Origin of the sequence: Hymenobacter crusticola, from assembly GCF_002154225.1 — a bacterium.
GTDB classification, from domain to species: domain Bacteria; phylum Bacteroidota; class Bacteroidia; order Cytophagales; family Hymenobacteraceae; genus Hymenobacter; species Hymenobacter crusticola.
Map to the genome: position 1 here is coordinate 230,686 of NZ_MTSE01000004.1, position 57,344 is coordinate 288,029.

Annotated in this window: 51 protein-coding genes and 1 pseudogene (1 of these 52 running past the window's edge); 16 read left to right on the top strand and 36 right to left on the bottom strand. The window is 55.4% G+C overall.

Going from position 1 to position 57,344, the window contains the following annotated elements; all coding sequences use genetic code 11:
- The 5 genes from BXP70_RS10175 to BXP70_RS10195 all read right to left on the bottom strand — a co-directional run.
- Positions 1-743, bottom strand: the start of a protein-coding gene (locus tag BXP70_RS10175; RefSeq protein WP_179197653.1) for a DUF7619 domain-containing protein. The gene continues 2,905 nt to the left of window position 1, outside the view; 743 of the gene's 3,648 nt are visible here — the first part of the coding sequence; the start codon lies at positions 741-743; its stop codon lies beyond the left edge, outside the window.
- A 575-nt stretch (positions 744-1,318) separates the two neighbouring features.
- Entirely contained in the window at positions 1,319-3,694 is a 2,376-nt protein-coding gene (locus BXP70_RS10180; RefSeq protein ID WP_086593960.1) for a GH92 family glycosyl hydrolase, read from the bottom strand.
- A gap of 98 nt (positions 3,695-3,792) precedes the next feature.
- Positions 3,793-5,169, bottom strand: coding sequence for a sugar porter family MFS transporter (locus tag BXP70_RS10185; protein WP_086593961.1), 1,377 nt, complete (start codon positions 5,167-5,169; stop codon positions 3,793-3,795).
- Positions 5,170-5,259: 90 nt separating this feature from the next.
- Positions 5,260-6,060, bottom strand: a complete 801-nt coding sequence (locus BXP70_RS10190) for a DeoR/GlpR family DNA-binding transcription regulator (protein WP_086593962.1) — start codon at positions 6,058-6,060, stop codon at positions 5,260-5,262.
- A gap of 66 nt (positions 6,061-6,126) precedes the next feature.
- On the bottom strand, positions 6,127-7,896 hold the full coding sequence (locus tag BXP70_RS10195) for a class I mannose-6-phosphate isomerase (protein ID WP_086593963.1): 1,770 nt from the start codon (positions 7,894-7,896) through the stop codon (positions 6,127-6,129).
- A 470-nt stretch (positions 7,897-8,366) separates the two neighbouring features.
- Between BXP70_RS10195 and BXP70_RS10200 the strand changes: the two genes are divergently transcribed.
- Entirely contained in the window at positions 8,367-11,555 is a 3,189-nt protein-coding gene (locus tag BXP70_RS10200; RefSeq protein WP_086593964.1) for a GH92 family glycosyl hydrolase, read from the top strand.
- Positions 11,556-11,755: 200 nt separating this feature from the next.
- On the opposite strand, the gene BXP70_RS10205 is transcribed toward BXP70_RS10200, so the two are convergent.
- The 7 genes from BXP70_RS10205 to BXP70_RS10230 form a co-directional block, all read right to left on the bottom strand.
- A complete protein-coding gene (locus BXP70_RS10205; RefSeq protein WP_086593965.1) occupies positions 11,756-12,343 on the bottom strand; it encodes an HPP family protein in 588 nt (195 codons plus the stop codon).
- Between the two features lie 156 nt (positions 12,344-12,499).
- On the bottom strand, positions 12,500-12,736 hold the full coding sequence (locus BXP70_RS29455; protein WP_143436446.1) for a hypothetical protein: 237 nt from the start codon (positions 12,734-12,736) through the stop codon (positions 12,500-12,502).
- A gap of 121 nt (positions 12,737-12,857) precedes the next feature.
- Positions 12,858-14,405: a TolC family protein gene (locus tag BXP70_RS10210; RefSeq protein ID WP_245849593.1), complete on the bottom strand. Its 1,548-nt coding sequence runs from the start codon at positions 14,403-14,405 to the stop codon at positions 12,858-12,860.
- Complete coding sequence (locus tag BXP70_RS10215; protein ID WP_086593967.1) at positions 14,402-15,784, bottom strand: HlyD family secretion protein; 1,383 nt, start codon at positions 15,782-15,784, stop codon at positions 14,402-14,404. Before BXP70_RS10215 ends, BXP70_RS10210 begins: the two co-directional genes overlap by 4 nt.
- Positions 15,777-16,790: an ABC transporter transmembrane domain-containing protein gene (locus BXP70_RS10220; RefSeq protein ID WP_086593968.1), complete on the bottom strand. Its 1,014-nt coding sequence runs from the start codon at positions 16,788-16,790 to the stop codon at positions 15,777-15,779. The genes BXP70_RS10215 and BXP70_RS10220 overlap by 8 nt, the downstream gene beginning before the upstream one ends.
- A gap of 449 nt (positions 16,791-17,239) precedes the next feature.
- On the bottom strand, positions 17,240-17,914 hold the full coding sequence (locus tag BXP70_RS10225; protein ID WP_086593969.1) for a hypothetical protein: 675 nt from the start codon (positions 17,912-17,914) through the stop codon (positions 17,240-17,242).
- Positions 17,915-18,042: 128 nt separating this feature from the next.
- A complete protein-coding gene (locus BXP70_RS10230) occupies positions 18,043-19,329 on the bottom strand; it encodes a M48 family metallopeptidase (protein WP_086593970.1) in 1,287 nt (428 codons plus the stop codon).
- A gap of 360 nt (positions 19,330-19,689) precedes the next feature.
- Between BXP70_RS10230 and BXP70_RS10235 the strand changes: the two genes are divergently transcribed.
- The gene (locus BXP70_RS10235) at positions 19,690-21,579 is read left to right on the top strand and encodes an ABC-F family ATP-binding cassette domain-containing protein (RefSeq protein WP_086593971.1); all 1,890 of its coding nucleotides are present in this window, start codon (positions 19,690-19,692) and stop codon (positions 21,577-21,579) included.
- A 128-nt stretch (positions 21,580-21,707) separates the two neighbouring features.
- Here the strand turns inward: BXP70_RS10235 and BXP70_RS10240 are convergent, their stop codons facing one another.
- A complete protein-coding gene (locus tag BXP70_RS10240; protein ID WP_086593972.1) occupies positions 21,708-22,340 on the bottom strand; it encodes a hypothetical protein in 633 nt (210 codons plus the stop codon).
- A gap of 246 nt (positions 22,341-22,586) precedes the next feature.
- Here BXP70_RS10240 and BXP70_RS10245 point away from each other — a divergent pair, with 246 nt between their 5' ends.
- Entirely contained in the window at positions 22,587-23,924 is a 1,338-nt protein-coding gene (locus BXP70_RS10245; protein WP_086593973.1) for a type IX secretion system plug protein, read from the top strand.
- A 308-nt stretch (positions 23,925-24,232) separates the two neighbouring features.
- Here the strand turns inward: BXP70_RS10245 and ychF are convergent, their stop codons facing one another.
- Complete coding sequence (ychF, locus tag BXP70_RS10250) at positions 24,233-25,333, bottom strand: redox-regulated ATPase YchF (protein WP_086593974.1); 1,101 nt, start codon at positions 25,331-25,333, stop codon at positions 24,233-24,235.
- Between the two features lie 248 nt (positions 25,334-25,581).
- Positions 25,582-25,914 (bottom strand): DUF3276 family protein, encoded by a 333-nt coding sequence (locus BXP70_RS10255; protein WP_086594186.1) that lies wholly within the window; start codon positions 25,912-25,914, stop codon positions 25,582-25,584.
- Between the two features lie 347 nt (positions 25,915-26,261).
- On the opposite strand from BXP70_RS10255, the gene BXP70_RS10260 reads away from it, so the two are divergent.
- Entirely contained in the window at positions 26,262-27,176 is a 915-nt protein-coding gene (locus BXP70_RS10260; protein ID WP_086594187.1) for a DUF58 domain-containing protein, read from the top strand.
- A gap of 34 nt (positions 27,177-27,210) precedes the next feature.
- On the opposite strand, the gene BXP70_RS10265 is transcribed toward BXP70_RS10260, so the two are convergent.
- The 3 genes from BXP70_RS10265 to BXP70_RS10275 all read right to left on the bottom strand — a co-directional run bounded on the left by BXP70_RS10265 (position 27,211) and on the right by BXP70_RS10275 (position 30,112).
- A complete protein-coding gene (locus tag BXP70_RS10265; protein ID WP_086593975.1) occupies positions 27,211-27,834 on the bottom strand; it encodes a DNA-3-methyladenine glycosylase family protein in 624 nt (207 codons plus the stop codon).
- A gap of 17 nt (positions 27,835-27,851) precedes the next feature.
- Positions 27,852-28,505 (bottom strand): metallophosphoesterase family protein, encoded by a 654-nt coding sequence (locus BXP70_RS10270; protein WP_086593976.1) that lies wholly within the window; start codon positions 28,503-28,505, stop codon positions 27,852-27,854.
- 566 nt (positions 28,506-29,071) lie between these two features.
- The gene (locus BXP70_RS10275) at positions 29,072-30,112 is read right to left on the bottom strand and encodes a threonine aldolase family protein (RefSeq protein WP_086593977.1); all 1,041 of its coding nucleotides are present in this window, start codon (positions 30,110-30,112) and stop codon (positions 29,072-29,074) included.
- Positions 30,113-30,221: 109 nt separating this feature from the next.
- Here BXP70_RS10275 and BXP70_RS10280 point away from each other — a divergent pair, with 109 nt between their 5' ends.
- Positions 30,222-30,698, top strand: a complete 477-nt coding sequence (locus BXP70_RS10280) for a hypothetical protein (RefSeq protein ID WP_086593978.1) — start codon at positions 30,222-30,224, stop codon at positions 30,696-30,698.
- 92 nt (positions 30,699-30,790) lie between these two features.
- Here the strand turns inward: BXP70_RS10280 and BXP70_RS10285 are convergent, their stop codons facing one another.
- Positions 30,791-31,291: a metallophosphoesterase family protein gene (locus BXP70_RS10285; protein ID WP_086593979.1), complete on the bottom strand. Its 501-nt coding sequence runs from the start codon at positions 31,289-31,291 to the stop codon at positions 30,791-30,793.
- Between the two features lie 262 nt (positions 31,292-31,553).
- On the opposite strand from BXP70_RS10285, the gene BXP70_RS10290 reads away from it, so the two are divergent.
- A complete protein-coding gene (locus tag BXP70_RS10290) occupies positions 31,554-32,252 on the top strand; it encodes an NUDIX hydrolase (RefSeq protein WP_086593980.1) in 699 nt (232 codons plus the stop codon).
- Positions 32,253-32,314: 62 nt separating this feature from the next.
- Positions 32,315-32,749 (top strand): hypothetical protein, encoded by a 435-nt coding sequence (locus BXP70_RS10295; protein WP_086593981.1) that lies wholly within the window; start codon positions 32,315-32,317, stop codon positions 32,747-32,749.
- On the opposite strand, the gene coaD is transcribed toward BXP70_RS10295, so the two are convergent.
- The 3 genes from coaD to BXP70_RS10310 all read right to left on the bottom strand — a co-directional run bounded on the left by coaD (position 32,746) and on the right by BXP70_RS10310 (position 34,862).
- Positions 32,746-33,213, bottom strand: a complete 468-nt coding sequence (gene coaD / locus BXP70_RS10300) for a pantetheine-phosphate adenylyltransferase (protein ID WP_086593982.1) — start codon at positions 33,211-33,213, stop codon at positions 32,746-32,748. The two genes, BXP70_RS10295 and coaD, sit on opposite strands and share 4 nt — an antisense overlap.
- 93 nt (positions 33,214-33,306) lie before the next feature.
- Positions 33,307-34,188 carry a DUF3822 family protein gene (locus BXP70_RS10305; RefSeq protein ID WP_179197654.1) on the bottom strand — a complete coding sequence of 294 codons (882 nt, stop codon included), beginning with the start codon at positions 34,186-34,188 and terminating at the stop codon, positions 33,307-33,309.
- Positions 34,189-34,364: 176 nt separating this feature from the next.
- Positions 34,365-34,862: an NUDIX domain-containing protein gene (locus tag BXP70_RS10310; protein ID WP_086593984.1), complete on the bottom strand. Its 498-nt coding sequence runs from the start codon at positions 34,860-34,862 to the stop codon at positions 34,365-34,367.
- A gap of 143 nt (positions 34,863-35,005) precedes the next feature.
- On the opposite strand from BXP70_RS10310, the gene BXP70_RS10315 reads away from it, so the two are divergent.
- The 4 genes and pseudogenes from BXP70_RS10315 to BXP70_RS10330 all read left to right on the top strand — a co-directional run bounded on the left by BXP70_RS10315 (position 35,006) and on the right by BXP70_RS10330 (position 37,883).
- On the top strand, positions 35,006-35,443 hold the full coding sequence (locus tag BXP70_RS10315) for a PaaI family thioesterase (RefSeq protein WP_086593985.1): 438 nt from the start codon (positions 35,006-35,008) through the stop codon (positions 35,441-35,443).
- A 104-nt stretch (positions 35,444-35,547) separates the two neighbouring features.
- Positions 35,548-35,709, top strand: a pseudogene (locus BXP70_RS31035) (DUF4265 domain-containing protein); the annotation flags it as partial.
- 38 nt (positions 35,710-35,747) lie between these two features.
- Complete coding sequence (locus BXP70_RS10325) at positions 35,748-37,163, top strand: ATP-dependent DNA helicase (RefSeq protein WP_086593987.1); 1,416 nt, start codon at positions 35,748-35,750, stop codon at positions 37,161-37,163.
- Positions 37,164-37,358: 195 nt separating this feature from the next.
- Positions 37,359-37,883 carry a DUF1573 domain-containing protein gene (locus BXP70_RS10330; protein ID WP_086593988.1) on the top strand — a complete coding sequence of 175 codons (525 nt, stop codon included), beginning with the start codon at positions 37,359-37,361 and terminating at the stop codon, positions 37,881-37,883.
- Positions 37,884-37,959: 76 nt separating this feature from the next.
- Here the strand turns inward: BXP70_RS10330 and BXP70_RS10335 are convergent, their stop codons facing one another.
- The 5 genes from BXP70_RS10335 to BXP70_RS10355 form a co-directional block, all read right to left on the bottom strand.
- Positions 37,960-38,337 carry a DUF423 domain-containing protein gene (locus BXP70_RS10335; protein ID WP_086593989.1) on the bottom strand — a complete coding sequence of 126 codons (378 nt, stop codon included), beginning with the start codon at positions 38,335-38,337 and terminating at the stop codon, positions 37,960-37,962.
- A 28-nt stretch (positions 38,338-38,365) separates the two neighbouring features.
- A complete protein-coding gene (locus tag BXP70_RS10340) occupies positions 38,366-39,052 on the bottom strand; it encodes a YggS family pyridoxal phosphate-dependent enzyme (RefSeq protein ID WP_086593990.1) in 687 nt (228 codons plus the stop codon).
- 114 nt (positions 39,053-39,166) lie between these two features.
- Positions 39,167-40,219, bottom strand: a complete 1,053-nt coding sequence (locus BXP70_RS10345) for a VWA domain-containing protein (RefSeq protein ID WP_179197656.1) — start codon at positions 40,217-40,219, stop codon at positions 39,167-39,169.
- A 31-nt stretch (positions 40,220-40,250) separates the two neighbouring features.
- Entirely contained in the window at positions 40,251-41,135 is an 885-nt protein-coding gene (locus tag BXP70_RS10350) for a hypothetical protein (RefSeq protein ID WP_086593991.1), read from the bottom strand.
- Positions 41,136-41,193: 58 nt separating this feature from the next.
- Positions 41,194-42,096, bottom strand: a complete 903-nt coding sequence (locus BXP70_RS10355; protein ID WP_086593992.1) for a DUF58 domain-containing protein — start codon at positions 42,094-42,096, stop codon at positions 41,194-41,196.
- Positions 42,097-42,133: 37 nt separating this feature from the next.
- Here BXP70_RS10355 and BXP70_RS10360 point away from each other — a divergent pair, with 37 nt between their 5' ends.
- Positions 42,134-42,505, top strand: a complete 372-nt coding sequence (locus tag BXP70_RS10360; protein WP_143436447.1) for a DUF4296 domain-containing protein — start codon at positions 42,134-42,136, stop codon at positions 42,503-42,505.
- Between the two features lie 15 nt (positions 42,506-42,520).
- Here BXP70_RS10360 and BXP70_RS10365 read toward each other — a convergent pair whose 3' ends face one another.
- From BXP70_RS10365 to egtB, 6 genes are all read right to left on the bottom strand, one after another.
- Entirely contained in the window at positions 42,521-42,871 is a 351-nt protein-coding gene (locus BXP70_RS10365; RefSeq protein WP_086593994.1) for a tRNA-binding protein, read from the bottom strand.
- A gap of 113 nt (positions 42,872-42,984) precedes the next feature.
- Positions 42,985-43,557 (bottom strand): DUF922 domain-containing protein, encoded by a 573-nt coding sequence (locus tag BXP70_RS10370; RefSeq protein WP_086593995.1) that lies wholly within the window; start codon positions 43,555-43,557, stop codon positions 42,985-42,987.
- A gap of 66 nt (positions 43,558-43,623) precedes the next feature.
- The gene (locus BXP70_RS10375; protein WP_086593996.1) at positions 43,624-45,003 is read right to left on the bottom strand and encodes an MATE family efflux transporter; all 1,380 of its coding nucleotides are present in this window, start codon (positions 45,001-45,003) and stop codon (positions 43,624-43,626) included.
- 149 nt (positions 45,004-45,152) lie between these two features.
- The gene (locus tag BXP70_RS10380; RefSeq protein WP_086593997.1) at positions 45,153-46,241 is read right to left on the bottom strand and encodes a pyridoxal phosphate-dependent aminotransferase; all 1,089 of its coding nucleotides are present in this window, start codon (positions 46,239-46,241) and stop codon (positions 45,153-45,155) included.
- Between the two features lie 53 nt (positions 46,242-46,294).
- The gene (gene egtD, locus BXP70_RS10385; RefSeq protein WP_086593998.1) at positions 46,295-47,290 is read right to left on the bottom strand and encodes an L-histidine N(alpha)-methyltransferase; all 996 of its coding nucleotides are present in this window, start codon (positions 47,288-47,290) and stop codon (positions 46,295-46,297) included.
- 119 nt (positions 47,291-47,409) lie between these two features.
- A complete protein-coding gene (gene egtB, locus BXP70_RS10390; protein WP_245849594.1) occupies positions 47,410-48,711 on the bottom strand; it encodes an ergothioneine biosynthesis protein EgtB in 1,302 nt (433 codons plus the stop codon).
- 315 nt (positions 48,712-49,026) lie between these two features.
- Here egtB and BXP70_RS10395 point away from each other — a divergent pair, with 315 nt between their 5' ends.
- The 3 genes from BXP70_RS10395 to BXP70_RS10405 all read left to right on the top strand — a co-directional run bounded on the left by BXP70_RS10395 (position 49,027) and on the right by BXP70_RS10405 (position 51,899).
- Positions 49,027-49,323, top strand: coding sequence for a KGG domain-containing protein (locus tag BXP70_RS10395; RefSeq protein WP_086594000.1), 297 nt, complete (start codon positions 49,027-49,029; stop codon positions 49,321-49,323).
- 150 nt (positions 49,324-49,473) lie between these two features.
- Complete coding sequence (locus BXP70_RS10400) at positions 49,474-50,544, top strand: o-succinylbenzoate synthase (protein WP_086594001.1); 1,071 nt, start codon at positions 49,474-49,476, stop codon at positions 50,542-50,544.
- A 71-nt stretch (positions 50,545-50,615) separates the two neighbouring features.
- Positions 50,616-51,899: an aspartyl protease family protein gene (locus BXP70_RS10405; RefSeq protein ID WP_086594002.1), complete on the top strand. Its 1,284-nt coding sequence runs from the start codon at positions 50,616-50,618 to the stop codon at positions 51,897-51,899.
- 11 nt (positions 51,900-51,910) lie between these two features.
- On the opposite strand, the gene BXP70_RS10410 is transcribed toward BXP70_RS10405, so the two are convergent.
- A complete protein-coding gene (locus tag BXP70_RS10410) occupies positions 51,911-53,080 on the bottom strand; it encodes a porin family protein (protein WP_143436448.1) in 1,170 nt (389 codons plus the stop codon).
- Between the two features lie 217 nt (positions 53,081-53,297).
- Positions 53,298-55,034 carry a phospho-sugar mutase gene (locus BXP70_RS10415; RefSeq protein ID WP_086594004.1) on the bottom strand — a complete coding sequence of 579 codons (1,737 nt, stop codon included), beginning with the start codon at positions 55,032-55,034 and terminating at the stop codon, positions 53,298-53,300.
- 458 nt (positions 55,035-55,492) lie between these two features.
- Between BXP70_RS10415 and BXP70_RS10420 the strand changes: the two genes are divergently transcribed.
- Positions 55,493-56,065 (top strand): Hint domain-containing protein, encoded by a 573-nt coding sequence (locus tag BXP70_RS10420; RefSeq protein ID WP_086594005.1) that lies wholly within the window; start codon positions 55,493-55,495, stop codon positions 56,063-56,065.
- A gap of 65 nt (positions 56,066-56,130) precedes the next feature.
- Here BXP70_RS10420 and hppD read toward each other — a convergent pair whose 3' ends face one another.
- Positions 56,131-57,267, bottom strand: a complete 1,137-nt coding sequence (gene hppD / locus BXP70_RS10425; protein WP_086594189.1) for a 4-hydroxyphenylpyruvate dioxygenase — start codon at positions 57,265-57,267, stop codon at positions 56,131-56,133.
- Positions 57,268-57,344: the final 77 nt, after the last annotated feature.

The following is a 57,344-nucleotide window of genomic DNA, read 5'->3' on the forward strand; positions in this document are numbered from 1 at the left end:
TAATTGTTGCGGCCGATACTGGCGTAGACGTTGCCGGCCCCGTCCACGGCTAAGCCGGCGTCTCCTGGCGACAAGTAGGGCGAGCCTTGAAAAGAAGGAGGAAAAATTGAGCGAAACTCGCGTAATACTTGACCGCCAGGGCTGAACTTCTGCACCCGGTGACCGGCGCCATCCGATACGTAGATGTTGCCTCGGTAATCCAGCACCACCCCGCGCGGCGCGTAGAACTGCCCAGGGCCGGGCACGCTGCCACCTCCAACGCCAGCACCGATCATCTGCAGCAGTTGTCCTTGCGCATTGTACTTGCGGACCCCGCTCCAATAGTCAAGCACGAATAAGTTGCCGCCAGTGTCCACAGCTAGGTCGGTGGGCCAGTAGCCGTTGCGATTGGTTAGAGGGTCGGGTAGCAGGATTTTGCTAATGAATCGCCCTTGCGAATCAAACTTCTGTATGCGTGGCGGAAAGCTTTGGCCTTCCAATCCGAATATGTTTCCCTGCAAGTCGACGGCAAGGCTGGTGAGTACACCGAACTGCCCATCTGCCAGCCCAGGCGCGCCGATAGAAGCCAGTTGCTGTCCAGCGGCGTTAATCTTGATGATGCGCGGCTGGTTTTGGTCGATATAATAGAGGTTGCCCGCCTCATCCTGCCGCATGTGAGGGCCATATATCCCTGGCGTGCCCAGCGTGCGTTCGAACCGGAAGTCGCGTAGTTGGGCGAAAGCAGGAGTAGCTATTATCAGCAAACAGGCTGAAAGAAAAAGTCTTGCCCTTTGTGCCTTCCAATAACCGACAAGAGGTATGCGGGATTGCGCGCACGTTACCTGTCCCAAGAAGCTCAACAACAAGCCGAATACATGTAAAGGAATCGCCATAAATTAAGATAGCGCTGCTGATAGTTTTTGAGATAAAACACGATAGCAAGCAAAGATTAGACGAGCTTTCATCAGCTTATCAGCGCAGCGCCACATTCTTTTTTAGCATTGCTTCCCAATGAACTGATAGAGATAATAGTTGAGAAGTACTTGTAGATAAAACCTGGGAAATGCCTCAGAACTGCCTACGTAGAAATTGTATTAATTATAGGGGCTACAGTCCTCAATTTGACCGTGTGCTAGTGGAAATATCTGCTACGCCTGTGAGTACCCACCCAACTTAGTAGAAAAATAGGGCATCAGAAGTAAGCTGTTGAGCACTTGCGCCTGCGTACTAGGCTGATAAACACATTATTCGCCGTCACGCCGTTACTAAATAAGCACAGCAGGACATCCTATACTGTGCTTATTTGGTAACGGCGTGACGGCGAATGATAACTAACTATCTATTGGATTGAAGGCGGCGGAGTCTTCGTGCCCCAGGTCTTGTTTGGCTGGCCGCCCATCGTGAACACCAGCTTGCCGCCTTGCATCAACTCGTCGCGGTAGAGCCAGCAGTTGGCGAGGGGCTTGCCGTTCAGCTCGGCACCCTGCACGTACACGTTCTCCTTGGAGGTGTTTTTCGCCTCGATTACCAGCTTTTTCTGATTACCGAGCTGAATAGTCGATTTGCTGAAAATGGGGCTGCCTAGCTCCACGATAGGCCGGCCATCCGTGAAACCCTTCACGTCGAACAAACCTAGGGCCGTGATGACGTACCAGGAGCCGAGCTGGCCTTGGTCCTCATCCTGGCCGTAGCCGTAGCCGTGGATGGGCTCGGTACCGTAAAACTCGTCGCAAATCTGGCGGGTCCATTTTTGTGTGAGCCAGGGCTGGCCCGAGAAGTTGAATAGCCAGCTGATATGCAAGCAAGGTTGGTTGCCGTGGTTGTAGATGGCCTTGATGCCGGCAAACGCGTCGATTTCCTTGCCGCCGCCAAAGCCCGTCTTGGCCGAAGCGGTGAAGAGGCTGTCGAGGCGGTTGTTGAACTTCTCGCGCCCTAGGGCCGCAACGAGCCCGGCAGGGTTTTGGGGCACGTAAAAGGTGTACTGCATGGCATTGCCCTCCTGGTAGCCGCGCCAGGGCTCAAACGGGTTGAAATTGCCGGCGAAAGTGCCGTCAGCTAGCTTGGGCTGCATGAGCTTGTTCTGCGGATTCAGAATCTTTTTCCAGCCGTCAGAAAGCTTGATGAGCTGATCGTAATCGGCTTTTTTGCCCAAGCCCTTCGCCATCTGCGCGGCTGCAAAAGCGCTGAAGCTGTACTCTAGGGTGTGCGAATTGGAGAAGTACGCGGCCGTGGAATCCGTTTTGAACCAGACGCCTTTTTCTTCTTTGTAGCTGTCTTTGAAGGGCACGTAGCCGTACTGCGTGAAGGCCTTTACGTCCATTTTGCCCGAGCCAAAGGGGCGGTTGCGCCAGTTCAGCTCGTTGGCGCGCACGGCTTGGTAGGCTAGGTTCACGTCGTAGTTGCGGATGCCGGCCTGGTAGGCGCCCGCAATGGCGAGTCCCACGAAGTTGGTACCCACCCCCGACACGTACTCGCTGTTGGCTAGGCCGTCGCCGAACCAGCCCCGGTCGCGGTACACTTGCAGTTGGGTGTTCACGAAGTTGCCGTACCACTCGGGATACGACAGCGCCCAGAGTTGCGTCAGATTCCAATAGCCGCCCCAGATGGCGTCGGTGTTGATGAACTCGGGCTTAGGGCCCGGGCCGCTGGCCACTAGTTTACCGGTTTGGCCGCCATGTTTGGGGTAGTCGCCGTTTACGTCGCTGGCAATGCCGCGCCCTAGCAAGGCGTGAAACAGGCCGGTGTAAAACTTGGTTTTGTTCTGCTCGTCGGGGCCTTCTACCGCGATTTTACTTAGCTCACGCTGCCAAGTAGCTTGCGCGGCAGTGCGGGCTTGGTCGAAGGTCAGGGTGCGGGCCTCGGCCAGCAAGTTGGCTTTTGCATTGGCAATGGACGTGTACGAGAGGCCCACTTTCAGATCAATCTTTTCCTGCGCAGCAGTTTGGTAATTAAGCACTAAGCCCGCACCCTTGCCCGTAGCCGAGTTCTTATTCTCCTGCGTACCGGCCGCCGTGAAGGCACCCACACTCGCTGGCTTCTTGCTGATTTCGCCGAAGAAGTACATGTTCACCTTGCCTTGGGGGTCGTAGGTTTGCACGTACTTCGGGTAGGTGCTCACGAAGCCTTCCACGTGCGTCGCGTCTACCATCCGGATGCTGGCATCGGTCACTTCCCCGCTCTCGCCCTGCTTGTTGCCGATGTCGAGAATGACATGCGCCTGGTCGTTTTTGGGGAAGGTATAGCGGTGAAAGCCTACCCGCTTGGTGGCTGTGAGTTCGGCCGTGATGCCGTAGTCATCGAGCAACACTTTATAATAGCCAGGCTCGGCGACTTGGTTTTTGCGGTCGAAGCGCGAGCGGTAGCCGGAGTTTGGCTTGTCGAGGTCGCCGGGCTTCACGCGCAGCTCGCCCGTGGTGGGCATGAAGCTTACGCCGCCCACTTGCCACTCGTGAAAGTGTACAAACCCTTCGATGGAGTTCTGGCGCGTATCGTAGCCCACAGCTTCCCAACCCGAAGCGTTGCCGTAGTGGCCGTTGGTGGAGGGCGCTAGCTTGGCCATGCCATAGGGCACCGCCGCCGGAGTGTAGAAAAACCACCGGCTGTGCGCCGTCCCGATGTTGGGGTTGACGTACTTCAGCACGCTCTGCGCACTGGCTTCGCCCACGGCCAAAAGCAGTACCAAGGGCAACACGCCGGCAGGGAATGACAGCTTCATAAAACGGTTTTAAATAATGTGGTAAAGTAGCAGGGTGTTAGAAAGTCAACATCTCTTTAGCTCGTCATGCTGACCTTATTCGATATGGCGCTTATTCGTTACCGCCAACTCCGCTCGATTTCTTCCAGGCTGCGGCCCTTGGTTTCGGGTACGGCCCGCCACACAAATAGGAAGGTGAAAGCCGAAAGCGCAGCGTAGAGGCCAAAGGCGCCGGCCAGACCGGCGGCTTTTACCAATGACAAGAAGGTGTAAGAAATAAGTGTGCAGGCTATCCACAGGGCTACCGTGGCCAGCGAGGCCGCCCGACCCCGCACGGCGTTCGGGAAAATCTCGGTAATCACGACCCACACGCCGGGCCCTAGCCCTACCGCGAAACAGGCTACATAAAGCATGATGAGCCCGAGCAACAACGGCCCCGGTGCGTGCAATTGCAACGCCACTACTAGCGCGCCCAACGCCAGGGCCATGCCACCCGACGCAAACAGCAGCAGCGGCTTGCGCCCTACCCGGTCGATGATGAACAGCGCTACAATAGTGCCCGCGAAGTTGATGCCCCCGATAAGCGCATTAGCGCCAATGGCTGACGAGGCACTTTGTCCGTTGTACTCAGTGAAAATAATGGAGCCGTAGTACAGGATTGTGTTGATGCCCGTGATTTGCTGCAACACCGCCAATATTACCGCGATGCGCAAGGGACGGCGCAAGCGTGGCTGGCGTAAGCTAGCTTCTTCGCCGCGCTCAGCGGCCAAGGCCGCTTGGATTTCTTCGGCTTCGGCGGCCGCAGCAACTGGGCCGTTGAGGCGAGTGAGCGTACCGAGAGCTTCGGCTTCGCGGCCCCGACCCAGCAACCAACGCGGGCTTTCAGGCACGAGCAGCAGCGTGAGCATAAACAGCAGCGAAGGCAAAGCAGCTGACGCAAACATCCAGCGCCACGACGCCAGCCCTAGCCCGGCTAAGTAATAGCTAGCCACGTAAGCCAGCAGAATACCCGTCACGATAGCTAGCTGATTGAGCGTCACGAGCTTGCCACGGATACGGGCCGGCGCGATTTCGGCGATGTAAAGCGGTACTAGCAGCGAAGCCACCCCAATAGCAAGGCCGCCCGCCAGCCGCGCCACCACAAATTCGGTGAGTGTGCGGGGCACTGCCGCCGCCAGCGCCGAAAGCGTGAACAGCATTGCGGCCGCAAATAGCAAGCGGCGCCGTCCGTAGCGGTCGGTGAGCCAGCCGGCAATGGCCGCGCCGGCCACTGCGCCAAATAGGATGCTACTAGCCGCTAGCTCGGTTTGCGAATCGGTCAGGCCGAAGTCCTTTTTCAGAAAGACCAAAGCCCCGTTGATGATAGCCGTGTCGAACCCGAAAAGCAACCCGCCGAGCGCTGCCACGGCCGCAATCAGGTACACGTAGCTGGCACTACCCGTTGGGCCGGCAACAGCAGCGGGACGGGTGGAATTAGGAGCAGCTTGGGGAAGCATGGCAGGGTGGGATGAGAAAGCGTTAAGGATCAGAAGGAAAGCAGCGATTGGTAGTATTTCGGCAAGCGGGCGCACCTCAATGTGCGGGCTTCACACCAGCAGCACCTCAATACCTAGCTCACGGAAAGGTGCTACTTGGTCTTCGGTAGCGCCCGTGTCGGTGATGAGCTGGTGCACCTCGGCGGCGGGGCAGATAAGCGACGTAGCGACCGTGCCGAGCTTGGTGTGGTCGGCCACCACGATGCGGCGCTTCGCCTGCCGTACCATCACTTGAATCACGGCGGCTTCTTCGGGGTGCAGCGATGTTAGGCCCCTCTGGGCATCGATGCCATTGACGCCGATAAAAATCTTATCCACAAAGAATTGGCTGAGGGCCTGGGTCGTGGCCGGGCCTACCAGCGAGAACCACCCGCCCGTCAGGAAGCCGCCCGTTACGAACACGCGCACGTCGTTGCGGTGACTCAGTTCCATGGCCACGTTTACGGTGTTCGTGACGACCGTCACGTTGGCGCCGGGTCGTAGGCTGCGGGTCACCTGCGTGGTGGTGGTGCCGGCCGTGAGGGATATCATTTCGCCTGGCTGAATGAGGGCCGCTGCCGCGAGCCCGATGCGGCGCTTCTCGGATAGGTTGCGGTCGATCTGCTCATGAAAGCTAGAGTCGTAGCGAAAGGGCTCGTACAGCAGGGGCTCCCGCGGCACGGCGCCGCCGTGCGTGCGCCGCAGCCAGCCGCGCTGCTCCAGCTCCATGAGGTCGCGCCGCACGGTAGCCACCGACACGCCAAACAGCGTGGCTAGCTCGTCGACGGCGACGGTGCCGGTATGCAGCAGCTTTTCAACAATGGTTTGAGCGCGGACTGTCGCGGCATTGTCGGAAGTTAGTAAGTCAGACACGGTAGGAAGCTAGTTTTCAGGATAATCTATAAGGGTGGCCACAGGACGAAGTCGGGCTGCCTAGGCCTAGGTGCGCACGTAGGCTTTCATCGTAGCGCATTCCGTACCGGCACCTAGGCCGTGGGGCCGGATGGTATAGGCCCCGACCGCCGCGGGCACGATAAACGTTTCGGCGTAGTGCACCACGAAGGGCTCGAATGCGCCACTCGGGCTTTCGACAACAGCTTCCGCGCCTTGCACCAGGTTCAGTACTTGCACGCCGCCGTGGGTGTGGTGCGGCACCACATCCGTAAACCAGTGGCGGCGCGTCTCGATGAACTCGCGCTCGTGCAGGCCAGTGCGCTCCTCTCGCCAGCCGGGGCCGGAGGCTACAAGTTCCACTTGGTTCACGAGGTTCTGCTCTACCCAAGCTGTGGTGCGGTCGGGCTGAATGTTGGCCGCGCCGTGGGCTAGGTGGATCGGCCGGGGCCGCCCGTCGAGGCCTAGGCGGTTCCAATCCCAGAGCTTGAAGGTGAAAATGTAAGGAGTAGCCGAAATTTCCAGCACCATGCCGTTGGCGCCCGAACAGTGGATGGTGCCCGCCGGAATCAGGAAATGGTCGTGTGGGCGCGCCGGAAACTCGTTGATGTACTTAGTGGCGGGAAAAGGAGCGTTGGGGTCGTCTTGGGCGAGTTGCAAATCGGCCAGCATGGCAGGAAAATCGGCGTCTTCCTTCATCCCTAGGTACACCACGGCTCCCGGCTCGGCGTCCAGCATGTAGTAGCTTTCGTCCTGGGTATAGGCTAGGCCAAATTTATCGTAGGCGTATTCCGTGAGCGGGTGCACTTGCAAGGAGAGGTTGCCGCCGCCCATGGTGTCAAGAAAGTCGAAGCGGATGGGAAACTCGGTGCCGAAGCGCCCATGCACGGCCTCTCCGAGCAGCTCGTGGGGGTGAAAAAAGACCAGGTCGATGCTCGGGATTTCTACGCGCGCTTCACCGAAGCCCAGCAGCAGGGAATTTTCTTCGGGTACGCAGTCGAAGCCCCAGGCGTAGTTGGGCGGGCCGTCGGGCAGGTCGCAAACCTCGCGCAGCCACTGCCCGCCCCAAACACCAGGGTCGAAGAATGGCACAACTCGGAATGGCCGCCGCACGGTAGCCGCTAACCCGGCTCGCAAGTCGGCCCCGCGGATGAGCTTAGGCACGGCGGGGTCGTTCGTATCGAGCAAAAAGTCGGCGCGGGGCAGTACTTGCTTTTTCAAGCGGTCGGCCGCCCGCCAATCCACGAAAAAGGCACGCTTGTACTTAAGGCTAGCTTTTTCGGTGAAGTTGTCGCTGCCGAGGTTGGCAATTTCGCCGCGCCGCTGCCGCCGCTGAATCTCCCAGCGAGCTAGGTCGGCATACACGACCACGGCAGGGTTCGGGCACACCAAGGCGGCCCCGGTACCCACAACTACGACTAGCTGCCCCATGGCCTGCGCCAAGGTCGCTTGCGCCTTCTGGAGCTTCTGGGGGGCAAAAAAATCGGCTACCGTCAGCCCATTGAGCCGGCCGAAGACAGGGTCGTCGGTGAGCGGACCAGCCACCATTTCGTCAATTTCGGCAGGCGTGCGATAGAGGTCGTCGGCTACTAGGTACTGGCCGGGCTGCAGGGTTTGTGCTAGCTCTTGGCGTAGCTGCCCTAGGTCGGTGCCAGGGTAACATTCCACGGCTAGCACCTGGGGCTGGTCGGGGGCAGTTGGGTTCGCGCGGAGTGCTGCCTGCAACGCCCCGATGATGGCCGGCCATCCGGTTTGGCAAGCACCTGCCTCCGCTGCTACTGGCACGCAGGGAAACTTGTCGTAGTTCGAGGAGCGCATGGAACTAACAGATTGGTAAAGAGAAAGATATGGCTGCGTTGTCGGCAGGTACATTCGTCTTGTTGACAACGCAGGTGGCCAAATCAACGGCGGGCTTGGCTGTGGAGCAACACAAGCAGCAGGGTTGATGCCGATGAGTAGTGGTTGTAAATATTGCTAATAAAATGTTCTTTTAGGTATCAAACGATCAAAATAACTTTTACTTCGTCATTCTAGCCGTTGCTTCGCCAAAGCAGATAAGGTCAAAAAATCACCAGTATCATCTTTCTGCTACGAGGTTGTCTGTATTGTATAGATTAGCTGCTACGCTCAATAACATACAGTAGGAGAGAGGATAAGACTAAAGCAATTCAAAACAGCTGCCCATTATTTTGAAGATAATTCCTGTGTAAAAAGAACAAGTACCTAGCCTAGCACCTCTTGGCTCTTTGCTTACCACTATTTCTGCCCGGCTCTTGGATACGATACGCATGACAAAGATTCTTTTCTGGCTGGTGTTGCTTCTTGGCGGAGTAGGCGCTGCCCGCGCCCAAGCAACTCAAAACGTTATCTGGCAAGTAGGCAGGGCGGATCAGTCTGGGGCGGAGTTTGCCCTAGCTCCAAATGGCTTTCGAAAGTTTGTGGGCCAAGACTTTGGCTATGAAGACAAATGCTTCTTCATTGGCACTTCAAAAGAGCAGCGGGATTTCCCGTATGTGCTGCCTGGCCCGGTAGACACCTGGGGCGGGACCTGGAGTACGGCAGGATGGCGAACAAATCAAGTAAACCTGCTTTTTGCTCTCCCAAAACTACCTGCCGCCGGTACGTACAAGCTTGTCATTCGCTTAGCAGACTACGCCAAAACGTTTCTGCCGCTTCTCAGCGTGAGCATCAACGACCAAAATACCAAGGTGCAGTTGAGCGCGGCCGGGCACGATATCCGCCAGCAGCGCCGCCCCACGATGACCGAGAGCCCCGTTGATACAGCTGCTATCAGCGGCAACCTAGCTGCGGCCACTCCCCAAGTCATCGAAATTCCGCTTGATAACGGGGTGCTCAAGCAAGGTGGCAACAGCGTTGTCATCACCGTAACGGAGGGCTCTTGGATCCTGTTTGACCAAGTGAGCTTAGTTGGTCCGGCGGGCGTAGCTGTCCAAGCGCCCCAGCAGTTGTTTGTGCGCAACGCAGCCCCCGCCCCGTATGAACTTACGGCCCAGGGGCAGCGCCAGCAACCGTTGCTGGTTGCCGTGCAGCACGTAGCGGGCACACCTACCCTAAGTGTGCAGCTGGACCATAAAACCGTTTTCAGCGAAAAGGTAGAAACAGGAGCGTACGAGTTTGAAGCGCCAATGTCGGCCGTGACGACGCCTAAGCAAAGCCACTATGCCATCCTGGAAAACGGGAAAATTATTCAGGAGGGCGTCGTGAACCGGGCCCGGCAGAGAGTACAAACCCTTGCAGACTACGTGGATACCCGCATGGGAACGGCGCACTCTCGGTGGATGATTGCGCCGGGACCGTGGATGCCCTTTAGCATGGTGAAGATGAGCCCCGACAATCAAAACGGGGGCTGGCAAGCGGGGTACCAGCCCACTTATGAGAGCGTGGGCACCTTCAGCCACATCCACGAATGGACCATGGCTGGCCTCGGTGTGTTCGCTACGAACGGCAAGCTGCAAACCACCATGGGCGATGAGCTGCGGCCGGAATCGGGCTACCGCTCGCGCATTGATAAGAAAACCGAGGAGGCTCCTATTGGCTACTATAAGGTACAGCTAGCCGACTACGGAATTAAAGCGGAAGTCACGGCAACCACCCGGTGCGGATTTGAGCGGTTTACCTTCCCCCGCGACCGGGACAGTGCCCGCGTGCTGCTCGATTTCCACATCCCATCCGAGTACGACTACCAACTCAAAGAAGTGAAAGTCACTCAGGTAAATGCGTATCGCTTGGAAGGCGCCATTCACCAGTTTTCGCCCGGTGTGTGGAGCAACGACGCCTCGCAAGATTATACCCTGCACTTCGTCGTGGAGTTCGACCAACCCATCAAGCGCCTTGGCGGCTGGTTAAACAACCAAATTCAGTACGGCACCACCTTCGCCGCGAAAGACTTGAAAGAAGCGGGCTTGTTTGCTGAGTTTGACGCCGCACAACACCCAGTAGTACAGGTGCGGTCGGGCCTTTCGCTGGTCAGCATTGCCAACGCCAAGCAAAACCTGCAAACCGAAGTAACCGGACCGTTTGGCTGGCGCTTTGAGGCTGTCCGCCAACACCAGCTCACTACTTGGAACGAACTATTCAATCGGGTGCGCATTAGTACCACCAACCGGCTGGAAAAGACGCGTTTTTACAATGCCCTATACCGGTCCATTTGCAGCCGCAACACCTGGAGCGATACCAACGGAGAATGGCGCGGCACCGATGGCCAAGTACACCGCCTGCCGCAGCCCGACGACGTAGCGCTGGGATGTGATGCCTTTTGGAACACCTTCTGGAACCTAAATCAAGTGTGGAACCTCGTTACGCCGGAGTGGAGCAGCCGGTGGGTCCGGTCGCAGCTGGCGCTTTACGACGCGTACGGCTGGTTGGCCAAGGGGCCGGCCGGCATGAATTACATTCCGGTGATGGTAGCCGAGCACGAAATCCCACAGATGGTGGCCGCCTACCAAATGGGCATCCGAGATTTCGACGCGAACAAGGTGCTAGCTGCCGCCGTCAAGATGCAGACAACTCCGGCGCAGAAAGTATTTACGGGCTTTGCCGGCAACCGGGACCTAGTAGCCTACGAGCGTTACCACTACGTGCCTTCGGACCTAGGCCGGTTTTCTAACTCCCTGGAATATTCGTTTGATGACTGGACGGTGGGGCAGCTGGCCAAAGCGCTTCGTAAGCCTGCCATATACCAGCAATTTAACGCGCGCGGGTACTGGTGGCAGAACACCCTAGATAGTGCGGGCTATAGCCACACCCGCCTACGCACCGGGAAGTGGACCAAAAACTTTGATCCTTTTCGCAGTGGGGCCAACGAAGAGTACGTGGAGGGCAACGCCTGGCAGCTCACGTTTTTTGTGCCGCAAGACGTGCCCGCGTTGATCAACCGAGTCGGTAGGCAGGCCTTTCTTGACCGGTTAGAATGGGGCTTCCGGGAAAGTGAGCCGTGGCGCTACAACGGCCTGAACGACCAGTATTGGAACTATCCCGTGGTGCAGGGCAACCAGCAATCGATGCACTTTGCCTTCTTATTTAACTGGGCCGGCAAGCCCTGGTCTACCCAAAAATGGAGTCGCTCGATTCTGCAACGCTACTACGGTTATGGTGTGGGCAACGCCTACCTAGGTGATGAAGACCAAGGGCAGATGAGCGCGTGGCTGGTGATGGCAGCTCTCGGCTTGTTTCAAACCGACGGGGGCAGCAGTGCTACGCCAGTATATGAGATTGGCAGTCCGCTGTATCCCAAAGTGGAAATTGACCTAGGTCAGCGGTTCGGGCGGGGCAGGAAGTTTACGATTGAGGCGAAAGGAGCCTCCCGCCATAATCTGTACGTGCAGGCTGCCACACTCAATGGCAAGCCGCTGCGCTCCTTCCATTTCCCGGCGGTTGAGTTACTACAAGGCGGCTCACTTGTGCTTACCATGGGCCCCCAACCGAATGAGCAGTGGGGTGTAACACCCGGCAAGTAGGGGAAGCGTCAACATGCCTTTCGTAGTAAAGGCAAATTCAAGACGAAAGACGAGGAAGACCGCACGATGAACGCCAGCGATGTCGCAACAGGAACCCGCTGGCCTAGCTTGTGCTGAAGCTCAGCCACAGAGCCCCACCTAGGTCACTAGGTGGGGCTCTGTGGCTGGGCGCAGTGTTAATGAAATCGTTTGGCGGTGGCTCAATGGCTCCCGTATGTGCGCTGCCAGAAACGATACCAATTCTTGTTGGCCGGGTACTGGCGGGTGGGCGTTAGGTTATTGATAACCACGGCGACTAGTAGCAGCAAGAGTACTCCCGTCAGCACGGGCATCAATACGTACCAGTAGCCCAGGGCCTTTAGTTGAGGCGAACCAATGATGGCAATCAGCGCGGTGGCCCCGCCGGGTGGGTGCAGCGTTTTGGTGATTTGCATGCCCACAATAGCGAGCGACACAGCCAGTGCTGCTGCCAGCCACAGTTCTTGCGGAATGAGGTGGTGTATCGTCACGCCGATAAAGGCACTAAGTACGTGTCCGCCCACTAAGTTGCGAGGCTGCGCCAGCGGGCTGTTGATGACGCCATAAATCAGGACTGAAGAGGCCCCAAACGAACCGATGAGTAAGGGCGCATCCGCCGGGGCAAGCTGGTATTGACTAAGCAAGCCCACCAGCCCAATGCCAACGAAGGCACCAAGAAAGGTCCAGAGATGCTCTTTATAGTCAAATAAAGTTTCCTGGTAAACAACCACCTTAATTCGGCGTGCGTGGCGCCGCAGTCGGGTTCGCATAGGGTAAAAGGTAAAATGATTCTTCCCTCATTTGGTAAGTGAGTGCGGGCCGATGAGCACGGGGGAACATGCGCATCGGCTCGGAAAATTCCTGTAGGGTGCTGGCGGGAAAAGTTCATCGGCCAATACCCAGCAAGTGATTTCGCTACGGGACGGCTAAAATAGTGGGTTGTCTTTTTCTTTTGCCCAAGGGAGAAGACAGGAGGCGCACACCTCGAAGCGGTTGAAAAAGCGCCTCGCATCGACTGGAAACAGCGGCAGGTAGTCGCATATGGCTCTGCTATTTGTCTTGATTTCCCCTGCTGCGTGTGCGCCATCCGTCGTAACCTTGTGCACACCGTAATCGACGAGCACACAAGATGAGAAAACTAGAGGTTGTTGAGGCTTGCTCATGCGCAATGAAACCTAGGTATAGAAGTGGCTCGGCAGACTACTTCCTGAATAACCTCCTGCAAAGAAAAGAGCTACCACAAGTGCTTGTAGTAGCTCCCAAAACCTGGCGTGCTATGCGGACTTATTCAGCGTTCGGCTCGGCACCTAGGGTGCGAGTGCCGGCGTAGTAATACAGTTCGGCCAGCGTCTTTTCGTAGCTAGCGCGCATGCTTTCCTGTTTAAGCCGCAAGTCGATCAGTTTGGTTTCCCGACTGTTAACCAGGAAGATAGTGCTTTCACCTAGCTCAAACTTCTGTAGCTCGGCTTGCAGCAGCGTGCGTTGGCTGGCAATCGTTTGGGCCTGTAGCGTAAGCTGACGCTCGTATGCTTTAAGCGTGTTATACACCGCGTTGACTTGGTTCAGAATTGTGCGGCGGCTTTGCTGCTGTTCCAGGGTAGCGTCCTGGACCTTGAGGCGCGTTTGCTGGAGCTTGCCACGCTCTTTGCGTAGAAACAGCGGAAACGCAAAATCGACCCCTAGCTTGTAGTTGTTCCAGCCGATGTCGTAGTAAGCGGGCATCTCGGGACGGTAGAAGTCGCCGCGGCTGAGCAGGCTGCCGCTCACGTTGATGACCGGCTTGAGCATTTCCCGCTGGTAACGCTCCTCAATGCCGAGCTGCCGAATCTTGGCGTCGAGCTTAATGAGGGTCGGGTGGCGGTTGGCAGCTAGGTCGCGCAGCTGCGCAAACTGTGTGGTATCCACCGCGTTCAGGCGCGGTACCTGGGGCACGGCGTAGGTGGGTAACTCCGCGGGCTGGGCCTCTTTGTTCCATAAGTGGTTCGACAGCACGAGGCGGGCGTTTTGCAGCTCTACCTGTAGCTGTTCCGACTGCACTTGGCGGTCTTGCACCGTGATGCGCGCTTCTACCGAATCGATGGGGGCCTGGTCGCCGAGGATGGCACGCCGGCTAGTGGCCTGAAAGCGCGTGTCGGCTAGCTCCACACCTTCCTGAATGAGCACCGCCTGTTGGTAGGCGTAGTACCAATTCCAGTAGTCTTTCACGGCTTGCAGCCACACCTCGTTGATCTGTTTCACCTTATCGGCCTCGGCCGCCGTCACCAGGATGCGGGCCTGGCGCAAGGTGCTGCGGCGCGCATCAATCAGCAAGCCTTGGCCGAGCGGCACCGATATGCCCACCGCGGCTAAGCCGTTGAGTGGCGTGCGGTGCTCGGGGTTGACGTAGGTGCCCACCATGCGGTCGTAGCCGGCCTTCAGGTCGATGCCGCCGGGCAACAGTGGTACTTTCAATTCATTGGCCCACAGGTTATAGTAATCGGTACCGCCAAATAGCTTCCGGTCGAAGCCAGAAGCTAGCTTGGGGTCGAAGCCGCCGCGGGCCTGCTGCACTTGCGCTTGGGCGTCGGCGCTGAGCAGGGCAGCTTGCTTCACCACGGGGTGGTTGGCGAAGACCAAATCTGCGAGATCTTGCAGCGAAAATACCCGCGCGGTGTCGGTGGGCAACCGGTCGGCGGCGAGCTGGTGCGATTCCAGCGGCGCCGGCGCACCCGTGCCGGGCGGACTCACCGGCAGGGCCTTTTGCTGGGAGTGGGCGCTAAAAACCAGGGCGATGGGACTGAGTAAAAGCAACCACCGTCGAAAGAAGCCCCTAACTAGAAAGCGCTTCATCATGCCTGTTTTTTATCAGCTTTGTCTTTAACGGGAGCATCATCGGGGGCCGCTTGCAGGCTAGGAGGGAAGCCGTTGAGCTGACGCCAGATTTCGTACCATACCGGCACGGAGTCTAGAATCACCCAGCCGTACACGCCCGAGCCTAGGCGCAGCTGCGCTGGCCAAGCGCCGTCTTTATTTTTGCTATCGAGCTTGGGGCGCACCAGCAGGCGGTATTTGCCACTGGTGGTGCTCACCACATCAATCACCGTGACGGTGCCGCCGAATGTGCCCACGGCGACCGAAGGCCACCCCGAAAACTGCACTGCCGGCCAGCCGTCGAACTGCAAGCGCACCGTGCGCCCGCGCTGGATAAGCGGCACATCCATGGCGCGCACGTATAACTCGGCCGCCAACACGGGCGCATCGGGTTGCAGCGTAGCAATGGACTCACCTTCTTTAATTGTTTCGCCAATACCGGCTTTGAGCGTCCGGACTACAAAGCCCGCCTGCGGTGCCCGCACTACATACAGGCCTCGGCGCACATCTACGTTGCTGATCTTATTGCGCAACGACGCTACTTCTCCCTCCGAACCCGCTAGGCTCGATACGGCCGAACTGCGGTCGGATAGGGTTTTGGCGATGTCCTGCTCGTACTTGGCGCGTAGGTTGGCTAGCTCAATGGTGGCGTTGGCAAGCGACTGCCGCGAGTTCAGTAGCTTGTTGCGTTGGGCCGTCACCTTCGCTAGGTCTTCCTGCAACTTCAGGCGCCGCGTTTCGATGTCCGTTAGCGAGAACAAGCCGTTCTTGTAGCCGGCTTCGTAGCGGGCCAGTCGCGCCTGCGCAATCTGAAAGGAGTTGTTTACCGCTACCAAGTCGGCACTGTCGATCGAGACGGTGTTGCGAGCTTGGGTCACGCGGTTGCGCGCCGCCGATAGTTGCACATTCAGGGTAGTGCGCAAAGCCGTGAGCTGCTGATCTGTCGCCCTGATTTTGGCGGCGTATGCGGAGGTCGCACCGCGCTTTGCGGTTAGCTGCTCGCGCAGGCGCAGCGGCAAGTTGGGGTCGAAGTATTCATCCTTGATTTCGGAGATAATCAGTAGCGTATCCCCTTTCTGTACCAGCTGCCCTTCGCGCACATTCCATTGTTCGATACGACCCGCAATGGCGTTTTGTACGGTTTGGGGGCGGTCTTGGGGGCTAAGGGTGGTTAGGCTGCCAGTGCCTTCAATGGTTTGGCGCCAGGGCAAAAACAAAATGATGAGAAACACGATACCTACCACCGTCATTACGCGGCCAATGCGGCGGCCGCCCTTCGGGTCGAGGAGTTCTTTCTGGGAACGACCAAGCTCCTTGTCCCAGATAGCGTCGTCTACGTTCTGGTTCGATAAGTTAAGCATGCGCTTCCGTTGTCTTTTTTTCGTCGAGGGGTAAATCCGTTACCACGGCTAGCTTTTCTACGCCGGTCAGGATATCAAATACAGTACTAACGCCCGTAACCAGCTTCTCGATGGAGTTGCTAATCTGCACGATAAGTACCTCAGCGGCTACAAACTGACCTAGGGTCATTTGGCGCGACACCACGAACAAGGTACCCGCAATCAGTAGTCCACCCGTGAGCACGGTGCGCAGCGCCACCGACCAGCCGAAGTATTGCTTCAGCACCCGGAAGTGGTCGTTGCGCGCGTGCAAGTAATCGGCGGTCAGCTCGTCGGTGCGCTGCATGGCACGGTGTTGCTGTTCAGCACTGTTGCGGTACTCGGGCAACGCGTTGGCCACCTGTTCCAGCCAATCCACAGTTTTGTACTTGTACGACGATTCTTCCAAACTCGTGCGGAGCGCCCGGCGATAATTCAGCAGGTAGATCAGCATGATCATCGTTAGGGTGAACAAGCCAAAACCAATGAAAACAGGATGATAGAACGAGAGAACGATGACGCCAAAGAGAATCTGAATGGCCGCGAACATCAAGTCAATCAGGATCTTCGTTAGGCTTTTCTGCACCGTCAGGATGTCGAAGAAGCGGTTGACCAGTTCTGGTGGGTTCTCTCCGTCCAGTGCGGCGGGCTGAATGCGTGGAAAGCGGTAGGCAAACTCAACTGCTGCTTTGGCAAATAGCCGCTGCTCAATGGCTTCCACCAAAGTCATCTGCCCAATAAGCAAGAAGCCTCCTAGCAGCACACCGAGCACCACTACCCCAATTAGAATGTAGGTGGAGGCAAACACAGCACCCGTCGACACTAGGTTGAACACCGCCTGCGTGCCCAGGGGCAGCGTCAGGCTGATTAGGCCCATCAGGATGGCGTAGAAGATGATGTAACGAATGGAGCGACGTTCGGTATCGAGCATGCGCGTGAGGCGCTGCCAGGGAGAAGGCGGTGGTAAATGTAAGTTCTTAGAAGCCATGTAATTCGGGTAATAAAATACGCGTAGCGTGCGGCCTGCGCCACGCCCTATACGCTAAGAAAGCTGCCGGGATAAGCTGCTCCGTAGGAAAAAACGGGAGCAGTGAGAAAAAAGAAATCGAACAGCATTTCTGGCTGTAAACCCTTAGGGCCTGACGCTAGCTTTTTCGAACGCAAAGGTAATGCCGAAGGAGAATAATAGGATTAAAACTAAATTAATTGTAATTAATAAAACTTTTTGCCTATAAAATTGTATTGTCACGTTCAATTATAACAATGCTAATACGTGAGCAAAACCAGCAAGAGCTTACGACAAGTTGAGGCATACCTAGCCTAAGGCGCACGAGGCAACCTCATCTGCCTCGTGGAGCACCTTTGCAATACTACACGCCTATTGGTACTGGCCGGTGAGTGCTGGTAAGAGGCTAGGTTTTGCGGGCGGTGTGCTAGCTACGGACGACGGTTAAGCGAGTCGCGGCGACCTACGGCGTCAAGGACTTGGGTAGTCGTGAAGTCTTTATTTACGTTGATGTAGCCAACGGGTGCAATATGGCGCCCACCGGCCGTGACAAAGGTAGGCCGCAGGCGTAGCGTCAAGCGCATGGCTTGCTGGTCGCGGTCAGCTAAGCCCAGCACAAAGTTGGTTAGGCTCTCGCCCGATTGCTTCCCTAACGTTTCGCGCAGGTTGCTTTCCAGCGTGACGGGCACTGTAGCGAGGCCACCATTCGGCGCGACTTCGATGCGCTCGGTGGTGTGCCCCGTAGCTACCTGCTTGCCATCAATAAGGGCAATATAATCTAGCTCGTTGAGTGCAGCGGTTTCGGTATTTGGGTTTCGCACTTCCAGGTTCACGCGCATGCGCAGAGGCAGGTTGCCGGAGGCATACGAAGTGGCAAGGCGCGCTTGGTCGAGGATACTTAGGTCGCTCGGCTTACGGATGTGCAATACATCGACGCCCGAAACGGTGGCTTGCTCAATAGAGGCGAGGCGAAAGTCCGCATCTTTGAAGGCCTTCGCCTGTTGTACCTGTTCTCCTATGCCGCAGCAACTCAAGCCTAGCATTAGAAATAAACTGGCAGTAGCTAGCGCAAGGCGGTGCTGCTCGCGGTAAAAGGATCGGAGCATAAGGTGGTGGGTTAGGGGGAGAGGAGGCAGAGATTATCCTCCTACTCGCTTACCCAAAAATAGTTGTGTAGCCGTGCCACATGGTTCCGCCAGTTGCTAGCTATACTTATGTAGTTCGGTGAAAAATGTCATTGCTTGTTCCCTAGGTGCTCGGCTTTCCACTGCATGGCAGTGCGCACGCGGGTATGGCCACTAGGATGGTCGAAAAAAATGATTTCCTCCCAGGGCCCCGGCGAAATCTTGCGGTACTCGGAGAGTTTCATAGCCACAGAGGCGAAACCATCGGGTTGCCGGGCTGCATTCAGACCAAATTGATCGGCCTCTATCTCACTCACCCGAACGATGGTGTTCGTGGCCGGCGTAATCAGGAAGCTATACACCGAAAACAATACCAGCAGCAACGGCAACCCGCCAATGTCGGCTAGCCCAGCAATGCCCCAGCGCGCACCATAACGAGCGACTAACCGCTGAAAAGCCCAGTTGACTAGTACAAAACCGAGCAGCACCAGTAGACTGAAGAAGATCAAGCCTTTCACAATATGATTCAGCACATAATGACCTAGCTCGTGCCCCATCACGCCCTGGATTTCGGCGGGGGTACTGCGTTTCAGGAGGTTGTCGTTCAAAGAAATTCGAATGGTGCTGCCAAGGCCACTCACGTTGGCACTGATGCGCTTGCTTTGCCGCGAGGCATCTACCAGGTACACGTTGGTGGCCGGCACTAAGTTGGCCCGCGCCATCGACAGGATACTCTCTTGAATGGGGCTAGGTGGTAGGGGGGTGTACTTGTTGAATAGAGGACTAATAAAGATTGGGGCGAGAAATACACCGATAATTAAAAAGATAACCGTTAGGCCCGTACCCCATAGCCACCAATTCTTTCCCACTCTCCGGATGGCTAGGTAGAGCAACATAATAAGCAGGCTGCCAATGACTACTGATAAAGCTAGCCCAATAAGCGCCTCAGAAAACCAGGCACCGAAGGTCTGGTTTGACAAACCGTATTGGTGCTCCCGAAAGAAGCCCGTATACACCGTCCACGGAAAGCTCAGCACCGCGGCCAATAGCAAGTACACGGCCGCGTAGAGCAAATTGCGTAGGTTTTCGCTTCGGATTCCTCGCAGCCACCCGCGAATCCGCGCCGAGAGTCCTAGGCCTAGAAACACGCCAGCTACTGCTATATCGTAGAGCACGCCCCAGAGCAGCAGCCAGTAGCCCCCTTCAAAGTAAGCATCTGATTTTGCTTTCTGCGCCGGCGATAAGGTATCGAGGTAGCGCTGGGTGGCCGCCTCGACGTCGAAAGCGGGGGGCGCAGCTAGAACAGCCGCGGGCGCTGCCAGAGCGGGCGACGCCAAAGCCGTTGTGCCCCATAGGCCTAGCAAGAAGAAGAGGAGCAGGCGAAATGACAGAGCCATAAGTCAGCAGAGGGGAAAAGCGAGAAGATGGGTTTGGAGCTGGTGGTAAGCTACTAGTTTTCAGCCTAATATTAAGTAGCTAGTGCGCCTACCGCTACCCGCGATACAAGAAATGAAAAATGGTAGGAACGTTGCTTGTTGTGTAGCTAGGTCTTGTTCCTAGCGGGGTGGCACTTAGGCAGTAGTGCTTTTGTTATACCTAAGCTTGCACTAGCTAGGTAAGCGCTTAAGAAAGAAGATACCTAGCGCAACTGCTTGAGCCCAACAACAATTTGCTGGCGCCCTGCCTCATTGGAACTCGTAGTTCTTACCCTAGCACAACTGATAGATAGTATCTTTGTATCCTCATAGCAAAGCAGGATGATTTCTATTACCGATCTAGACTTCCATTTTGGCTCGCGTACGCTCTACGACAAAGCCAACCTTCACATAAAGCCCAAAGACAAAATTGGCCTGATTGGCCTGAATGGCCGGGGCAAATCAACGCTGCTGCGCATCTTGGTGGGCGAGTACAAGCCCGACGGGGGCAGCATCAGCATGGGTAAAGAGGTGTCCCTCGGCTTCCTGAACCAGGACTTGCTCAGCTACGACTCGCATGAGTCGATCTTGGTTGTGGCTATGCAGGCGTTTGAGGAAGCTTTGCGCCTGCAAAAGCAGATTGATGAGATCCTGCTGAAGTTTGAAACCGACTACACCGACGACCTCGTCGATAAGCTCGCCGACTTACAGGAACGCTTCGAGGCACTGGGCGGCTACACCATGCAGGCCCGCGCCGAAGAAATTCTGGAAGGCCTAGGTTTCACGACCGAGGAGCTACAGAAGCCGCTGAAGCAGTTTTCGGGTGGGTGGCGCATGCGCGTGATGCTGGCCAAAATCCTGTTGCAGCAACCCTCACTGCTGCTGCTCGACGAACCAACCAACCACTTGGACTTGCCCAGTATCAAGTGGATTGAGAACTACCTAGCTGGTTACGAAGGCGCCGTTATTATCGTGAGCCACGACCGGGAATTCCTGGACCGCACCACTAACACGACGGTGGAGGTGACGGGCGGCAAGCTGGTGCCCTATGCTGGTAACTACAGCTTTTATCTGGAAGAGAAAGAGGAGCGTAACCTGATTCAGAAAGGCGCTTTCGAAAACCAGCAGGCGCAGATCAAGCAGGCGGAGCGTTTTATTGAGCGCTTCAAAGCTAAAGCTAGCAAAGCCAAGCAGGCCCAGAGTCGCATGAAAATGCTGGACAAGCTGGAGCGCATCGACGACGTCGCCGGCGACGATGCTCGCGTGAATATCAAGTTCAACTTCACGGTGCAGCCGGGGCGCCACATCTTGCGCATGGAGCACGTGGGCAAGAAATACGGCGAAAAAATCATCTTCCGTGACACGCACGTGCACATTGAGCGCGGCGACAAAATCGCGCTGATCGGAGCCAACGGCAAAGGCAAATCGACGCTCATGCGCTTAGTAGCTGGGCAAGAATCGCCTTCCAACGGCAACCACCAGCTTGGCCACAACGTGATTATGGCCTTCTACGCCCAGCACCAGCTCGAGTCGCTGAACGTAGACAACGAGATTATTCAGGAGATGAACGAGGCTGGCTCGCGCCGTAACGAGATGGAACTGCGCTCAGTGCTAGGTTCCTTCCTGTTCACCGGCGAAGAGGTTTATAAGAAAATCAAGGTGCTATCGGGGGGCGAGAAAAGCCGCGTAGCGCTGGCAAAGACCCTGATTTCAGAAGCCAACTTCCTGCTGCTCGACGAACCGACCAACCACTTGGATATGCAGTCGGTGAACATCCTGATCCAGGCCCTAGAGCAGTACGAAGGCACGTACATCGTGATTAGTCACGACCGGTTCTTTGTGGAAAACGTGGCCAACAAGATCTGGTTTATCGAAGATTATCAGCTCAAGGAGTATCCCGGCACCTACGAGGAATATGAGCTGTGGCAGGAAGACCGGGAGAAGGCAGCCAAAAAAGCTGCTCTAACCGTGCCTGCCCCAGCCAAAGCCGCGCCGAAACCCGAGCCGGCCAAATCAGCTAGCACGAACAGCAGCTCCAAAAATAACCGGGAACTGGCGGAGGTAGAAGCTCGCATTACCAAGCTGGAAAAAGAACTGGCCCAGTACGAAGCCCAACTGGCCGACCCTAGCACCTATAACAACGCTGCGCAGCTCAAAGACGCGACGTTGAAGTTTGAGCAAGTTAAAAAAGAGCTAGCCGCGCAGACAAAGCGTTGGGAAGAGTTGGTGTAAAAGCTAGCTTGATTTAGTTAAAAACCCCTCGTCAGACGAAAGCGTTGCTGCTTTTGTTCGGTGAGGGGCTTTCTATGTTAATCCGGAGTTGATGAAGACATGTCATCATCTGCTCTTTGCTGTTGTAATTAAGTATTTTGTATGAAATAGCAGGCAACTTTTGAAGTTGGTTCAAAAAATACTTTTAAATCTCCGTCGCACCAGAAATTTAGATTTGTAAAAAGCTCTTCATAATAATCGTTGTGCCCTGTAACGTTTTTCTCTTTTGCTTTTAGAGGCCCATTACTCATTAGCTGGCAAACAAATTTCATTTTTTTTTGCGACTTTGGGCAAGTAGGGGCTTTGGAGGATTGCGTCCAAGAAGGTTTGCCCGCAATAGCTACGACCTCAAACTCATTATCACCGTTTATTCCTTTAAATGATTTTAGTGAGAAGTTTTTCTCATTATAAATGATATAGGAGTCTTTCGTTAGCTCATTATAAGCAGTACTGATTTCAGCGGTATTTAGTGGATGAATTAACCTAGGTGCCATTGGATTTTCATAATCTAGAAACAAATATTCGAAGTCTGTGAAAATAGGGCATATTAGGTGAAGAGGAAACAGTAGCCAATTGAAAGCGATATCCATATTATTAATAAACCCTAGGTATTGGAATCCGCCTAAAAACTCATTTTCTGGTATTTTGAAGTTGAATGGAATGTCACCACCGAGTTGGTGTAAACCTTGGTTATCCTGTACGAATTCAAACTGGTGTTTCATTTTAGAAAAATCTTAGTAAATATATCTTTGGTGGCTGTTATTAGTAAGTGATAGAAGCAAGTCGTTCAATATTGCGCGAAGCTAGAGCTTTGCGGCTCGTTGAACGACGTCGTATGGTGACAGCCACAATAATGCCGTTCTGATGCTGTCGTTCTATGAGGCGCGAAGCGGGAGCTTCGCGCTATGATGTTTTAGAGTTGTCGTTCTAACGATGCGTGAAGCAGGAGCTTCGCGCTACATTTGTCTATGCACCACCTCCGCTACCTAGCTCTGTTCTTTCTAGCCACGGCCTGCGTACCGCTCGGCACGCCCATTACTGACCCTAACGCAGCCCGCCAGCCTGGCCAGCAAAAGCCCCCGGAGTACTACGCCGACCGTGCCTTGCGCTACCAGGATTACACCTACGACCCCAACGTGCGCTCGGTGCAGTGCTACGTGTACACGGGCGTGAACACCGAAATTTTCCAACCGCCCGTCGTGCCGCTTTCCCAAGAGCAGCCAATTCAGCTAGAGTTTGATCTAGTAAATACTGGCTCGCAACGCCTTACCGCCAAGCTTATCCATTGCGACATCGATTGGAAACCTTCGGTATTGACGGATATGCAGTTTCTCAGCGAGATAAACGAATTTCTGCTGACGAATTATCGCACTTCCATCAACACTAAGGTGCCGTACTACCACTACAAGCTGCAAGTGCCGCGCGTAAAGCTGAGCGGCAACTATCTACTGGTAGTGCAAGGGCAAGGTGGCACGCCGCTGCTGAGCCGCCGCTTGCTCGTGTATCAAAATAACGTGGAAGTAAACCTAGCTCAAGGCATTCCGGTGGCAGGCTCCGAGCGCTACACCTTGCAGCAAGTTGATTTCGGCATTCGCTACAACGGCATGGAGCTGGTAAACCCCACCCAGGAAGTGAAGGTGATTCTGCGCCAGAACTTTCGGTGGGACAACGCCAAGATAGGTTTACAACCTACGTTCGTGCGCGACGCCGAGCGTCGATTAGATTACCAATATTTCAATTTCGAGAATGCCTTCCCCGCCAGCAGCGAGTTCCGGTTTTTTGATACCCGCTCGTTGCGGCAGCTAGGGGTCGGCATGGCCCATTTAGATCAGGCTGCCACGCCCCGCGAAGTTATCCTGACGCCCGAAGCCACACGCAACGGCCAGAACTACACCCAGTACCAAGACATCAACGGCCAACGCGTATTCGATAATCGCGAGTACGGCAATGGCGAAACCAACGGAGACTACGCTAATGTTACCTTCCAACTCCACGCTGAGCAGGCTGCGCCTGGCCCCGTCTATGTCTTCGGCGCCCTCACCGATTGGCAAATAAAGGACGAGTTTCGCCTGACCTACAATGCTGAAGCGCAGCAGTACACCTGCAAAGCGCTGCTGAAGCAAGGCTACTACAATTATTACTACGTGGTAGGCAAGCAAGGCGCCGCCCCCGACGACGTGTACTTCGAAGGTAGCCACCAAGAAACCGAAAACCAGTACGACCTACTCGTCTACTACCGCCCACCCGGCACCCGCGCCGACTTATTGATCGGCTACAAGGCTATTGACTTTAATGCTAGACCGTAATAAGGGAGTCCTAAAATTCAGCTTTAGGACTCCCTTTACTTGAATAGCTACACTACCCATATAATCTTAAGAAAGCTGAACAATAAGAAGCTGACCAGTATCGTAGTAGAGCAGATAGTGCATTACTACTCATCCCAAGAGAAAGAACTCTTCGGTACGTTTTCAGCCAGTCACTTTGGGCGTGCATCCTCAACTATAGTGCATATCGCTAAAACAAAAACGCCCCGACCAACTGGCCAGGGCGCATAAGCTATAAGATATCGTCTACAAAATCCGTGGAATCCGATTAATCCGGACGAATCCGTGGTTCAGACGTTAAAGCGGAAGTGCATAATGTCGCCATCCTGCACCACGTATTCTTTGCCTTCCACGGCCATTTTGCCGGCTTCCTTGATCTTCGCTTCTGTCTTGTACTCTTGGTAGTCAGCTAGCTTGATTACCTCGGCGCGGATAAAGCCTTTCTCAAAGTCGGAGTGGATGACGCCGGCCGCAGCGGGGGCTTTATCGCCGCGGTGCACGGTCCAGGCGCGGACTTCTTGCTCACCGGCGGTGAAGTAGGTGATGAGGTTGAGGAGGTCGTAAGAGGCCCGGATGAGGCGGTTCAGACCTGACTCTTTCAAGCCGTATTCGCCGAGGAACATTTCCTTCTCGTCGGGGTCTTCCATCTCGGCAATCTGCGACTCAATGGCGGCGGATACCACCACGATCTGCGCATTTTCGCTTTTCACGTGCTCCCGCAGCGCATCCACGAACTTGTTGCCGTTGCTCTGAATGCTGGCTTCGTCCACGTTGGCCACGTAGATAACGGGCTTAATGGTGAGCAGCTGCAAGTCTTCTACTGCCTCTAGGTCGTCTTCAGTGGCGGCAAGGGAACGGGCATTGTTGCCAGCTTCCAAGTGATCTTTGAAGCGCGTCAGCGACACCACTTCCTTCTTGGCTTTCGCGTCGCCGCTCTTGGCTGAGCGCTCCGACTTCGCTAGCTTTTTGTCGATGCTCTCGAGGTCTTTGAGTTGCAACTCATTGTCAATAACATCTTTGTCGAACGCAGGATCGACGCCGCCCGCCACGTGCACAATGTTAGGGTCATCGAAGCAGCGTACCACGTGAATGATGGCATCTACCTCGCGGATGTTAGCCAGAAATTTATTGCCTAGCCCTTCGCCTTTGCTGGCGCCTTTCACCAGACCGGCAATATCGACGAACTCCACGATAGTGGGCACCACGCGCTTCGGCTTCACGATTCCTTCCAGAATCTGGAGACGCTCGTCGGGCACGGTGATGACGCCCACGTTGGGCTCGATGGTACAGAAAGGATAGTTGGCCGATTCGGCCTTGGCATTCGAAAGGGCGTTGAACAAGGTGGATTTGCCCACGTTTGGCAAGCCCACAATTCCGCAGCGGAGACCCATAATAGAGTGACTGAGTAACTGAGTGACTGAGTGAATAAACCAAGGCGATGGGCCTGATTTGGGGGCAAAGGTACGGCTGTTTTTCGGGGAAAGCACGGTGGCCGACATCAATGCCCCTAGGTTCAGCCTTTTCGGTAAGCGATCCTGGCCGCTGCGAGAGGCTAGAATGCAAACAGCGCGCACCTACCTAGGTAAGTGCGCGCTGCGAAAGCGAAGGCGTAAGTGTTTGCTTCGATAGGCAGAGGAGGCTAGAAGTTGTCGTCGCGACCGTTGTACTGGTCGTCGTTGTACTGGCGCGGGCGGTCAAGCTCCGCTACTTCCTCGGGCGAGAGAAGTTCTTCGCGCACATAATCAACGGCGTCCTGCAACGCATCTACGAACTTAGCGAAGTCCTCTTTATACAGGAAGATCTTGTGCTTCTCGTACGAGAAAGTATCGTCGTCGCGGAGCTTACGCTTGCTTTCCGTGATGGTGAGATAGTAGTCCTGGCCGCGCGTTGCCTTCACGTCGAAGAAGTACGTGCGCTTGCCAGCTTTAATGCGTTGAGAGTAGATTTCTTCCTGATCTTGACGGTCTTCCACGGTTCCTACAGTCGGTTGGTTTTTGCTGAAAGGGTTGAATTTCAGGGCAAAATACAACGGTGGATCGGGATATAAAAATTCAGGAGTTTAGTTTTTTGTAACCAGATTTGCGTTGGCTTTGTTGAGCATCAACAAGAAAGGCGCAACTAGCCCGTTGTTGGTGTGTCTTTACCGGAATAGCTACGCCAGCTGAACCGTAACACGCCCGAGCGCGAGGCGAATTAGTAGGAGGGGGGAAGGAAGTAGCTTGCCGAAAAATATAGCGGTGTAGTGGCCGTTGCTAGGTCGCTATGTTGCTAGGTCGCTATCTTAAAGCACCCGAAACCGTTGCTTATTCTTCGTACACCATGGCCCAACCACTTGATTTAGCTGCCGTCCGTCCGTTTGAGAATCTGGAGTTTCTGGCGCGCCAGCTCGTTGAGGGCTTTATTACGGGTTTGCACCAGTCGCCTTACCACGGTTTCTCGGTGGAGTTTTCGGAACACCGGCTTTATAACCCTGGCGAAAGCACCCGCCACCTCGACTGGAAAGTGCTAGCTCGCACCGACAAGCTCTTTGTGAAGCGCTATGAGGAGGAAACGAACCTGCGCTGCCACTTGCTGCTGGATGTGTCGCCGAGCATGTACTACCCCGAGCCTAGCCACGATAAGTTGCGCTTTGCGGTGCTATGCGCGGCGGCCATCACTACCCTCCTGCAAAAGCAGCGCGACGCGGTAGGCTTGGTTACTTTCTCCGACCAGATTGAGTTGCAAACGCCAGTGCGCTCCACCAGCACCCACCGCCACACGCTGCTACTCACGCTCCAACAGCAGTTGGAGCGCCCCGTTACGCGGCGCCCCACGGACGTAGCCAAGGTGATTCACCAGATTGCCCAGCAAATTCCGAAACGCTCGTTGGTGGTGCTGTTCAGCGACATGCTAGGTCGTGGGCGCGAAGAGCAAACTGAAGCCTTGGCCGCGCTGCAACACCTGCGCCACCAGCAACATGAAGTACTGCTTTTCCATATTATGGACCGTGCTACCGAAGCCGATTTCGACTTTGCTGATCGTCCTTACCTGTTCGAAGACATGGAAACTGGTCAGCAGGTGAAGCTCCAACCCTCGCAAGTGCGTGACCAGTATCGGGCTGCCATGCGTCAGTACGAGCAGGAGCTAGCTTTGCGCTGCGGTCAATATAAGATCGATTTTGTGCCCGTCGATACCCGCGAGCCATTCGATAAAGTTCTGTACGCTTACTTGGTGAAACGTGGGAAAGTGAAGTAACAGTCATTCACGCCTCCGACGATTAGAATGAACGCTAGGCTGGCATGTTATCCAACGACCGCCACAAGTACTTTGATGCCAAGGTGCGGTAAGGCCGCCACGTTTCCGCAATTTGAGTCATGCGGGTGAGCAAGGCGCGGCCGGTTTCTTCTAGGCCGTAGAGGCGACGCATGGCATTTTGGATACCTAGGTCTCCTTCGGGGAAAACGTCGGGCTGGTCGAGGGCGAACATCTGAATCATCTGGGCCGTCCAGCGACCCACGCCCCGGATGCTGGTGAGGTGACGGGTAAGACCTTCCTCATCGAGGCTACTGATATGTTGAAAATCGAGTTGGTCGCGTTGCGCAAAATCGGCGATGGCGCGCAGGTAGCTCGCCTTCTGCCGTGATAAGCCCACAGCGCGCAGTTCCTCGTCCGACAACACCAGCACGGCCAGCGGCTCGGGGTAGCCATCGGGCGCAAACAAGCTCTCGAATTTGCGCCAAATAGCTGCTGCTGCCTTGGTAGAAATCTGCTGGCTTACAATAGAGCGCAGCAACGCTAGGTAGATGTCTTCGTGCGGGCTAGGCTGCACGGGCGGGCAACGGTCGAACACGGCGCCCAGAACAGGGTCGGCTTGGCGCAGATAAAGCAGAGCAGCTTCGGCGGAAGTAGACATGCCGCAAGCTAGAGAAATCAGCTGATATCGTTGGGGTCAACCGGAACGGCCACAATCTGCAGGATATCACCCTGCGGATTAAGTTTCACACCCGTGAGCGTGCGACCTAGGTAAGCACCCGTATCAATACTGAGGGTGTGCGAAAGCCGGTCGAACAGGGGAAGGCCGTTGGGCGTAGGCGTGTGCCCAATGACTTGCAGCTTGCCCACATTGCGCAGAGGGCCACGTCGCCATAATACACCATCCAAGTTGTCTTCATCATACGGCTCGGGCGTATCGGCCAGGCCCGCATGGCTCGCCACAACGTGGTCGTTTTCCCAAATCAGCGGTCGTTGCTCGAGCCAACGCAAATGCAGCTGAAGCAGCGCAGGCTGTACGGCATACTGCTGTACCGTGGTGCGCCCTCCCCAGTTAAGCCACTCGGGGAAAGGACCATCGGGGCCGTAGTGCCGAATCATGCCAGCCTCGTGGTTGCCGCGTAGGAACACCGTTTGGCTAGGATACGTCGCGTTCAACTCCATGGCAAGCCCCACGGTTTCGGGCGCAAAATTGCCGCGGTCCACTAGGTCACCTACTTGAATAAGAAGCTCCTCTTGTGGCTGCCAGTAACGAAGCAGGGTTTGAAAAGTGTGGCAGCAGCCGTGGACGTCGCCGATAAGAAAAAGATTCATGAATACGAAAAATAGGCAGCGCACTGACCGAATCACTACTTAGCTCGGCTGACTACGGATAATTTAGTTTAGAAGAGGTAGTTAGACCTTCCGGTGCGGTGCTCAGCGCCAATCGTTTGATGAAAGGCCTGTAAACCCCGGACAACAATAGAAAAAATAACCACCACCTAGGTAATGACACGATCAGGTCGCGTGCATGGCTTGGAGGCAAAGACAAGGCCAACGCTACAGCGATGCCGCCACATAAGTGTTGCTACCACCAAGCTAGCAACTGGCGGAAAGCTCCATGAGCCATACAGGCAAACAATTAACTAAGCTGCAACTTTAATAACCTTCTCGCGCCGCAATGAAGTGCTTCCCTGAATTAAGTAGCTGACATAAGCTGCCTTGCGGAAGCTTGTTATTGCCTTCTCTTCGGATGTTAGTACGAGAAATTATAAACTCCATCCGAAGTTTAGCCGAATTAAGCAATTTACCAGTTCGATTTACTACCGCTAGCTTTCAATATGGCTTGTCGATAAAGCCATATCGAAAGCTAATTAACTCGGTGGTAGATGTGCGGCTTCCTAGGCAGGCACTGGCATGGCGGCTAGCGCAGCTTCCACGCGTTGCAGCATGGCATCGTCGAAGTCTAGGTGAGTTACAAAGCGGACCATCTGCGGGCCGAAAGAAGAAGCCCGGATTCCTTGTTCGTCCAAATGCCGCAGAAACGCCGTTTCAGGAACCTCATCCGCCAGGCGAAAAATAACGAGGTTGGTTTCGGCGGGCAGCACCTTTGCTACGTACGGTTGCGCCGCTAGCGTAGCACTAAGCTGTTGGGCCCGGCGGTGGTCGTCGGCTAGGCGGTTTACATTGTGCTCTAGCGCGTACAGCCCGGCGGCCGCTAGGTAGCCCGCCTGGCGCATACCGCCACCTAGGGCCTTACGAATGCGCCTTGATTTCTGGATCAATTCTTTGCTGCCGAGTAGCACGGAGCCGACTGGGGTACCTAGGCCCTTGGACAGGCAGACCGAAATAGAGTCAAAATACTGACCGTATTCCTCCGCTTTTTGTCCGGTGGCTACCAAGGCGTTGAACACACGAGCCCCGTCGAGGTGCAGTTTCAAGCCGTGGCGGCGCGTTACTTCTGCAATTTCCTGGATGCTTTCGAGCGAGTAGCAGCTACCCCCGCCACGGTTACTGGTATTTTCTAGGCATACAAGGCGGGTAGGCGGGTAGTGAACGTTATTCTTGTCACGAATGGCTGCTTCTACCTGAGCAGCTGAGAGACGCCCCCGGTCGCCGGGCAGCAAAGCCACCGAGGCGCCAGAGTTGAAGGCAATACCGCCCACTTCCCACAAGTAGATATGAGCCGTTTGGTCGCAGATAACCTCTGTCATGGGTTCCGTTTGAGCCTTAATGGCAATTTGGTTGGTCATGGTGCCAGAAGGACAAAACAGGCCGGCCTCCAGGCCAAAGCGAGCCGCGGCCGTTTCTTCGAGCTCTCGCACGGTGGGGTCTTCCTCATATACGTCGTCGCCAACGCGGGCGTGAAACATAGCTTCCAGCATGGCTGGCGTAGGGCGCGTAACGGTATCGGAACGCAGATCAATAATTGGAGCAGGCATAGTGGCTGAGGGTAAGGCCGAAAGAAGTGACAGGCAGATGTTTTCGCGATTCAAAAATAAGACTTACTTTTGCCCTCCAATTTACAAATCGACTTTAACCGACCCGGATATGAGCACTACTCGCCTCAAGCGGAAGCACCGCAAGAACATTGCGCGTGCCAACAACAAGCAGCGTATCATCAAGCAACTACTCCTGACGCCCGTTCTGAAGAACGTGGACCTCGAAGAACTCAAGTCGCGTTTCACCACGACGGGCACTACTCCTGCAGTTGCAAGTGCACCGGCTGCTACCGGCGTAGTTGCTTCCGTTAAAGAAGCTGCTACCTCGGCAATCGATAAGGTGAAAGAAGTTGCTTCAGACGTGGTTGACACAGTAGCTCACGCTGACGTGGTAGAAAAAGCCAAGGAAGTAGTAAGCGACCTAGTAGAGAAAGTAACGCCTGCTGCCACTCAGCCGGAGCCTAACGAAGAAGCAAAAGTAAACCAAACTGGTACTGAAGGCTTCGACGAGGCTGAAGCCATCACCAAGCCTGTGAACGAAGACGGCCAGGAAGGCGAGCACCCCAAGCCCGAAATCGCTCTGTAGAGCGGCCTGCCACCGGTGTCGGTCGGCTATAAAAATTCAGAAAGCGCTTTTCTTGCAAAAGGAAAGCGCTTTTTATTTGTCTTACGCTGTACTCACCCTGCCCGCAAACCTAGCTCCACGGCTTGCAGCTGCTGTACCTTACCTGCTTCCACCTCGAAGCGAAGGAGTGTGCGCACTGTATGAAAGCCGTGCCGGCCAGCCGCCCCCGGATTTAAATGCAACAGGTGCAGCTTCGGATCGGGCATCACCTTCAGAATGTGCGAGTGCCCGCTGATAAATAAACCTGGTCGCTCGTGCGTCACTAAGGGGCGTGCCGCGGGGCTGTAATGCCCCGGATACCCACCAATGTGCGTCATGAGTACGTGCAGGCCTTCTACTTCGAAGCGCTGCACCAAAGGTTGGGTTCGGCGTACATCTTGCCCATCAATATTGCCATAGACGCCGCGCAACGGAGCTAGCGCCTCCAGGGCTTCTATAACGGCGGCCGTGCCAAAGTCGCCAGCGTGCCATATCTCGTCGCAGTCGGCTAGGTGGTGCAAGATGCGTTCGTCGAGGTAGCTGTGCGTGTCGGATAGCAAGCCTATTTTTTTCATTAGGGCAAAGTAGGGTGAAAGGCAGAGTTACTCTAAACGGCAACCTAGGTTCGAGGGATGCTATTCGGGCCTTTCCGGCGGGGGTACTTTCCTGTTCAGCTTCTACGATCTATTTTCATTTCCCACTGCTAGCTGCACAACTGAACCGGGCACATCACGTATCTTGCCCGACCTAGGCGAATTTCCGTTTGCCAATATTTATGCTGTGTTTTGTGGCATAAATCGTCTCATTTCCCCATTTGCCCTCATATCATCCTGCGCGATGAATGTTTTTATTAATGATATCCCGCTGATTATCAAGAAGAACAGCGAGAAAGTGTACAAGCACCGCTACGACCTGATCTTGAATCCGGAGGACGAGTTTACGTCCAAAGATCTGATTGGCGATGTACTGATGCGGGACGTGACCGATGGCTTCATCGACCGGCTGCTGCGCCTGATGGAAGTGAAAAAGCTTAAAAAGCTGAAGTCGCTGACCTTGCTGGCGCGCAAAAAAAAGCGGTTGATTTTACACCTGAAAGATCAATTCCGCATTGTAAAAGCGGCTGGTGGTCTGGTCGTAAAAGACGGGATGCTTCTGATGATTTATCGCCTAGGCATGTGGGATTTGCCGAAGGGAAAACTCAAGAAAGAAGAAGATTCTGGGGTAGGTGCCTTGCGCGAAGTAGAGGAAGAGTGCAGTATCACAGTCGTTTTAGGCGAAAAGCTGCCTAGTACCTGGCACTCCTACGCCTACAACGGCAACAAAATTCTAAAGAAGACGAGCTGGTTTATCATGCAGTGTCTCGACGATTCGCTGATGAAACCCCAAGCTGAAGAATCCATTGAAGAAGTACGTTGGATGACTCCCCAAGAAGCCCTAGCAGTGCTCGACGAGTCGTATGCTTCCATTGCGTTGGTGGTGCGTCACTACCTCAGCGAACAAGCTGGCACTGATTCTGCCAAGGAAGGAGCAAAATAAACTTAGGCGAGTTGCCTATGCGTCGACTCTACCACTCTGCTCTTGTACTAATACTTATTGGAATGGCGGCTTGTACAGGCCGCTCTACCGTTTCGGAGAAGCGTGTATCGACGGTGGAACCCCCTCCCGCCGAACACGCCCCCTTCGATGTGACTGCTTTGGTGGGCCGGAACATCGACCAACTGCGGCGAAAGCTAGGTCCGCCTCGTGAAGCAGCGAAGCAAAACCTAGGTCTCGAGCCAACGCCGGCGCAGAAGCAAACGGCCGCGGGCGAAAACTGGAACAATACGTTTGAGAAAGACGGCACTACACTCATTGTCAGCTTCAACGCTCGCACCCGCAAGGTGCACGATATCATTGTGGTAGGCGACGATGAGGAGGAGCTGATGCGTCGCGGCAAGCTGACCCTCACGGCGCTGAACTACATCGTGCTGCCGGTGCTTAATCCGGAGAACACCAGTCGGGTGCTAGGTCTGCGCGTGGTACCACTCCGCTAGGAGCTAGCTGGCGGTGGTAAAGTAAAAGGCACAAAATCGGCGACGGGGCCCCCAAAGCGATGAATCTCCCGAATAATGGTGCTGCTAATTGCCGCCAAGGCTGGGGAGGTAATCAGAAACACGGTTTCCAATTCTGGATTCACGTGCCGATTGGCCTGCGCAATGGTGTTTTCGTATTCGAAGTCGGTGGTATTGCGCAGCCCACGCAGCAGAAACCGGGCCCCAACTTGCTTAGCAAAATCGGCTGTAAGGCCTCGGTAAGCTTGAACTGACACCCGCGGCTCGTCCTGAAAAACAGATTCAATAAGTGTAATCATCTGTTCCACTGGCAGGTAGCGTGTCTTGCTGCTGTTGTTGCCAATGGCAATGATTACTTGGTCGAATAAGGCCGTGCCGCGGCGCACTACATCGAGGTGCCCATTTGTAAACGGATCAAAAGAGCCAGGGAATAGTGCGATGCGCATACGAGAGTGACTGAGTGAGGAATATAGCCCAGCAAGGTACGAGAACAATCACTCAGTTACTCAGTGCGAAGCCACTCAGTCACTCTACCGAGGTTACTTACAAAGATGCAGGCTATATAGCTCGAAGTAACGGTAGTCGAAGGTATCGTTGAGGCGGTAGCTATAAGCTAGGTCGAACGGGCGCGTGCCGAAGCGGACGTGCCGAACATACTTACGCAGAATGGTGAACAGCTCGGAATCAGGCAGCAAGTCGCCCCACACGACCAAGTTATCTTGGTCGGGGTTCAGTTGCAGCTCCTGCATAACTAAGATGGTATAATAGATAAAGTCTTCGGGGCTGCTGAAGGGAAATACGTTGCAATATTCCAGGCGCTTGCCGTGTACAGCTACCAGGGTCAGCTCCTGTGGATTAACGTGCAGATACAGCTGCCTAGGTGCTGATTGCTTGCTCTGGTGAACTACTCCTTCAATCAGGGCGCTGGTTTGGTGCAGCAAGCGTCCGGTAGGATAAGCCGTTTGCAGCCAGGTCGAAACGGATTGCTCCGCAGCAAACACGCTCACCATATCGAGCCCAATGTGCTCGTAATAATGGGGGCTCTCCTGGGCTAGGTCGAGCTGGTGATGCAAGCGCAGGTACGTGGCTTCGTCGCCGAGTCGGAACAGTGGCGCCGGTAGCAGGGTGAAATAACGGTTTTGCACCGCAAGCCGCACGTGCTGCCAACCCGATTGGTTTAGAAACTCATGCTGCGTAGCAAGGGCCTGTAGCTGACTTGCCAACGGGGAAGTAGCCGTCACGGCGTAGTCTTCCAGCAAGACAAACTTGTTGCGTTGTACCTCCACCAGACCTAGGCGTATGCCCGCCGCGCCCGCCGTGAGGTAAAGATTATAGGCACTCGGGTTGGCGGGGTCCAGCGTTTCGTCGCGGAAGCGGTGTTGGGCAACAGGTACGGAAGCAGCGGGAGCAGATGCAAACACGGAACGATCGAGAAAGAGGCAACACGAAATAGGAGCCCAAAGGTACGAAGTTCGTTCCTAGGTGATTGGTTGTTGGTCTTGCGTTATTGTTTTTGTACCTGGTAGAGATGGTCAAGAATTGTCGCAGCAGCGGTGCATGGAAGCTAAACTGCTAGCCAGCATGCGATAATGGCTAGCTACCGAAAGCGGATTTGCGGGATGTAGAGGTCGTCGGGGCTGATGATGTGGCGCAGTACCGGGTGCACTTGCTGGGGCGGCAGCTTCACCAGTTGGCGCGGCAGCTTGAACGCAAGTTTGGTGAGTAGCTGGGCATCGGCGGCGTGCTCGGGGTCGGAGCCCAGCACGGGGAGAGCGTTGGGGTCGGTAGGCGTAACGGCGAAAAATAGCTCTAGTGCCTGGAGTTGGCTGCCCCCAAACTCATGCAGGTGCAAAAAGCGGCCGGGCGTAATGGCGAGGCCTGTTTCTTCCAGAAACTCCCGCTGCAAACACTCCTGCACCGATTCGCCAAATTGCCAGCCCCCGCCCGGCGGCGACCAGAACAGTGCCTCGTCGGGGAGCAAGCCACGGTGAGCGGTGAGCAGAATCGCGCCTTCGTGCACGAGCAATCCGCACACACGCACGCGGACCTGGTTGGTGTAAGCACCTAGGATGTTAGGAGTAAAGGGAGTTGACATCGGTGTGGAAAGGTTGGTGGGGCGCGGCAAAGGGGGTACTTTTGATAACTACTAGCCTGATCGAAGGATAAGTTAGTAGCCAAATTTTTTGCTAATCAACAGCCGCATTAGCACATTAAAAAATAGTGCATAGCTTCTGATAAATGCCTCCTACGCAAAACGCCGCCTCCACGCTAGATTTAGCCACCCGAATTCGGCAGAAGCTCATCACCCAGCGTTTCATGCACCTTATCGGCGCCGACCTAACCACTATCGAACCTGGCCGAGTAGAAGCGGAGCTAGCCTTGGAGCAAAAGCACCAGCAGCACCGTGGCTTCGCCCACGGCGGCCTGGTAGCCACCATGGCCGACCTAGTAGCCGGCTTTGCCGCCGTCACACTCGTACCCGATGACTACGGGGTAGTAACGGCCGATCTGCGGGTTTCTTATCTGCACCCCGGCGTAGGGGCGAAGCTACGTGCCGTGGGCTGGGTGCTGAAAGCCGGCCGCCGCCTACACTTCTGCGAAGCCGAAGTATGGTGCGACGATAAGATGATTGCGAAGGCATCGGCTACGATGGCCGTTGTTGAGCCTGCTGTATAATGTTTAAAAACGAGCAGCTAGATAAAAGCCTTATTCGCTTATGTGCTTGACAAAGAATCTATTAATGATAATACTTAGTAAGAGGCAAAAGCAAGAGCAAACTCCTCGAAATGGGATGTGATTGGGAGGGAATGAAACACGATATGCCTTTGTTAGCTGTTGATGCGCCCCCAAGCAGCGACTATGGCATTGTCAGAGACTATCTGGACGGCGGAAGACGCGCAGGCTTATGGGATTACCGGGAAGCTTACCTAGGTTGGAAATAGCTGCCTGCGGCATAGGGTATGATGTATCTTTGTGATCTATGTTAACAGTTCGGACTCCCTCTTTAAGAGATTACTTTCCTTTTGAGCCTACCCAGGACCAAGCGGCGCTTTTTCAGCAGCTCGATGTGTTTCTGCGCGATGAGTTGCCGGGTCGCAAGGCCTTTGTGTTGCGGGGTTACGCGGGTACGGGCAAAACGACTGTGGTGAGTGCTTTGGTGCAGTGGCTGCACCGCATGGGCCGCAAGTACACGCTGATGGCGCCCACCGGCCGGGCCGCCAAGGTGATGAGTGCTTATTCAGGGGTGCCGGCCAGCACCATCCACAAGAAAATCTACCGCCAAACCTCTGGCTCAACTTCCGAAAAGCTGTCGTTTCAGCGCCAGCCCAACCGCACAGCCGACATGTTCTACATCGTAGACGAGGCTTCCATGATTTCGGATGAGAAGGCTTTCGGCGAAAACGGCTTGCTCGACGACTTGATGGGCTACGTGTTTGAGAAGCCTACCAACCGCCTCTTGCTGATTGGCGACACGGCCCAGCTACCGCCGGTGGGGCAGCTGCTTAGTCCGGCCCTTGATCCTAGCTTGTTGGCACACCGGTTCCGCGCCAAAGTGGATTCGGTGGAGTTGCGTCAGGTGATGCGTCAGGCGGAGGAATCGGGCATTCTGATGAACGCCACCGTGTTGCGCGACGAACTGCGAGAGGAGAAGCCGGCCATTCAATTTTTCACCAAAGGCTACCACGACATCTTCAAAATGGGTGGTGACAAGCTAGAGGACGGCTTGCGCTGGGCTTACAAAAACTTCGGTTACGAGAACACGACCATCATCTGCCGCTCCAATAAGAACGCCAATCAGTACAATCAGTACATCCGGCGGGTGCTTTTTGATGCGGAAGACGAAATTCAGGCAGGCGACTACCTGATGGTGGTGCGCAATAACTATTTCTGGCTGCCGAAAGACTCGGAAATGGGTTTCCTCGCCAACGGCGACTTTGTTCAGGTGATGAAGATTGTGCGGCGAACCGAAGAGTTCGGCTTCAACTTCGCCGATGCCCGCGTTCGACTCGTGGATTACCCCGACGAGCCCGAACTGGAAGTAAAGCTGTTGCTCGATACGTTGCACACAGAAAGTCCCGCCCTGCCCGCCGACCGCAGCAATGCGCTTTACACAGCTGTGAGCGAAGATTACGCCCACCTAGGTACCAAGCGCGAGCGAAGCGCGGCCCTGCGCCAAGATACATTTCTGAACGCCTTGCAGGTGAAGTTTGCTTACGCCCTTACCTGCCACAAAGCGCAGGGTGGTCAGTGGCAAGCGGTGTTCGTCGACCACGGTTTTCTGAAGGAGGACATGGTAAACTCCGAGTTTGCGCGCTGGCTGTACACGGCCATCACCCGTGCGGCCGATCGATTGTTCTTGTTGAATTTCAACGACAAACTACTCGGCGAGGAGTAAAAGAGCCGAGCACAACGAACAAACCCAGGAAAGCTAGGTTGTGCAACAAAGTCAAATTGTTGGATGCTAAGGAATTTAAAAATCCGTTAGTACCTTACTACCTCCGAAACTGGAACCGAAGCCTAAAAGCTCTCACGCTGCTAGTTGCTACAAACACGTATTTTTGTCAAACATACTTTTCTAACGTCTTCACCCATGAAAAAAGCACTTGTTCTGGCCATGGCCCTCTCGCTGGCTGGCTTTGCTTCACAAGCCCAGACGGCAGCCGTTAAGCCTGCTAACGCTACTACCAAAGTAGCTGGTCCCCAGATTCAGTTTGAGACCGATAAGTTTGATTTCGGCACCATCAAGCAGGGCGACATCGTTGATCACACATTCAAGTTCAAAAATACTGGCACGCAGCCGCTCGTGATTTCGAACATCGGTGTAAGCTGCGGCTGCACCACGCCCGATTGGACGAAAGAGCCTGTAATGCCCGGCAAAACCGGTACCGTAACGGCTAAATTCAACAGCGCCGGCAAAATGGGCATGCAGAACAAAGTGCTGACCATTGAGTCGAATTCGGCTGGTGGCAACGCCATGGTTTCGCTGGTAGGCACCGTAGCTGATGCTACGACGGCTTCAGCTTCCGTGGCCCCGGCCAGCGATGCTTCGACTGCTGATGCCAAGCAGAAGGTGAAAGCCACCGACAACAAAATCAAAGCGAAGAAGAAGTCGTAATTGATTGCTTCGTCAGCGATAAACAGAAAGAGCGACCTCGCGAGGTCGCTCTTTCTGTTTGTTGGGAGTAAGGCGATTATAGCTGGCGTGCTGCCCACAGCAGCGCTATCCAGCCGGCAATCAGGGAAAGGCCACCAATAGGAGCAACAGCACCTAGCTTGGTGATGCCGGTGAAACACAGCGTGTAAAGGGAGCCACTGAATATCACCACGCCCACCAGCCAAAACCAGCTCACGGTACCTAGCCCGCGCAGATCAGGGCGGACTTGAAACAGTACGCCTACGGCCAACAAGGCCAGCGTGTGATAAAACTGATAGCGAACGGCCGTTTCAAAGGTGTCGAAGCGGCCGGTGGCTTCTAGCATGGCGCGCAAACCGTGAGCCCCAAAGGCACCAATAGCCACACCTAGGCCTCCGAGCAATGCGGCAATTTGAATGATAACGCGAGCAGTCATAGGTAAGAAAATGAAGTACAATACAACGCTAAGATGCTGAAGTAGCGTAGTTGCGGTGCCCAAAAATAGCGCTGCCAACCCGGATGAGCGTGCTCCCTTCCTCGATAGCCAAGCGATAGTCGGCGCTCATGCCCATCGAGATTTCACGGAAGGCCTCGCTATCAGGGAAGTAGCTAGCTTTCAGCTTTTCAAAGTAACTGCGTAGCTCCTGAAACTCGCGGCGGAGTTGGGCTTCGTCGTCGGTGTTGGTGGCAATGCCCATCACGCCAGTGAGGCGCACGTGGCGCATGGCGCGGTACGCCTCCGACTGCAAAATTTCTTCCGCTTCAAGAATCGAAAGGCCCGTTTTAGTTTCTTCGTCGGCAATATGGAACTGAAAGAAACAGTTGATGAGGCGCCCGTTTTTGGCGCCTTGCTTCTCAATTTCTTGCAGCAGCTTCACGCTATCGACGCTCTGAATAGTATGCACGAAAGGCGCGATGTACTTGACCTTATTTGTCTGCAAGTGGCCGATGAGGTGCCATTCAATATCGACGGGTAGCTCAGGTTGCTTGGCGGCCATTTCCTGCACTTTGTTTTCGCCAAAGAGCCTAGCTCCGGCGTTATACGCTTCTTGGAGCAGCGCTACGGGGTGCGTTTTGGTGACGGCGACGAGGCGACAATTGGTGCCTTGCAACTGCGCTTCGAAGTGGTGAATGTTTTCAGCAATAGACATTTTCAATTATCAATTAACAATTAATAGTTACCAATTCCTGTAGCGTGTACGGGTAGTCCGCGCCTACTCAGGCAACCAGTTTGGCAACTGGCAATGGATAACTGTTAACCGGATTCAGTCTTCCAGCGCGTTTGTGAGGAAGGTGTTCTTCAGGGCCAGCCACGCGAGCCACAAACCTACACACCAAAACAAGTAAAGCCGGTAATAGTCTTTCGTGTTGCGGAAGCGGGTTTGCTTGATTTCCGATTTCTCGTATTTGTCGATCTGGCGGAATACCTGACGTAGGGCAGAGTTGTCGGTGGCACGGAAGAATTGGCCGTCGCCGGCTTGGGCGAGTTGGCGCATGGTGGTTTCGTCGAGGCGGGTTTCTACGAAGCGAGGGCGGCCGTTTTCGTCGGTGCCGTAGGGTACGATGCCATCCTTGCCTAGGCCAATGGTATAAAGCTTCAGGCCATAGGCGTGGGCGAGCTGGGCCGCCGTGAGCGGGTCGAGACTGCCAGCGGTGTTCTCGCCATCTGAAATAAGAATGCAGATCTTAGAGCGGCTCCGCGAATCGCGTAGGCGGTTGGTGGCTACGCCTAGGGCCGAACCAATGGCGGTACCGTCGTTCGGAATCATGCCCAGCTTGAGGCCCGCGATACTTTCGCGCAGCAACTCATAGTCAGTGGTGAGCGGCACGACGGAATACGCGTCGCCGGCAAAAACCACTAAGCCTAGCCGGTCGCCCACCCGGCCATTGGTAAACTCTTGCGCTACCCGTTTAGCGGCCTCCAAGCGGTTGGGGCGCAAGTCTTGCAGTTCCATCGACCCTGATACGTCGAGCACCAATAGGATGTCTACGCCTTCTCCCGTTTGCACTACCCGCTCATCGGTGCGCTGCGGACGGGCCAGGGCCACGATGCCAAAAGCTAGGCTCAGGAACAGTACCACGTCGGGTATGAAGCGGAGCAGCGCGCTCCAGTCGCGGCGCACCTGCCCGGCCACGAAGGCCACACCCAGCCGCGCCCGACGCCGGTGATTCAGCGCCCAGCGGGCCAGGAAGAGCAAGGGCAGCAGCGGCACGAGCAACAATAGCCGCGGCTCCTGCCAGGAGTAGCTAGCAAGCGTCGCGTACCGCAAGCTATCCACCAATGGACCCAGGAAATGCTGCCAAAGCTGTTCGAACATGCGCGCGGAAGTGACGGGTAAAGAATGACTGTTAAGTACCGGACGGTAACTGGTAGTTAGTAATTGTTGACTGATACCGCCGGTCGGCGAAGTTGCGGAGCATAGTGAAAGCTAGGTCCGTTTCGGCTTCATCTTCCATGAACTGGTTGGCGTAAATCACTTTGTCGGCTAAGCGCAGGGCGTGTCTTACGTCGGGGTCATTCTGGTAAAGCGCTACTATCTCCTTCGTCGTTAGGCTATTGATGCCATTATCTTCGAGGCCGGTGAGGTAGTTTTTCCAGAGCGTAATAGCGCGTTCCATGTTCGTAAGTGAACGGGAAAGCGTAAAACGCTCTACGTGGCGCGCATACTGAGCCAAGAAGTACACGTGGTTTTTGCGCAGCTTATAGCGTAGATAACGCTGCTGCAACCGACGACCGAACCCTAGGCCTAGCACGGCCACGGCCAACGCTAACACGCCCACGGCCGCTAGCACATACGGGTAGTTGAACTCGGAAGCTACCGGCAGCAGGGCCGTATCTTGGCGCAACACCGGCGGCGCCTCCGCTTGCGCAATAGGAGCGGTGCGCGCTAACCGCACCACGGCCGGCGGCGTGGCCACCGTCAAGGTATCGTTGCCGCGCAGGATGGTGACGGGCACGCTGAGCTGCTGCACCGAATCGAGACTAAAGGTACGCAGATGATAAATGGTGCGGTCGAGGCTGCGGCCTTGGCGGGTGCGGGTTGGCCGGTAGGTTTTGCCCACATACTCGAAGGGCTTGAACGCGGCCGTGGAGTCAGGGAAGATAACGTCTAGGCTTGGGGCGTGCGCAAAGCTGAGCTCGTAGTCAATGATTTCGCCCACCTGCACCTTGGGCCGCAGAAAGCGTCCTTGAGGCTCGTTGGCGCGCGCAGGCGCTTGCGCTAGGGTAGGCATGGCCGTGAGCAGGAATAAGCTAAGCGCACCAGCCCAGCTCCGTCTTCTTCGGGTAGGCTTAGCCACGGCCACCCCGCTGATTGCGCCGCCGAAACAAACTCACCAGCTGAGGTACGTAATCGGTGTCGGTGGCAATGGATAGGAATTCGGTGCGGTGACGGCGGCAGATCTGTCCAATTTGCTCTCGGTTCTGCTCATAGGTGGCGCGGTAACGTGTCCGAAACTTCTCAGACGAAGTATTTACCCACACTGTGCGCCCCGATTCCTGGTCGAACAGTGGAATGATACCAAGCGGCGGAAATTCCCGCTCGCGCTGGTCCAGGAGCTGTACCACAATCAGGTCGTGCTTGCGGGCGAGCATCGTCAGCTCCCGCTCATAATTGACGTCGATAAAATCGGAAATCAGCAGCACAATGCTGCGGCGTTTGAGCAAGCCAAGGGCCTGCTTGATGCCAGCGCCCACTGCCGTCCGCGGCGACCTAGGTTGTAGCTCAAATAGCTGTTTGATAAGCGCATACGCATGGCGAATGCCTTTGCCGGGCGCCATATACAGCTCCTTCTGGTCGGAAAAAGCCACGATACCTAGGCTGGCATCCTGGCGAGCGGCGGTGAGAGCAAGTAGCCCGCAAATTTCGCGGCCGACATCTAGCTTTTGGCGCCCCGCCGCCCCAATATTTTGAGAGGCACTCACATCGAGAAGCAGCATCACAGATTGTTCGCGCTCCTCTTTATAGGTTTTCACAAACGTGCCGTGGCCCTTGCTAGACACGGCCCAGTCGATGGCGCGCACTTCGTCGCCGTACTGGTAGAGGCGCACATCGTCGAACTCCAGCCCGGTGCCTTTGAACACTGAGTGAAAATCACCCTGTAGCTGCGCATCCACCGTTTTGATAATGCGTATCTCTAGTTGCCGCAGCTTGCGAACAAGTTGTTGAAGTGGTGAGCCAGGTTGCGGATTCATTAGGACTAAGCTACGGCTTCTGGCTAACTTTGCGACTGTGAAAAACCTCCCCACCCGTTTGTGTTTGTTTTTGAGCGTGCTGCTCACCTTGGCTTTCACGCAGTGTCAGCGTCCGGATGAGCCCATGCGCCCGCAGCTACTGCTGCCCAAAGACAAGATGACCAGCTTATTAACGAACCTACACCTAGCTGAGGCGCGGGTGGAAGCTTCGCGTCTGGCACCCGATTCGGCACGGGCTATGTTCAATCAGTTGCGGCGCGACCTTTTTTGGCGCTACGAAACCACCGACTCGGCTTTTTACCAAAGCTACCGCTACTACGCCGTGCACGATAAAGACCTAGATAAGATCTATGGCGACGTTATCGACAGCCTGTCGATGCGGGAAATGAAGATGGAAGAGAAGAAGTAGCCAAGCCGGTAGCACCTAGGCCAGACGACTGCCATTGGGCACGGCTGCGGCCAGCGTGGCCAGCACAATGTGCCCAGCGGCGTCGGGGGCGCCGGTTACGAGTACTTCAGAACGGAAAGGGCCAATCTGCTTAACCGGGAAGTTGACGACGCAGAGCACCTGGCGCCCGACCAAATCGGCGGGCTGGTAGTGGTGCGTAATCTGGGCGCTGGAGCGCTTTGTGCCCAGCTCAGGACCTAGGTCGATGAGTAGTTGGTAGGCAGGCTTGCGGGCCTGCGGAAACTCGCGTGCTTCTAGGATGGTGCCTACGCGTAGATCAATGCGTTCAAAATCAGCCCAGGAAATCAGCTCGGAAGATGCGTTCATGTGGAGTAGGAAGACGTCTCGGCGCGTTCATCGTTGGTGTAGAGGAGCCAAACATACAGCTTCTCCCGCGCAACGACGAACGCGCCGAGGCGCCTTCTTACTTGAGTTAGCTATTATTTGGCCGCAAACTGTGCGAACTGGGTGAGCTGATTTTGAATGTTTATTTCCCAACTTTTCTGGCGGTCGGCGGCAAGGCCGTGGTTGGTTTCTTGGTCGTAGCGCGCCTCTTCTTTTTGCCACTCGGCAAACACAGCGTTCGTCGTATTCTTGAAGCGCGGTTGCAGGTGTTGGCAGTCGAACTTAGCTAGACTGATCTTCTGGCGGAGCTTGCGGGCGTAAAGCTCCGTGATATCGAAGTGAAGCTGCTCGTGGCGTAACAGATTCGGGGTGGCCTTGGTGGCCTCGCGCACCCACGACTCCGTCGGGATAAAGACGGCGCGCACGGTAGAGGCAAATTTGAAGTCTTGGCAAGCGGCCTGCACATCGATATTAGCCGAGGTAAGAGCGGCTAGTCTATCAGAAGGGGTGGGCTTGCTCTTGAAATCATCCCAGGTCAGCGGTCGGGTTGGTGACCACACGAAGGTGCCTGGCGCCGCACCAGGGGGAGTGGTCTGCGTGCCTTGGCCGGGGCCTTGCAGCAAATGGCTAACAACAAGTATCGGGGCTAGAAAAGAAAAGAAGAACATGGAAAAGGGCGTGTGAGAGGCCGTTGATGCGAAAAGGAACAAGGGCCTTTTAGCAAGAATAACGCCTTAACGCACTACCACAGGTGCTTCGTTCATCAGCGGCACAACAGCGCTGTGCTGGCGGAAGCGCCACAAGAGCACGACCGCCACTGTGGTAAGCCCCGCCAGCAAGCCAATCCAGACGCCCAGGCTACCTAGCTTCAGGCCAAACCCTAGGCCGTAGCCAAGCGGCAAGGCAACGACCCAGTAGGCGAGTAACGCAACGAGGGAAGGTACTTTTACATCTTGCAAGCCCCGGAGCGCCCCTAAGCCCACTACTTGCAAGCCATCGGAGATTTGAAATAAAGCAGCAATCAGAAGTAGGGTGGCAGCCTGGGCCACCACGGTCGGATCCTGATGAGGATTGTAGAAATAGGGAATCAGCTGGCGGCAGCTAATCAATACTAAGCCCATCATGGCCATAAAGACGAACGTAAGCGCGTACGCTGTAAAGCCTGCCTGCCGAGCACCTTCGGCATCACCTAGCCCCCGCAAGTTGCCAACCCGAATGGTAGCGGCAGCGGCCACACCTCCCGCCGCCATGTACGTAACCGACGACACGTTGATGGCAATCTGGTGCGCTGCCATGGCGGCAGCTCCGAGCCAGCCAATCATAATACCCGAGAAGCTAAAAGCGCCTACTTCACACATCATTTGCAGGCCGATAGGGAGACCTAGGCCTAGTAGGTGCCGTAACGTGGTACCCCGCAGGTGAAACCAACTTGTAATAGTTTCGCGGTAGGGCCGCAGCCGCTCGGCTCGCAGCACGTAGGCTCCCATGAGCACCGCCATAATGATGCGGGCCGTGAGGGTGGCCCAGGCGGCGCCCATCATGCCCATTGCTGGTGCGCCGAAGTGCCCAAAGATCAATACGTAGCAAAGCAAGGCATTGATAACATTGGCCAGAATAGAAAGCTGCATGGCTTGGCGCGTCAACCCTAGGCCTTCGGCAAACTGGCGGAAGCCCTGAAATACCATCAACGGGAAAAACGACAGAAAAATAACTCGTATAAAAGGAGTGGTAAGCGCTACTACGGCAGCGGGTTGGTGAAAATAAGGTAGCAGCGGCGTGACTAGGAACCCTAGGGCACTCAGCAGTAAGCCACCTAGGCCGCTCAGTAACACCCCATTCACGAGCAACTCGCCGAGTCGCCGTACGTTGCCCTCGCCATTGGCGGCTGCCACGAGCGGCGTAATTCCCATGGACAAGCCCATGCCCAACACCATCACCACCGTACTGACGTTGATGTTCAGCGAAACGGCGGCCAACGGCAACGATCCGCCTAGGCGACCTACCATGACACTATTGCATACGTTGACCATCACGTGGCCCAACTGACTTAATACAACTGGGTACGCCAAGAGCAGCGTCGGCTTTATATGCTGGCGAATAGTGGCAAGGGGCATCGTAAGAGGAAAGGGTGGAAGGCAAAGGTACGACAGCCAGAAGAAGCCGCTTGTGCTAGCTCGTAGCGCGAGTGCCCGGTACAGCTGGGCGCAACACTACCACGCGGACGTTGCCGGTGCAGAGCTAGGTTCGTTGGTGGGGCAATGGGTTACTGCAATTCGTTGCGCAGACGGTACAAGGCTTCCTGCAAATCACCTGTAGGCACGGCGTAAGACAGCCGGGCAAACCCAGGCGCGCCGCAGGTAGCCCCATCTACGACGCCCACGCCTGCCGCTTGCAGTCGCGCCACAAACGCAGCTGAGGCTGCCTCGGGCGATAAGCTGGGGTCGATGTAGGCTGTGAAGTCAGGGAAGGCGTAGTACGTTGCCTCGGGTGCTGAACAGGATACCTGGGGCAACGATGCGAGGCCATTGAGCAAAAGAGTGCGGTTAGCGGCTAGCTGAGCCAGCAATTGGCTGGCAATAGCAGATGCGCTTTCTGTTGCAGCTAGGGCCGCTAGCTGGTTGGGGACGGGCACGGCCGCGGCCGTGCTGAACTGCCACGCCGCACAAGCCCGAGCCAAAGTGGCGGGCGCTACTAGGTAGCCTACCCCCCAACCAATTAAGGCCAACGACTTCGAGAAGCCATTTACGACCAGATGTTGGCCGAGCGGATCGGCCCAGTCGAGCAGTGACGGAACGGGCTCGGCGCCGAACGTGATGAAGTTGTAGATTTCGTCTGACAGGACGAACAAACCCGGGTGCTGGCGCGTGACACCCAGCACGGCGTCGAGCTCGGTGCGGTGATACACACGGCCCGTCGGGTTGTTGGGGTTGGAAAGCAGCAACACGCGGGTGCGCGGCGTGAGGGCAGCTTCCAGCGTGGCAGGGTGCAGCGCATAATTGTCGGCGGCAGCGAGGGACAATGGCCGCACAATGCCACCTGCTTGCTCAATGAGTTTCCAAAACCCAAACCAGTTGGGTGTAGGCAACAACACTTCGTCACCAGGACGGAGCACCGCCTTCAACAAAGCAAAAAGCGCCGGCTTCGTGCCCGCCGTAACCACAATTTGGTCCGCAGAAACCGATGAGGCAGCATAGCGAGCAGCTAGCGCAGCGCGCAGCGCCGGTAAGCCTTCAATAGAAGAAATCGGCAACTGCCCACTCCGGAGAACCGCCGTGGCCCGCTCGATAGCCGCTGGCGGCGGGGCGAAATTTCCATAACCGGAAGCAAGGCTAATTACTTCGCTATTTGCCATTCATTAGTTGCCAGCGGCGTAAGAAGCACAGATAATCTCTGTCCAAAAGGTACCTAGGTAGTTGGGGTCAGGATTACATCCGCGAAATATTCTTGGGCGTCCGTGAAGAAGTTGGAGACTTGAAAACCAGCTTCCTTAGCGAGATTTTGTATTTGCGTCGCCGTGAACTTGTAAGAGTTTTCGGTATGAATAATTTCCCAAGCGGCAAAGTCGAAGCTAGCATCCAGCGCCGCGATGGGCACCGTTTGAGCACGCGTGCTGACAAGGAACGAGCGTACCACGCCCGCGAGCGGGTCGTAATCGGTGTAATGACGCCAGTGCGCTAGGTCGAACTCGGCCCCAAGCTCGCGGTTGAGCCGCGTGAGTAGGTTGAGGTTGAAGGCCGCCGTCACGCCCTGCGCATCATCATAAGCGGCCCGAATCAGGCGCGGGTCCTTCTGCAAATCAAACCCAATGAGCAGGCGGTCATCGGGCGAGAGTGGCTGCGCGAGCTGCCGCAGAAAATCCAACCGTTCGTCGGGGAAGAAGTTACCGATGTTGGAGCCCAAGAATAGCACGGCCTTGCGGCCGGGTTTGGTAGCCATCAGTTGCAGCGCCGACACGTAGTCGGTTATCACGGGCTCTACCCGCAAGTTAGGTAACTCAACCCGTAAGCTTGCTTCCAACCCTTCAATAGCAGCCGGTGAAATATCGACGGGCACGTAGCTAAAGTCGATACCTGCCGTGAGCAGATATCGAAGTAAAATTTTGGTTTTCAGTCCGTCGCCGGCACCTAGCTCAATCAGATAGAACGGCGTGTCGTCGGCGGCACGCAAGGCATCGGCAATGGCTGTGCTATGCGTGCTCAGCAACTGGTACTCGGTGCGCGTCGGGTAGTATTCCGGCAGCGCCATGATCTGTTGAAAGAGCCGACTTCCCTCGTCGTCGTAGAAGTACATCGACGACAGGGTTTTAGGGGAGCGGTTCAGGCCCTGCGCAACATGACGGGCTAGCTCTTCAGTTTGTTGATGGGTTGCGGTGCTACTATCCAGAGAAGGCAAGGAGGACATAAGGGGGCGAGGGGCAGAAGGAGCGCGTAACTTACGTAGTTGACGATAAGTTGTTTGCGTCTCTAGGTAGAAGTAATTTCAAGGACTCAGCACAGCAGCCAACCAGCACAATCGAAGTGTTACCTAGCTAGGCGAATACCAGTGAATTGCCAGCGTTTGTCGGCGTGGAAAAAGTTGCGGTAGGTCGGACGAATATGGCTCTCGGGCGTCGCGCAAGAGCCACCACGCAACACGAGCTGATTGATCATAAACTTGCCATTGTACTCCCCTAAAGGCCCCGCCGCGCGCTCATAGCCTGGGTACGCATGGTAGGCCGAATAGGTCCATTCCCAACAATCTCCGAGCAACTGGTGGCATTGGGTCGGGTCTGCGTCAGGCGCGAGGGGCTGCGGGTCGTATAGTTCGCTTTCCACAAATGTGCCCTCGGAGGTGTCCGGATTAAACCGGCGAGCAGCTATTTCCCACTCCTGTTCGGTGGGCAAACGCAGGCCGGCCCAGTTGGCGTACGCATCGGCTTCGTAAAAGCTAATGTGCGTGACGGGAGCGGCCATGTTCACGGGCTGCAAGCCGTGGTGCGTAAAGCGAAACCATGTTCCCTCTTTTTGCATCCAGTACAGGGGCGCTTGCCAGTGCTCCCGCTGTACCAAGTCCCAGCCTTCACCGAGCCAGTAGCGGAAGTCGTGGTAGCCGCCCGCCTCGACAAATTGCAGGAACTCGCCATTGGTCACCAAGCGGTTTTGCAGTTCAAAATCGGCCACGTACGTTTCATGTGGAGCCTGCTCGTTGTCGAAGCAAAATCCATCGCCTTCGTACCCAATGCGGTACACGCCGCCGGGCACCGTCAGCCAGGCAGCAGGGGGCGCAGGCTGCGTAGCAGGTGGTGTGGTGGGGGCGGGCAAATAAGCCGGCGTGAGCGGACTGGTGCTCAGAATGTATTTAATATCCGTAACCAACAATTCCTGGTGCTGTTGCTCGTGCTGCAGGCCTAGCTCACAAACGGTGGCGAAGGACTCCGGCAATTCGGCGGCGCGACCTAGGAGCCGCTGCATGTGTTCGTCCACGTATGCCCGGTAACGATACACGTCGGCTAGTGCTGGTCGGGAGAGCGTGCCCCGGTCGGCGCGGTTTACGCGGCTGCCAAGCGAGTTGTAGTAAGAGTTGAACAGATAAGCGTAATCGGGGTGAAAGACGCTGTAGTCGGGTTGGTACTCGCGCAGCAGCATAGTTTCGAAGAACCAGGTGGTGTGCGCTAGGTGCCACTTCGGCGGACTCACATCAATCATCGGCTGCACTACGGTGTCCTCGGGTAGCAAAGGCTGACACAGCCGGGCGGTTTGCTGGCGCACAGCCTGATAGCGTTCTAACAGAGAGGCAGCCGATACCATAGCGGATGCTGGAGTAGGAGCAAGAGAAACAGCCATATAGCGAGCAATAAGGTGCGTGAATATGTAACCCTAAAAATAAGGCTGAGTTTTGAGTAGCCCGGTAAAAATGCTGAGCAGAACCTGCGTATTAACTACAAGCGACTAGAAAACAAAGAGATAAGTGATTTCTTCTGTTGAGCCTGAGTATTTAACGCAGAAAACTAAGCTCAACTACGGAGAGCGTGCTAAGTACTATGTGGTATTTTAGGGATGATACCGGTTTAAATAGGCAATCTGCTCGGCCAAGGCTCTATCTTGACCGTTAGAAAGATTAAGCACTCTGCTCCATATTCCACAACTAAGAACCAAGCTATGGCCATGAACGGACAAAATCAGCGCGGAGGAACCTCAACGCAACAAGTAGATGCCGGTCGCAAAGGCGGTCAGACAAATAGCAAGAACGGCCAGACGAGCCCCGCCGGTAAGAGCTTACGCGGCTTTGCTGCAATGGATCCTGCTGAGCAGCGACGCATTGCTAGCGAGGGCGGAAAGGCTTCGCACGAAAGCGGCCGAGGCCACCGTTTTACATCAGAAGAAGCCCGCGCTGCCGGCCGTAAGGGGGGCCAGGCAAGCCGCGGACGGAGCAACCAGGGCGGTGCTAACCAGTAGCGACTTCTGATGCAACGGCGGTGCCTTGGCGGCGCTGCTGACATAAACAAGCCTCTGCGCGCTGCGCAGGGGCTTGTTTATTTTTAACTCCTAGCTTGCAGCTACGTTACGGTAAATCTGCTGCTTTCTCGTTTTCCTTGTTGCCTTCGCATGCTTGTGCTTTCCTACTCTAAGCGCACTTTGCGCTTCAACTTTCCCGCTCGCACTTCGCGCGGGGCTCTCACCGAACACACCGCTTACTACCTGTGCCTTCAAGATGATCGGGAGGCCGTGTGGGTGGGCTACGGCGAGGCGGCACCCTTGGCTGGCCTTAGCCCCGACGACCGCCCCGACTTTGAAGCGTTGGTAGCTGGCTTGTGCCAACGAGTGACGCAAGCTAGGTATGCTCGCTTATCGCTTGAAACTGTGCAAATGCTGGTGCCCGCCACCCTGCCCGCACTGCGCTTCGCCCTCGAAACTGCGCTATTGGACTGGACAAATGGCGGGCGGCGGCGTCTGTATGATACCGCCTTTAGCCGGGGGGAAGCGGGTATTCCCATCAACGGACTTGTATGGATGGGCGATGCCGCCTTCATGCGACAGCAAATTGAGAGCAAGCTCGCTGAGGGCTACTCGTGCCTGAAGTTGAAAATTGGTAGCTTAGACTTTGCCACGGAGCTACAACTGCTAGCTGAAATTCGGGCAGTAGCAGGTCCGGAACGCCTAGCATTGCGCGTAGATGCCAACGGTGCTTTCTCGCCGGCCGAGGCGCCCGCCAAGCTAGCTGCCCTAGCGCCTTTCGAATTACATTCCATTGAACAACCGATTCGGGCTGGCCAATTGCCTGAAATGGCTGCGCTGTGTCGCACTTCACCTATTCCCATTGCCCTCGACGAGGAGCTAATTGGTGTAACCGATGCCGATGCACAAACCCGCTTGCTCGACGTGGTTATGCCACCTTACATTATTCTGAAACCTACGTTGCTGGGGGGCTTAGCGGCGGCGCGGCGGTGGATGACGCTCGCGGAAGAGCGGGGTATTGGCTGGTGGCTTACCTCCGCGTTGGAGTCGAACATCGGGTTGAATGCCGTGAGCCAACTGGCCAGTGCCTACATGCAATCCGGCTTTCCGCAGGGCCTAGGTACGGGGCAGCTCTACCATAACAACCTAGCCGCTCCACTCGCTATTCAGGCCGGGAAGTTGTATTACCGCCCGCAGGAAAATTGGGAATTACCCGCTTGATTTTGAGTGGGAACTGAGCGTGCGTTGTGGTGGTTTTTTAGCTAACTTCCCCGCCCTACTCCACCCTCAGTATGCGTTCTTGTTGGTCGTTTGTGCTATCAGCGCCTGGCCTCCGCTGGCGCAGTTGGCTACTCAGCACCTGTGTTGCGCTGAGTGGGTGGCTGCTGTGTCATAGCGTGCAAGCGCAGCCACCTGCCTTCCGCTTTCTGAAGGCCAAGACCCGGCATAGTACAGTGCCGTTTGAATTGCAGCGTAACCTGATCATCGTTCAGGTGATGCTGAATGGGCGCGGGCCTTACAATTTCTTGCTGGATACCGGTGTCAATATTTCCCTCATCACGGAGCCTCGGCTGCGCGATGAGCTAGGGCTACGGCGGAAAGAGCGGTTTCGGGTGATGGGCGCCGGCAACGAAGGAGGCTTAGAGGCCTACCAAGTGGATAGTGTACGCGTGACCCTCGGTAGGGTGGAAGCCCCCATTCTATCGTTTTTGGTGCTTTCCGATGATGTGCTTGACCTTTCCGGCTACGTGGGCATGCCTATGCACGGTATTATTGGCAGCGACTTATTTCAGAGCTTTGTACTGCGCATTCATCCGCAGAGTGGAGAACTAGAGCTGCACGACCCGCTTCATTACAAAACGCCCCGCAGCAAACGCTGGTCTTCCATCCCGCTTATTTTGGAAGGAGGCAAGGCTTACCTTACTACTACGGTAGCCCTGGAGGACACCCTGAAGCTACCCTTGAAGTTTGTACTCGACACGGGGGCGGGCCATGCCCTGTCGCTCGAAGTCAAGTCGGATCCGCGCCTGACCGTGCCCGCCAAACGGCTTCGCTCTCAGTTGGGCCGGGGGCTGAATGGTTTCATTAATGGCTACATAGGTCGGGTAGCCAACCTGCAATTAGGCAAATACCAAGTAACGTCGTTGCTTACTTCTTTCCCCGATGCCGATCAAGTTCGCTCCGACGTGCCGCGCAACGGTAATATTGGGTTTGAGCTGCTTAAGCGCTTTGAGCTAATCATCGACTATCCGCATAACCGCTTGATGCTTCAACCGAATAGCCTGTTTCGTGACCCGTTCGAACACGATATGTGCGGCATCGAACTGCTGGCCGCAGGCCCCAACTTTCGGCGCTACTTTATCTTACGCGTAGAACCTAGCTCCCCCGCCGATCAAGCCGGTTTGCAAGCGCAGGACGAAATCCTCTCAGTGAACTTGTTGCCAACGGCTGGGCTCACCCTCACCCAAATGAGTCGCCTGTTTCATTCCGCCGACGGCCGGCAGCTGCTCCTTATTATTCGGCGTCCTGATGGGGAACTGGTCACAACGGCCGTGCGGTTGAAGCGGCAGATTTGAGGCGCACGTGCTCAGAACATAATCCCCAAATCGAGGCGCAGTGAGTTGTGATAGGTCGTCGATAACGAACCAAAGCTATCTAGCATCCGGTCGAAACGTAACTCAACGCTTACCACGGGAAGAGCGGGCTGGTATACTAGCAGACCGGCACCGGCAACTAGCCCTGCGCTCCGGGTATCTGGAGTCATAATGGGGCGGCTATCATCTGCGGGTGCAGGAGCCTGCTTGTTATCGGCGGTGTAGTGAAAATTACGGACGGAACGATTGCTGAAGTTTAAGCCATAGCTTATGCCCCCATTCACGAACGGCCGTAGGCTGCTGTGCCCCGTGGTGTAGCGGAAGAGTAACGGAATTTGAACTTGTGAGTAGTGAATAGAAGCGCGCTGGTTTGTGGTGTAATACGCATAGCCGTTGTACAGAGAGGCTGGGCCGTATCCACTCCGTAGTGCTAGGTAAGTAGGTTCAATCAGCACCGAGAATTTTGATTGGCTATAAAATCTGAAGAAGACACCGGCTTGATAGCCAATAAAATCTTGGTGTTTGCCAACGAAAGGATCCGTATCTGTCGTAAAGCTCGAGGCATTAAGTCCTGCCTTTAGGCCAAAAGCAGTATGCAGACCATACGGATGGTGAGTTGGAATGCTAGGCTGCTGCGGCTGACGACAAGCATTATAGTCCATTACCAGCTTCGTCATACCAGAAGGCGTATAAGGATACACCCGCGATGTTTCGGAATATTCAAGCCGGAGGGCTGGGCAGCTAGGCATCAGTGGCAGCAAGACAAGTGGACTAAAAACGGGAGGTAGCTCCGCAATGTAGGTTGAGTCAGCGGGCTGTAGGTAGAAGCGCCGCGCCCCATCTGCGTTTGGGCCACTATAAAGACTCACATACCCCCTAACAAGTGACGTCACAAACAGAGGGCTGCTGGATGCACTTACCCGCTTGCTTACGCCGACAGGGCCAGCAGCATCACCATAGCTGGTCGCATCGGTTGCTGTAAAACGAACAGGTTCCTGATTGGGGCGGTAAAGGACAACGATCTGATTGTTCTTTCCGGTCAACTGAACCTGACCACGTAGGGTGTCTCCTTTGGCTGTTACAACATAGTCCTTGGCAGTACGCTGCGCATGAGCACCTACTGCGGTCAGCCAGAGAGTTAATGCTAAAAGGTAAGATTTCATCAATAAGGAATAGAGAAAGTAAATAAGCTTATCTGAAGTGCTGAGTTGCAGCTGTATCAATCCTGATGCCACTAGAAGGAGTAGTACTTTATTGAATCAGAAAAGAAGGTCGATTGGACTTGCAAGTTCAGTTTGTCGTACGCATTCAGAATTGGGCACAAAAAAGAGCTAGGTTCCGCAGAACCTAGCTCCTAAAAATGAAAGATGTGGCTGCTTCTTATTTCAGTTGCATGTCTTCAATGATGGCTCCAATACGGTCGGTGAGCTTCTTGTCAATCATGTCGAAGTCGACGGCCGACGCGAGTGGGTGTTTTACACTGAAGTAAAACTTGATTTTCGGCTCAGTGCCGGAGGGGCGGGCCGAAATCTTGCTGCCGTCTTCGGTGATGAATTGCAACACGTTCGACTTTTCCAGACCGGTCGGAAACTCTTCGCCCGTACGCACATTGCGGATACGACCTAGTTGGTAGTCACGAACTTCGACTACTGGTGAGCCGGCAATAGTAGCGGGTGGATTGGCGCGCAGGTCGCGCATCATCTCTTGGATTTCCTCGGCGCCGCGCTGACCTTTTTTAGTTAAGGAAATCAGGCTTTCTTGGTACAGGCCATACGTGGCATACATCTGCACGAGTGCTTCGTAGAGAGTCTGCCCTTTGTCTTTCGCAACGGCCGCCATTTCGGCAATCATGGCGCAGGCCGAAATAGCATCTTTGTCGCGCACGAAGTCACCGATCATGTAGCCGTAGCTTTCCTCGCCGCCGCCAATGTAGGTTGCATTGCCTTCTAGCTCGCGAATAACACCCGCAATGTACTTGAAGCCCGTGAGCGTCTGGTACGACTTCACGCCGTGGGCCCGACCAATATCACCGAGTACGTCGCTGGTCACGATGGTGTACACGATGTAATCCTGATCGGTCATCTTACCGGCCTGCGCGCGGGCCGAGAGTAGGTAATGGGTGAGTAGCGCCGCCGTCTGGTTGCCGTTTACTAGCACCCATTCGTTCTTGTGGTTTTTCACGCCAATGCCCACACGGTCGGAATCTGGGTCGGTGGCAATTACCAAGTCGGCGTCGAGCTGCTTGGCCTGGTCAAGCGCTATTTGCATAGCCGCCTTCTCCTCAGGGTTTGGCGACTGCACCGTGGGGAAGTTGCCATCGGGCGTAGCCTGCTCCTGCACGATGTGCACGTTGGTGAAGCCAAAGCGTTGCAAAGCTTTAGGTACTAGCGTAATACCCGTGCCGTGCAGCGGCGTGTACACAATCTTCAGGTCGTGCTGGCGCTGAATAGCGGCCGGATTGATGCTGAGTTTCTGCACTTCGTTGAGATACGCCTCGTCGATGTCGGCACCAACCATGTGGATGCGCGACTCATTCGGGGCAAATTTTACCTCATCTACCGAGTGAATGGCATTCACCTCTTGGATGATATTCTTATCGTGGGGCGATACTACCTGGGCGCCATCTTGCCAATACACTTTATAGCCGTTGTATTCCTTGGGGTTGTGCGAAGCCGTGATAACCACACCGCTCTGGCACTCTAGGTGGCGGATCGTGTAGGACAGCTCTGGAGTAGGCCGCAGGTCTTCGAACAGGTAGACCGTAATGCCGTTGGCCGAGAAAATGCCGGCGGCAATACGCGCAAACAGCTTGCTGTTATTACGCGAGTCGTGAGCAATAGCGACTTTGATTTCTTGATTCGGGAACGACTTGAGTAGGTAATTGCTCAGGCCTTGCGTGGCCATACCTAGGGTGTAGCGGTTCATGCGGTTGGAACCGACGCCCATCACACCGCGCAGGCCGCCAGTCCCAAACTCTAGGTCGCGGTAGAAAGCATCGTTGAGTGTGTCTTCCTGATTATCGGCGAGCATCTGCCGAACTTCGGCTTGGGTATCGGCGTCGTAGCTGCCAGTGAGCCAGGTATTTACTTTCTGCTGGATTTCAGGGGTGAGAGCCATTGTACAGTAATCAAGGATTGGTTGTGAGGGTAAAGAAAACAAATAATGCCAGCAAACCATGTTGGCCAGTATTTGTGCTTACGTGTCCGAGGGAAAAGTGCCTTCCGAGCTGAAAAGCGCGCTGCAACATTAGCGATAATTTCACATTATATCACGATTGCCGAATATTATACATTTGTTGCGCGCTCTGAAAAGCTAGCCTTTTAAAGCCGGAATGAAGCACTATATACGCACAGCATGGCACGGCTACTGAGGCAAGCAGAAGAGCAACCGACCGTCTGTGAAGCCTAGGGCGTTTTGCTGAAAAATGTACTGGTAGATACTGCACTCGGCTTATCATCACATACATATGCGATTGAACTGAGTGGAATTTTTGGCGCACTTGCAGCCGCAAAAGCTGCTTGACCTCCTGCGTAGACCTAGGTACGCAGCAGACTACCTATTCACGCCATGCTGCCATGAACATCACACCTCGTTTTGCTGCTTTTCTGTTCGCTTTTATCACGTTGTTATTCACTGCCCCGTTATCCGGATCGGAGGCACTGGCGTGCGAGGCCGCCGTGTGCTTTCCCGCTTCCGTGCGGGTGATGCTGCCCGACGGGCGGCAGGTGCACATCAGCAAGATTCGTCCTGGTGATGAGGTGCTAGGGTACGATGCCGCTACAGGGCAAGTGCGTGCTACCCGCGTGCGCCGCCTCGATATTCATAGCGACCATGACTACAACCTAGTGCAGCTGACCATTGGTACTCCTGCCGTGTACGCCGGCTTATCTGTTGCAGCTGCGCCTACCGCACGCGTTGCCAAAGTACTCGTTACGCCCAATCATCCTTTCGTTACGGCCGGTCGTCAGGCATTGCGAGCCGATAAGCTAGCCTCTTTCGACGACTTATTCCGCATCAGTGGGCAAGGCGTTGAAACCACGCATCTCGTTGACCGGCAGCCCGCCGGCACCGCGTGGGAAGTGTATAATCTGCGCACCGATACCGGCAACTATTTCGTCAACGGCGTGCTGGTGAGTAGTAACCAATAGCTAGGTACGTACTTATAAAAGCCGTCCTAGCTAAACTTTAGCTAGGACGGCTTCGGAGGTAGAAATCATAAGTTACCGCGTAATGCTTGTTCTCGCTCAATCGACTCAAACAACGCTTTGAAGTTGCCCTTCCCGAAGCTCTTGGCGCCTTTGCGCTGAATAATTTCATAGAATACCGTGGGGCGGTCTTCCACAGGCTTCGTGAAAATTTGAAGTAGATAGCCTTCCTCGTCGCGGTCTACGAGCAGGTTCAGGGCTTTGAGCGAAGCTAGGTCTTCGTCGATGGCGCCTACCCGGTCGAGCACGTCTTCGTAGTACGTGGCGGGTACGCTCAAAAATTCTACGCCGCGGCGCCGCAACTCGTCCACTGTCGTGCGAATGTCGTGCGTGATGACGGCAATGTGCTGCACGCCCGCTTCATGGTAGTAGTCGAGGTACTCTTCAATCTGGGACTTCTTCTTGCCCTCGGCTGGCTCATTGATGGGGAATTTGACGTAGCCGTTGCCATTCGACACGACCTTCGACATCAGGGCGGAGTACTCAGTACTGATGTCTTCGTCGTCGAAGGTGATGAGCAGCTTGAAGCCCATGACATCTTCGTAGAACTTCACCCATTGGTTCATCTGCCCCCAACCCACGTTGCCGACGCAGTGGTCGATGTAGTGCAGCCCCACTGGGTTGCCCTGGGGCACTAAGCTGGTGCGCGCCACGAAACCCGGCATAAAGGGCCCAGTATAGTTAGTGCGCTCCACGAAGGTGTGGATGGTTTCGCCGTAGGTATAAATGCCAGCCAGCGTGACCTCCCCGTGCTCATCGGAAAGGGTGTAAGGCTCAAAAGCTGCCCGGGCGCCGCGCTTGGTTGTTTCCTCAAACGACTTGCGGGCATCGTCCACCCACAGCGCCATTACCTTCACGCCGTCGCCGTGGCGGCGCACGTGTTCCGAAATATCGGAGTCGGGGAGGAGGGAAGTGGTGAGCACCAGCCGGATTTTGTTTTGCTGAAGCACGTAGCTAGCTCGGTCGCGCAGGCCAGTTTCCGGACCGGCGTAGGCTACTAGCTCGAAGCCAAACGCGGCTTGGTAGTAGTACGCCGACTGTTTGGCGTTACCCACATAAAACTCAAGGTAATCAGTGCCTTTTAAGGGCAGGAAATCAGCCTCGGGCTGCGACGCCGTTGCTACGGAAGAAGATAGGGTCTCCATGGGTGGTAGGAGTTTGGGTGGAAAAGAGGTGGAGTAGTAAAAGTAACGCTTTGCTTGTAACTGCCACAGTGCTAGCT

Coding starts and splice junctions, on each gene's coding strand:
- BXP70_RS10180 (WP_086593960.1), bottom strand. CDS start 3,694: ATGAAGCTGTCATTCCCTGCCGGCGTGTTGCCCTTGGTACTGCTTTTG.
- BXP70_RS10185 (WP_086593961.1), bottom strand. CDS start 5,169: ATGCTTCCCCAAGCTGCTCCTAATTCCACCCGTCCCGCTGCTGTTGCC.
- BXP70_RS10195 (WP_086593963.1), bottom strand. CDS start 7,896: ATGCGCTCCTCGAACTACGACAAGTTTCCCTGCGTGCCAGTAGCAGCG.
- BXP70_RS10200 (WP_086593964.1), top strand. CDS start 8,367: ATGACAAAGATTCTTTTCTGGCTGGTGTTGCTTCTTGGCGGAGTAGGC.
- BXP70_RS10205 (WP_086593965.1), bottom strand. CDS start 12,343: ATGCGAACCCGACTGCGGCGCCACGCACGCCGAATTAAGGTGGTTGTT.
- BXP70_RS29455 (WP_143436446.1), bottom strand. CDS start 12,736: ATGAGCAAGCCTCAACAACCTCTAGTTTTCTCATCTTGTGTGCTCGTC.
- BXP70_RS10210 (WP_245849593.1), bottom strand. CDS start 14,405: ATGATGAAGCGCTTTCTAGTTAGGGGCTTCTTTCGACGGTGGTTGCTT.
- BXP70_RS10215 (WP_086593967.1), bottom strand. CDS start 15,784: ATGCTTAACTTATCGAACCAGAACGTAGACGACGCTATCTGGGACAAG.
- BXP70_RS10220 (WP_086593968.1), bottom strand. CDS start 16,790: ATGGCTTCTAAGAACTTACATTTACCACCGCCTTCTCCCTGGCAGCGC.
- BXP70_RS10225 (WP_086593969.1), bottom strand. CDS start 17,914: ATGCTCCGATCCTTTTACCGCGAGCAGCACCGCCTTGCGCTAGCTACT.
- BXP70_RS10230 (WP_086593970.1), bottom strand. CDS start 19,329: ATGGCTCTGTCATTTCGCCTGCTCCTCTTCTTCTTGCTAGGCCTATGG.
- BXP70_RS10235 (WP_086593971.1), top strand. CDS start 19,690: ATGATTTCTATTACCGATCTAGACTTCCATTTTGGCTCGCGTACGCTC.
- BXP70_RS10240 (WP_086593972.1), bottom strand. CDS start 22,340: ATGAAACACCAGTTTGAATTCGTACAGGATAACCAAGGTTTACACCAA.
- BXP70_RS10245 (WP_086593973.1), top strand. CDS start 22,587: ATGCACCACCTCCGCTACCTAGCTCTGTTCTTTCTAGCCACGGCCTGC.
- ychF (WP_086593974.1), bottom strand. CDS start 25,333: ATGGGTCTCCGCTGCGGAATTGTGGGCTTGCCAAACGTGGGCAAATCC.
- BXP70_RS10260 (WP_086594187.1), top strand. CDS start 26,262: ATGGCCCAACCACTTGATTTAGCTGCCGTCCGTCCGTTTGAGAATCTG.
- BXP70_RS10265 (WP_086593975.1), bottom strand. CDS start 27,834: ATGTCTACTTCCGCCGAAGCTGCTCTGCTTTATCTGCGCCAAGCCGAC.
- BXP70_RS10270 (WP_086593976.1), bottom strand. CDS start 28,505: ATGAATCTTTTTCTTATCGGCGACGTCCACGGCTGCTGCCACACTTTT.
- BXP70_RS10275 (WP_086593977.1), bottom strand. CDS start 30,112: ATGCCTGCTCCAATTATTGATCTGCGTTCCGATACCGTTACGCGCCCT.
- BXP70_RS10280 (WP_086593978.1), top strand. CDS start 30,222: ATGAGCACTACTCGCCTCAAGCGGAAGCACCGCAAGAACATTGCGCGT.
- BXP70_RS10285 (WP_086593979.1), bottom strand. CDS start 31,291: ATGAAAAAAATAGGCTTGCTATCCGACACGCACAGCTACCTCGACGAA.
- BXP70_RS10290 (WP_086593980.1), top strand. CDS start 31,554: ATGAATGTTTTTATTAATGATATCCCGCTGATTATCAAGAAGAACAGC.
- BXP70_RS10295 (WP_086593981.1), top strand. CDS start 32,315: ATGGCGGCTTGTACAGGCCGCTCTACCGTTTCGGAGAAGCGTGTATCG.
- coaD (WP_086593982.1), bottom strand. CDS start 33,213: ATGCGCATCGCACTATTCCCTGGCTCTTTTGATCCGTTTACAAATGGG.
- BXP70_RS10310 (WP_086593984.1), bottom strand. CDS start 34,862: ATGTCAACTCCCTTTACTCCTAACATCCTAGGTGCTTACACCAACCAG.
- BXP70_RS10315 (WP_086593985.1), top strand. CDS start 35,006: ATGCCTCCTACGCAAAACGCCGCCTCCACGCTAGATTTAGCCACCCGA.
- BXP70_RS10325 (WP_086593987.1), top strand. CDS start 35,748: ATGTTAACAGTTCGGACTCCCTCTTTAAGAGATTACTTTCCTTTTGAG.
- BXP70_RS10330 (WP_086593988.1), top strand. CDS start 37,359: ATGAAAAAAGCACTTGTTCTGGCCATGGCCCTCTCGCTGGCTGGCTTT.
- BXP70_RS10335 (WP_086593989.1), bottom strand. CDS start 38,337: ATGACTGCTCGCGTTATCATTCAAATTGCCGCATTGCTCGGAGGCCTA.
- BXP70_RS10340 (WP_086593990.1), bottom strand. CDS start 39,052: ATGTCTATTGCTGAAAACATTCACCACTTCGAAGCGCAGTTGCAAGGC.
- BXP70_RS10345 (WP_179197656.1), bottom strand. CDS start 40,219: ATGTTCGAACAGCTTTGGCAGCATTTCCTGGGTCCATTGGTGGATAGC.
- BXP70_RS10350 (WP_086593991.1), bottom strand. CDS start 41,135: ATGCCTACCCTAGCGCAAGCGCCTGCGCGCGCCAACGAGCCTCAAGGA.
- BXP70_RS10355 (WP_086593992.1), bottom strand. CDS start 42,096: ATGAATCCGCAACCTGGCTCACCACTTCAACAACTTGTTCGCAAGCTG.
- BXP70_RS10365 (WP_086593994.1), bottom strand. CDS start 42,871: ATGAACGCATCTTCCGAGCTGATTTCCTGGGCTGATTTTGAACGCATT.
- BXP70_RS10370 (WP_086593995.1), bottom strand. CDS start 43,557: ATGTTCTTCTTTTCTTTTCTAGCCCCGATACTTGTTGTTAGCCATTTG.
- BXP70_RS10375 (WP_086593996.1), bottom strand. CDS start 45,003: ATGCCCCTTGCCACTATTCGCCAGCATATAAAGCCGACGCTGCTCTTG.
- BXP70_RS10380 (WP_086593997.1), bottom strand. CDS start 46,241: ATGGCAAATAGCGAAGTAATTAGCCTTGCTTCCGGTTATGGAAATTTC.
- egtD (WP_086593998.1), bottom strand. CDS start 47,290: ATGTCCTCCTTGCCTTCTCTGGATAGTAGCACCGCAACCCATCAACAA.
- egtB (WP_245849594.1), bottom strand. CDS start 48,711: ATGGCTGTTTCTCTTGCTCCTACTCCAGCATCCGCTATGGTATCGGCT.
- BXP70_RS10395 (WP_086594000.1), top strand. CDS start 49,027: ATGGCCATGAACGGACAAAATCAGCGCGGAGGAACCTCAACGCAACAA.
- BXP70_RS10400 (WP_086594001.1), top strand. CDS start 49,474: ATGCTTGTGCTTTCCTACTCTAAGCGCACTTTGCGCTTCAACTTTCCC.
- BXP70_RS10405 (WP_086594002.1), top strand. CDS start 50,616: ATGCGTTCTTGTTGGTCGTTTGTGCTATCAGCGCCTGGCCTCCGCTGG.
- BXP70_RS10410 (WP_143436448.1), bottom strand. CDS start 53,080: ATGAAATCTTACCTTTTAGCATTAACTCTCTGGCTGACCGCAGTAGGT.
- BXP70_RS10415 (WP_086594004.1), bottom strand. CDS start 55,034: ATGGCTCTCACCCCTGAAATCCAGCAGAAAGTAAATACCTGGCTCACT.
- BXP70_RS10420 (WP_086594005.1), top strand. CDS start 55,493: ATGAACATCACACCTCGTTTTGCTGCTTTTCTGTTCGCTTTTATCACG.
- hppD (WP_086594189.1), bottom strand. CDS start 57,267: ATGGAGACCCTATCTTCTTCCGTAGCAACGGCGTCGCAGCCCGAGGCT.